50 protein-coding genes and 2 pseudogenes (2 of these 52 only partly in view) are annotated in these 57,671 nt (G+C 63.8%); 29 read left to right on the top strand and 23 right to left on the bottom strand.

Annotated elements, in window-relative coordinates:
- Window positions 1–288, top strand: partial view of a UvrD-helicase domain-containing protein gene (locus CEJ42_RS19490; RefSeq protein ID WP_088752217.1) — the 3' end only. It extends 1,989 nt beyond the left edge of the window; the window shows 288 of its 2,277 coding nt (coding positions 1,990–2,277); the start codon falls outside the window, past its left edge; the stop codon is at window positions 286–288.
- Window positions 289–344: 56 nt separating this feature from the next.
- Here CEJ42_RS19490 and CEJ42_RS19495 read toward each other — a convergent pair whose 3' ends face one another.
- Genes CEJ42_RS19495 through CEJ42_RS19505 form a run of 3 tightly spaced genes read right to left on the bottom strand, consistent with a single transcriptional unit; the run spans window position 345 to window position 2,770 of the window.
- Window positions 345–791 carry an acetyltransferase gene (locus CEJ42_RS19495; protein ID WP_088752218.1) on the bottom strand — a complete coding sequence of 149 codons (447 nt, stop codon included), beginning with the start codon at window positions 789–791 and terminating at the stop codon, window positions 345–347.
- A 51-nt stretch (window positions 792–842) separates the two neighbouring features.
- Complete coding sequence (locus CEJ42_RS19500) at window positions 843–1,748, bottom strand: carbohydrate kinase family protein (RefSeq protein WP_088752219.1); 906 nt, start codon at window positions 1,746–1,748, stop codon at window positions 843–845.
- 56 nt (window positions 1,749–1,804) lie between these two features.
- Window positions 1,805–2,770 (bottom strand): sugar-binding transcriptional regulator, encoded by a 966-nt coding sequence (locus CEJ42_RS19505; RefSeq protein WP_079219219.1) that lies wholly within the window; start codon window positions 2,768–2,770, stop codon window positions 1,805–1,807.
- Between the two features lie 323 nt (window positions 2,771–3,093).
- On the opposite strand from CEJ42_RS19505, the gene CEJ42_RS19510 reads away from it, so the two are divergent.
- From CEJ42_RS19510 to CEJ42_RS19550, 8 genes and pseudogenes are all read left to right on the top strand, one after another.
- Window positions 3,094–4,431, top strand: coding sequence for an ABC transporter substrate-binding protein (locus CEJ42_RS19510; RefSeq protein WP_088752220.1), 1,338 nt, complete (start codon window positions 3,094–3,096; stop codon window positions 4,429–4,431).
- A gap of 122 nt (window positions 4,432–4,553) precedes the next feature.
- The gene (locus tag CEJ42_RS19515; protein ID WP_088752221.1) at window positions 4,554–5,540 is read left to right on the top strand and encodes a carbohydrate ABC transporter permease; all 987 of its coding nucleotides are present in this window, start codon (window positions 4,554–4,556) and stop codon (window positions 5,538–5,540) included.
- A 50-nt stretch (window positions 5,541–5,590) separates the two neighbouring features.
- A pseudogene (locus CEJ42_RS19520) lies at window positions 5,591–6,352 on the top strand (carbohydrate ABC transporter permease); the annotation flags it as partial.
- The gene (locus CEJ42_RS19525; RefSeq protein ID WP_088752222.1) at window positions 6,352–7,086 is read left to right on the top strand and encodes an HAD family hydrolase; all 735 of its coding nucleotides are present in this window, start codon (window positions 6,352–6,354) and stop codon (window positions 7,084–7,086) included. The pseudogene CEJ42_RS19520 and the gene CEJ42_RS19525, both read left to right, overlap by 1 nt.
- A gap of 90 nt (window positions 7,087–7,176) precedes the next feature.
- A complete protein-coding gene (locus CEJ42_RS19530; RefSeq protein ID WP_088752223.1) occupies window positions 7,177–8,289 on the top strand; it encodes an ABC transporter ATP-binding protein in 1,113 nt (370 codons plus the stop codon).
- Window positions 8,290–8,323: 34 nt separating this feature from the next.
- Window positions 8,324–9,760 carry a D-arabinitol 4-dehydrogenase gene (dalD, locus tag CEJ42_RS19535; RefSeq protein WP_088752224.1) on the top strand — a complete coding sequence of 479 codons (1,437 nt, stop codon included), beginning with the start codon at window positions 8,324–8,326 and terminating at the stop codon, window positions 9,758–9,760.
- Window positions 9,761–9,821: 61 nt separating this feature from the next.
- Window positions 9,822–11,291 (top strand): xylulokinase, encoded by a 1,470-nt coding sequence (gene xylB, locus CEJ42_RS19540; RefSeq protein WP_088752225.1) that lies wholly within the window; start codon window positions 9,822–9,824, stop codon window positions 11,289–11,291.
- Window positions 11,292–11,497: 206 nt separating this feature from the next.
- A pseudogene (locus CEJ42_RS19550) lies at window positions 11,498–12,685 on the top strand (extracellular solute-binding protein).
- 16 nt (window positions 12,686–12,701) lie between these two features.
- On the opposite strand, the gene CEJ42_RS19555 reads toward CEJ42_RS19550, so the two are convergent.
- From CEJ42_RS19555 to CEJ42_RS19575, 5 genes are all read right to left on the bottom strand, one after another.
- Window positions 12,702–14,264 (bottom strand): methyl-accepting chemotaxis protein, encoded by a 1,563-nt coding sequence (locus CEJ42_RS19555; RefSeq protein WP_088752228.1) that lies wholly within the window; start codon window positions 14,262–14,264, stop codon window positions 12,702–12,704.
- A gap of 169 nt (window positions 14,265–14,433) precedes the next feature.
- Complete coding sequence (locus CEJ42_RS19560; protein WP_079216999.1) at window positions 14,434–15,237, bottom strand: BPSS1780 family membrane protein; 804 nt, start codon at window positions 15,235–15,237, stop codon at window positions 14,434–14,436.
- Window positions 15,238–15,260: 23 nt separating this feature from the next.
- A complete protein-coding gene (locus CEJ42_RS19565) occupies window positions 15,261–16,214 on the bottom strand; it encodes a homoserine kinase (RefSeq protein WP_079216998.1) in 954 nt (317 codons plus the stop codon).
- 203 nt (window positions 16,215–16,417) lie between these two features.
- Window positions 16,418–16,858 carry a hypothetical protein gene (locus tag CEJ42_RS19570; protein ID WP_079216997.1) on the bottom strand — a complete coding sequence of 147 codons (441 nt, stop codon included), beginning with the start codon at window positions 16,856–16,858 and terminating at the stop codon, window positions 16,418–16,420.
- Between the two features lie 167 nt (window positions 16,859–17,025).
- Window positions 17,026–17,772, bottom strand: a complete 747-nt coding sequence (locus CEJ42_RS19575) for an LOG family protein (RefSeq protein ID WP_079216996.1) — start codon at window positions 17,770–17,772, stop codon at window positions 17,026–17,028.
- Between CEJ42_RS19575 and polA the strand changes: the two genes are divergently transcribed.
- The 16 genes from polA to CEJ42_RS19655 all read left to right on the top strand — a co-directional run bounded on the left by polA (window position 17,773) and on the right by CEJ42_RS19655 (window position 36,492).
- Window positions 17,773–20,553, top strand: a complete 2,781-nt coding sequence (polA, locus tag CEJ42_RS19580) for a DNA polymerase I (RefSeq protein ID WP_088752229.1) — start codon at window positions 17,773–17,775, stop codon at window positions 20,551–20,553.
- A 367-nt stretch (window positions 20,554–20,920) separates the two neighbouring features.
- On the top strand, window positions 20,921–22,603 hold the full coding sequence (locus tag CEJ42_RS19585) for a methyl-accepting chemotaxis protein (RefSeq protein ID WP_079216994.1): 1,683 nt from the start codon (window positions 20,921–20,923) through the stop codon (window positions 22,601–22,603).
- 304 nt (window positions 22,604–22,907) lie between these two features.
- On the top strand, window positions 22,908–23,792 hold the full coding sequence (locus tag CEJ42_RS19590; protein ID WP_088752230.1) for a dienelactone hydrolase family protein: 885 nt from the start codon (window positions 22,908–22,910) through the stop codon (window positions 23,790–23,792).
- A 397-nt stretch (window positions 23,793–24,189) separates the two neighbouring features.
- Complete coding sequence (locus tag CEJ42_RS19595; RefSeq protein WP_088752231.1) at window positions 24,190–25,212, top strand: PDR/VanB family oxidoreductase; 1,023 nt, start codon at window positions 24,190–24,192, stop codon at window positions 25,210–25,212.
- Window positions 25,213–25,292: 80 nt separating this feature from the next.
- Window positions 25,293–26,297 (top strand): ABC transporter substrate-binding protein, encoded by a 1,005-nt coding sequence (locus CEJ42_RS19600; protein ID WP_088752344.1) that lies wholly within the window; start codon window positions 25,293–25,295, stop codon window positions 26,295–26,297.
- A 47-nt stretch (window positions 26,298–26,344) separates the two neighbouring features.
- On the top strand, window positions 26,345–27,334 hold the full coding sequence (locus tag CEJ42_RS19605; protein ID WP_088752232.1) for an isopenicillin N synthase family dioxygenase: 990 nt from the start codon (window positions 26,345–26,347) through the stop codon (window positions 27,332–27,334).
- Window positions 27,335–27,434: 100 nt separating this feature from the next.
- Entirely contained in the window at window positions 27,435–28,472 is a 1,038-nt protein-coding gene (locus CEJ42_RS19610; protein ID WP_079216990.1) for an aromatic ring-hydroxylating dioxygenase subunit alpha, read from the top strand.
- A gap of 32 nt (window positions 28,473–28,504) precedes the next feature.
- Window positions 28,505–29,353, top strand: coding sequence for an ABC transporter ATP-binding protein (locus tag CEJ42_RS19615; RefSeq protein WP_088752345.1), 849 nt, complete (start codon window positions 28,505–28,507; stop codon window positions 29,351–29,353).
- On the top strand, window positions 29,343–30,152 hold the full coding sequence (locus CEJ42_RS19620; protein ID WP_420840786.1) for an ABC transporter permease: 810 nt from the start codon (window positions 29,343–29,345) through the stop codon (window positions 30,150–30,152). Before CEJ42_RS19615 ends, CEJ42_RS19620 begins: the two co-directional genes overlap by 11 nt.
- Before the next feature lie 24 nt (window positions 30,153–30,176).
- Window positions 30,177–31,592, top strand: coding sequence for an amidohydrolase family protein (locus CEJ42_RS19625; RefSeq protein ID WP_088752234.1), 1,416 nt, complete (start codon window positions 30,177–30,179; stop codon window positions 31,590–31,592).
- Between the two features lie 87 nt (window positions 31,593–31,679).
- A complete protein-coding gene (locus tag CEJ42_RS19630; protein ID WP_175354760.1) occupies window positions 31,680–32,441 on the top strand; it encodes a YqgE/AlgH family protein in 762 nt (253 codons plus the stop codon).
- A gap of 13 nt (window positions 32,442–32,454) precedes the next feature.
- Window positions 32,455–32,841 carry a Holliday junction resolvase RuvX gene (ruvX, locus tag CEJ42_RS19635; RefSeq protein ID WP_079216985.1) on the top strand — a complete coding sequence of 129 codons (387 nt, stop codon included), beginning with the start codon at window positions 32,455–32,457 and terminating at the stop codon, window positions 32,839–32,841.
- Window positions 32,838–33,350, top strand: coding sequence for a bifunctional pyr operon transcriptional regulator/uracil phosphoribosyltransferase PyrR (gene pyrR, locus CEJ42_RS19640; RefSeq protein WP_088752235.1), 513 nt, complete (start codon window positions 32,838–32,840; stop codon window positions 33,348–33,350). Before ruvX ends, pyrR begins: the two co-directional genes overlap by 4 nt.
- Window positions 33,343–34,302 carry an aspartate carbamoyltransferase catalytic subunit gene (locus CEJ42_RS19645; RefSeq protein ID WP_079216983.1) on the top strand — a complete coding sequence of 320 codons (960 nt, stop codon included), beginning with the start codon at window positions 33,343–33,345 and terminating at the stop codon, window positions 34,300–34,302. The genes pyrR and CEJ42_RS19645 overlap by 8 nt, the downstream gene beginning before the upstream one ends.
- 70 nt (window positions 34,303–34,372) lie before the next feature.
- Window positions 34,373–35,659, top strand: coding sequence for a dihydroorotase (locus tag CEJ42_RS19650; RefSeq protein ID WP_079216982.1), 1,287 nt, complete (start codon window positions 34,373–34,375; stop codon window positions 35,657–35,659).
- A 32-nt stretch (window positions 35,660–35,691) separates the two neighbouring features.
- Window positions 35,692–36,492 carry a lysophospholipid acyltransferase family protein gene (locus tag CEJ42_RS19655; protein ID WP_088752236.1) on the top strand — a complete coding sequence of 267 codons (801 nt, stop codon included), beginning with the start codon at window positions 35,692–35,694 and terminating at the stop codon, window positions 36,490–36,492.
- On the opposite strand, the gene CEJ42_RS19660 is transcribed toward CEJ42_RS19655, so the two are convergent.
- A complete protein-coding gene (locus tag CEJ42_RS19660) occupies window positions 36,422–37,237 on the bottom strand; it encodes a symmetrical bis(5'-nucleosyl)-tetraphosphatase (RefSeq protein ID WP_088752346.1) in 816 nt (271 codons plus the stop codon). The genes CEJ42_RS19655 and CEJ42_RS19660 overlap by 71 nt on opposite strands.
- A gap of 261 nt (window positions 37,238–37,498) precedes the next feature.
- Here CEJ42_RS19660 and CEJ42_RS19665 point away from each other — a divergent pair, with 261 nt between their 5' ends.
- The 4 genes from CEJ42_RS19665 to waaA all read left to right on the top strand — a co-directional run bounded on the left by CEJ42_RS19665 (window position 37,499) and on the right by waaA (window position 42,239).
- A complete protein-coding gene (locus CEJ42_RS19665; RefSeq protein ID WP_088752237.1) occupies window positions 37,499–38,875 on the top strand; it encodes a phosphomannomutase/phosphoglucomutase in 1,377 nt (458 codons plus the stop codon).
- A 46-nt stretch (window positions 38,876–38,921) separates the two neighbouring features.
- Window positions 38,922–39,899, top strand: a complete 978-nt coding sequence (gene waaC, locus CEJ42_RS19670; protein WP_088752238.1) for a lipopolysaccharide heptosyltransferase I — start codon at window positions 38,922–38,924, stop codon at window positions 39,897–39,899.
- Between the two features lie 157 nt (window positions 39,900–40,056).
- On the top strand, window positions 40,057–40,926 hold the full coding sequence (locus CEJ42_RS19675; RefSeq protein WP_079216952.1) for a Kdo hydroxylase KdoO: 870 nt from the start codon (window positions 40,057–40,059) through the stop codon (window positions 40,924–40,926).
- A complete protein-coding gene (gene waaA, locus CEJ42_RS19680) occupies window positions 40,926–42,239 on the top strand; it encodes a lipid IV(A) 3-deoxy-D-manno-octulosonic acid transferase (protein WP_088752239.1) in 1,314 nt (437 codons plus the stop codon). The genes CEJ42_RS19675 and waaA overlap by 1 nt, the downstream gene beginning before the upstream one ends.
- 125 nt (window positions 42,240–42,364) lie before the next feature.
- Here the strand turns inward: waaA and rfbA are convergent, their stop codons facing one another.
- The 14 genes in view from rfbA to CEJ42_RS19750 are tightly spaced (at most 50 nt apart) and all read right to left on the bottom strand, a layout consistent with a single transcriptional unit that may run on beyond the window.
- The gene (gene rfbA / locus CEJ42_RS19685) at window positions 42,365–43,246 is read right to left on the bottom strand and encodes a glucose-1-phosphate thymidylyltransferase RfbA (protein WP_088752240.1); all 882 of its coding nucleotides are present in this window, start codon (window positions 43,244–43,246) and stop codon (window positions 42,365–42,367) included.
- A gap of 43 nt (window positions 43,247–43,289) precedes the next feature.
- Entirely contained in the window at window positions 43,290–45,233 is a 1,944-nt protein-coding gene (locus tag CEJ42_RS19690; protein WP_088752241.1) for a nucleoside-diphosphate sugar epimerase/dehydratase, read from the bottom strand.
- Between the two features lie 50 nt (window positions 45,234–45,283).
- Window positions 45,284–45,844 (bottom strand): sugar transferase, encoded by a 561-nt coding sequence (locus CEJ42_RS19695; RefSeq protein WP_088752242.1) that lies wholly within the window; start codon window positions 45,842–45,844, stop codon window positions 45,284–45,286.
- The gene (locus tag CEJ42_RS19700) at window positions 45,841–46,791 is read right to left on the bottom strand and encodes a UDP-glucose 4-epimerase family protein (RefSeq protein WP_088752243.1); all 951 of its coding nucleotides are present in this window, start codon (window positions 46,789–46,791) and stop codon (window positions 45,841–45,843) included. The genes CEJ42_RS19695 and CEJ42_RS19700 overlap by 4 nt, the downstream gene beginning before the upstream one ends.
- Complete coding sequence (locus tag CEJ42_RS19705) at window positions 46,788–48,038, bottom strand: glycosyltransferase family 4 protein (protein WP_088752244.1); 1,251 nt, start codon at window positions 48,036–48,038, stop codon at window positions 46,788–46,790. Before CEJ42_RS19705 ends, CEJ42_RS19700 begins: the two co-directional genes overlap by 4 nt.
- Before the next feature lie 7 nt (window positions 48,039–48,045).
- A complete protein-coding gene (wecB, locus tag CEJ42_RS19710; protein WP_088752347.1) occupies window positions 48,046–49,182 on the bottom strand; it encodes a non-hydrolyzing UDP-N-acetylglucosamine 2-epimerase in 1,137 nt (378 codons plus the stop codon).
- A gap of 26 nt (window positions 49,183–49,208) precedes the next feature.
- Window positions 49,209–50,336: a UDP-2-acetamido-2,6-beta-L-arabino-hexul-4-ose reductase gene (gene wbjC / locus CEJ42_RS19715; protein ID WP_088752245.1), complete on the bottom strand. Its 1,128-nt coding sequence runs from the start codon at window positions 50,334–50,336 to the stop codon at window positions 49,209–49,211.
- Window positions 50,337–50,339: 3 nt separating this feature from the next.
- Window positions 50,340–51,389 (bottom strand): polysaccharide biosynthesis protein, encoded by a 1,050-nt coding sequence (locus CEJ42_RS19720; RefSeq protein WP_088752246.1) that lies wholly within the window; start codon window positions 51,387–51,389, stop codon window positions 50,340–50,342.
- Between the two features lies 1 nt (window position 51,390).
- Entirely contained in the window at window positions 51,391–52,362 is a 972-nt protein-coding gene (locus CEJ42_RS19725; RefSeq protein ID WP_088752247.1) for a glycosyltransferase family protein, read from the bottom strand.
- Window positions 52,363–52,364: 2 nt separating this feature from the next.
- Window positions 52,365–53,168: a class I SAM-dependent methyltransferase gene (locus CEJ42_RS19730; protein ID WP_088752248.1), complete on the bottom strand. Its 804-nt coding sequence runs from the start codon at window positions 53,166–53,168 to the stop codon at window positions 52,365–52,367.
- A complete protein-coding gene (locus CEJ42_RS19735; RefSeq protein ID WP_088752249.1) occupies window positions 53,165–54,301 on the bottom strand; it encodes a CgeB family protein in 1,137 nt (378 codons plus the stop codon). Before CEJ42_RS19735 ends, CEJ42_RS19730 begins: the two co-directional genes overlap by 4 nt.
- A gap of 3 nt (window positions 54,302–54,304) precedes the next feature.
- Window positions 54,305–56,020, bottom strand: a complete 1,716-nt coding sequence (locus CEJ42_RS19740; RefSeq protein ID WP_165774473.1) for an ATP-binding cassette domain-containing protein — start codon at window positions 56,018–56,020, stop codon at window positions 54,305–54,307.
- Window positions 56,020–56,961, bottom strand: coding sequence for an FkbM family methyltransferase (locus tag CEJ42_RS19745; protein ID WP_088752251.1), 942 nt, complete (start codon window positions 56,959–56,961; stop codon window positions 56,020–56,022). Before CEJ42_RS19745 ends, CEJ42_RS19740 begins: the two co-directional genes overlap by 1 nt.
- Window positions 56,961–57,671 carry the 3' portion of a hypothetical protein gene (locus CEJ42_RS19750; RefSeq protein WP_088752252.1) on the bottom strand. Its footprint extends 501 nt past the window's final position, so the window shows 711 of its 1,212 coding nt (coding positions 502–1,212); the start codon falls outside the window, past its right edge; the stop codon is at window positions 56,961–56,963. The genes CEJ42_RS19745 and CEJ42_RS19750 overlap by 1 nt, the downstream gene beginning before the upstream one ends.

A 57,671-nucleotide genomic window follows, 5' to 3' on the forward strand; every position in this document is an offset into this window, starting at 1 on the left:
GAGGCCATCAAGTGGCTCTCGCCGAAGGTGCAGCAGCACAACTGGTTCGCCAATCCGAAGTCGGCCTGGGATGAGGTGCCGGAGTCGGGCAACAACAAGATCGCGCAAAGCTTCTCGCGCTCCGACTCGGGCTGGCGCATCGGCCAGAACGTGGCCCACGCCAAGTTCGGCGAAGGCGTGATCGTCAACATCGAGGGCGGCGGCGGCGCCAGCCGCGCGCACATCAACTTCGGCAAGTTCGGCATGAAGCTGCTGGATCTGTCGGTGGCGAAGCTGGACAAGATCTGATCCGGCCCGTGATGAAAAAAGCCCGCTGCGCAGCGGGCTTTTTTTATTGGCGTCGGCTATTGCGGCGCCAGCGTGCAGCGCAGGTGGATCAGCGGGTAGGCGCGGCCCTGGCCGTCCAGCATCGAGCGTCCGGTCTCGGTGAAACCCAGGCGCCGGTAGAAGCGCACGGCCTGCGCGTTCTGTTGGTTGACGTCGGTCTCCAGCACCGGATGCAGCGCCAGCGCATGCGCCACCAGCGCGCGGCCGATGCCGCGGCCGTGGTGCGCCGGATCGATGAACAGCGCTTCCATCTTCGCCCCGTCCAGCAGCATGAAGCCCAGCGCCACATCGTCGGCATCGGTGGCCAGCCAGAGCGGAGCCGCAGGAAGGAAACCGCGCACATCGTCTTCGATCGCCGCGCGGTCGGCCGGGGACAGGAAGTCGTGGGTGGCGTCCACCGCGAGGCGCCAGATCTCGACGACGCGCGGGCCGTCTGCGGGGCGGGAGGGGCGTATGTTTTGCATGGGCGCGAGGATACGATTTGCGTCCGGGTTTGGCAACGAGGCCGGCCAGACTCAGCCGCGCGCGATCAGGGCTTGCACCTCATCCCAGGTCGCCGCATAGGCGCCGGCCTTGGAAGCGGCGATGGCCGCGCCGGCTGCCGCGCATTGCAGGTGGGTCTGGGCCGGCGCGTCCGGCTGGCGCAGGCGGCTGGCGATCCAGCCGCCCATGGAAGCGTCGCCGCAGCCGACGGTGTCGATCACGTCCACCTTGTAGGCGGCCTGCTCGATCACCTGCTCGTCCTTGAACAGCGTCATCCCCTGCGCACCCAGCGTCAGCAGGATCTCGGCGCGCGGCGCCAGCGCGCGCAGCGTGGCGAAGGCGTTGGCGTCGCCGGGGAAGAGGCGCTCCAGGTCTTCGTCCGATACCTTCACGTAATGCGACAGCGCCAAGAGCTCGCGCAGCAGGATGCGGTAGGACGGGTTGTCCATCAGCTTGCGCCAGTTGGGGTCGAAGGCGATCTTCTTGCCGCGCATGGCGGCGACCTGCGCCACCTGCAGCAGGCGCGAGGCCAGCGGCTCGCGCGCCAGGCTGATGCAGCCGAAGTGCAGCACGCGCGCTTCATCCATCCAGCCCGCCGGCAGCCGCTCGGGATCGAAATGCAGGTCGGCGCTGTCGTCGCCGATGAAGAAATAATCCGGGGGCGTGGTCGAGGTGACCATCGCCAGCAGCGGCGCGCGGGCGACCTGCTGGGTGAAGCGCATGTCCAGCCCGGCCTCGCGCGTGAGCGCGTGCAGCTCCTGGCCGAACACGTCGCTGCTGACGCTGCCGGCATAGCCGGTGGCCACGCCCAGGCGCGAGGCCGCGCGCGCCACGTTCCAGCAGGCGCCGCCGGGGATGGCGCGCCACTGGCCGTCGGGCTGGCGGATGAAGTCGGTCAGGGCTTCGCCGAAGACGACGAATTCTGCGGGTCGGGTCATGCGGAGTCTCCGATATCGGCCAGCGTGTATCGCCGGCGCTGTTCAGTGTTGCGTGCTTAGTCGTCCTGCAGCGCGTGGCGCGCGCAGACTTCGTCGGTCACCAGGCCGGTCAGCCGGCCGCTGCGCAATGCTGCGCGCACCGCATCGGCTTTCTTGCTGCCGCCGGCGAAGGCGATCACCGGCCGCTGCGGCGTGGCCGCCAGCAAAGGCGTCGTCACGCGCGCCGACAGCGGCGAGCGCAGCATGCGGCCTTCGAGGTCGAAGGCGTGGCAGATCATTTCGCCCACTGCGCCTTGTCGCTGCAGTTCGGCCACTTCGCCGTCGTCGATGAAGCCGTCTTCATGCATCGCGCCCTGCAGCGCGATGGTGCCGATGCCGAGGAAGGTGACGTCGGCGCGCTCGGCCAGCCCGGTCACGATCTTGTAGGCGCGATGGTTGCACCATTGCTGGCGGTCGCTTTCGCTCTCGGCCACGCGCGGCGCCGGCAGCAGGTAGAAACGCGCCTGCAGCTTCTCGGCCGCCTGCAGGGCGACGTCGTAGCGGTTGGCCGATCCGTCGGAGGCGAAGGCGCCGATCATCGAGACGATCTGGTGCTGCGGACGCTCCATCTCGCTGATCTTTTCGATGGCGGCCTTGAGCGTGCGCCCGGAGCCGACATTGACCACCAGCGGCGTTTCCGGGCTCAGGTACTGCTCCATCAGTTCGGCGCCGGCCACCGCCAGCATCTGCTGCACTTCCTGGGATTCGTTGGGATTGTCCGCGCCGCCGGCGCCGGGCACCACGCGGCAGACCTCCAGGCCGTAGCGCGCCTGCAGTCCCTGCGCCAGCTCCAGGCAGGACGACACCGGATGCGTGATCTGCACCTTCACGAGATTGGAGTCGACCGCATAGGCCACCATGCGCTGCGCCATCTGGCGCGAGATGCCGAGGCGCTCGGCGATTTCATTCTGGGTGTTGCCCGCTACGTAGTACATCCAGGCGGCGCGCGCCGCCAGGTCGAGTTTGGATGTGCCTGAAGACATGTTCTCCTCGCGTGCCGCGCAATTTGAATTTGCAATTCGATTGCGCGGCCCTTTGCTGTCGTTGGTCTGGTCGGACGCCATTGTAGAGCCGGTCTGCGGGGCAGGGCAGTCCGGCAGCGCGCCATGGCTTCATTATTCACAATTTTGGGCATTTGCTCAATAACATTGCAAATGCTTGACATCGGTTTTGGAATGCCTGATTATTTGCTCATAAAAATATTAATTGCTCAAAAACCAGCCGATCGAGACGCGCGGCGGTGCGGCGTAAGCCGCGCCTGACCACCAGGAGCGCGGCCGACGACACACAACATTCGGAGACAAGCATGCGCATCAACGCTTTCAGCAGCGTCCGCTTCACCGTGGCCGCCGCCGCCATTTCAGCCCTGTTCCTGTCCGGCGTCGCCCGGGCCGAGCCGGTCACCATCAACATCGCGTCGATCAACAACCCCGACATGATCGAGCTGCAGAAGCTGGCCCCGCAGTTCGAGAAAGCCAATCCCGACATCAAGCTGCGCTGGGTCACGATGGAAGAAAGCGTGCTGCGCCAGCGCCTGACCACCGACATCGCCACCAACAGCGGCCAGTTCGACCTGATGACCATCGGCGCATATGAAGCGCCGATCTGGGCCAAGAAGGGCTGGCTGGCGCCGATGAGCGGCCTGCCGGCCGACTACGACGAAGCCGACCTGATCAAGCCGGTGCGCGAGGGCCTGTCGGTGGACGGCAAGCTGTACGCGCTGCCGTTCTACGCCGAAAGCTCGATGACCTACTATCGCAAGGACCTGTTCGAGCAGAAGAAGCTGACCATGCCCGAGCGTCCGACCTGGGACGAAGTCGCCAAGCTGGCCGCGCAGCTGCATGACCCGGCCAAGGGCGTCTACGGCATCTGCCTGCGCGGACGCGCCGGCTGGGGCGAGAACATGGCCATCATCACCACCATGGCCAACGCCTGGGGCGGCCGCTGGTTCGACGAGAAGTGGCAGCCGCAGCTGTCGTCGCCGGAATGGAAGAAGTCGGTCGCCTTCTACGTCGACCTGATGCGCAAGTACGGCCCGCCGGGCGCCAGCTCCAACGGCTTCAACGAAAACCTGGTGCTGTTCTCCAGCGGCAAGTGCGGCATGTGGGTGGACGCCACCGTGGCCGCCGGCATGCTGTATCACGGCAAGGATTCCAAGGTGGCCGACAAGACCGCCTTCGCGCCCTCGCCGGTAGCGGCGACCGACAAGGGTTCGCATTGGCTGTGGATCTGGTCGCTGGCGGTGCCGAAGTCCTCCAAGTCGCAGGAGGCTGCCAAGAAGTTCGCGGCCTGGGCCACTTCCAAGGAGTACATCAAGCTGGTCGCCAAGGACAGCGGCTGGGCGCTGGTGCCGCCGGGCACCCGCACCTCGACCTACGCATCGGCCGACTACAAGAAGGTGTCGCCGTTCTCCGACTTCGTGCTGGACGCGATCCAGACCGCCGACGCCAACAACCCGACCGCCAAGCCGGTGCCTTATACCGGCGTGCAGTTCGCGACCATTCCCGAGTTCCAGTCCATCGGCACCGTGACCGGCCAGGCGATCGCCGGCGCGCTGGCCGGCAAGACCACCTCGGATGCGGCGCTGGATGCGTCGCAGGCGCAGGCGGTGCGCATGATGCGCCAGGGCCGCTACATCAAGTAAGCCTCCGGCGCAGTTCCCCACGCGGCGCGCCATCCATCGCGAAGGCGCGCCCGCATCGCCCTCCCGGCGCTGCGGCGGCGTTCACCGACGCCGTTGCGCCGGCCTGATTCAGCGAGGCCGCCATGTCATCGATTCACCCCATCCATCCGCCCAGCATGCAGAGTCCATCCACGTCCGCTCCCGCCGCCTCGCCGGCGACCAAGCCGCGCAAGGCAGCCGGCAAGGCCGGCGCGCCGCAGCGCTTCAACCCGATCCGCCTGCTGCAGACGCCGTCGGTACTGCTGCTGCTGGCATGGATGATCGTGCCGCTGGTGATGACCATCTATTTTTCGGTCAATCGCTACAACCTGATGGCGCCCGACCAGACCGGCTTCGTCGGGTTTGAAAACTACCAGTTCCTGCTGGAGGATCCGGCCTTCTGGCCCTCCATCGGCAACACCGCGCTGCTGATCGGTTCGGTGCTGGCCATCAGCGTGATCGGCGGCACCCTGCTGGCGGTGCTGTTCGACCAGCCTTTCCGCGGTCGCGGCATCGCGCGCCTGCTGGTGATCGGCCCGTTCTTCGTGATGCCCACGGTGGCCGCGCTGATCTGGAAGAACATGATCATGCATCCGGTCTACGGCATGCTGGCCTTCGTCATGCGCCACCTCGGCATGGAGCCGGTGGACTGGCTGGCGCAGTACCCGATGTTCTCGGTGATCGTGATCGTGGCCTGGCAGTGGATCCCGTTCGCCTTCCTGATCCTGCTGACCGCGCTGCAATCGCTGGATACCGACCAGAAGGAGGCCGCGCAGCTGGACGGCGCCGGGCCGGTGCGCATCTTCTTCTACATCGTGCTGCCGCACCTGAAGCGCGCCATCACGGTGGTGATCATGATCGAGACCATCTTCCTGCTCTCGGTGTTCGCCGAGATCTTCACCACCACCGCCGGCGGTCCGGGCACCGAGACCACCAACCTGACCTTCCTGGTCTACGCCATCGGCCTGCAGCAGTTCGACATCGGCATCGCCTCGGCCGGCGGCATCTTCGCCGTGGTGCTGGCCAACATCGTGTCCTTCTTCCTGGTGCGCATGCTGGCCAAGAATCTCAAAGGAGTGAACGAAAAATGAGCGACCAGAAGAAAAGCCCCTGGTGGGTCGGCGTACTGGGCTGGAGTTGCGCCATCGTCCTGTTCTTCCCGATCTTCTGGGTGGCGATCACCGCCTTCAAGACCGAGCACCAGGCCTACACGCCGACGCTGTTCTTCCTGCCCACGCTGGACACCTTCCGCGAGGTGTTCGGGCGCAGCAACTACCTGGCCTACGTGCAGAACTCGCTGATCGTGTCCCTCGGATCGACGCTCATCAGCCTGTTGCTGGCGGTGCCGGCGGCGTACTCGATGGCTTTCTTCCCGACCGGGCGCACGCAGAAGCTGCTGCTGTGGATGCTGTCGACCAAGATGATGCCGGCCGTCGGCGTGCTGATCCCGATCTACCTGATGGCCAAGAACACCGGCATGCTCGACACCGTCACCGGGCTGACCATCATCTACACGCTGATCAACCTGCCCATCGCGGTGTGGATGGCCTTCACCTACTTCAACGACGTGCCCAAGGAGATCCTCGAGGCGGCCCGCATCGACGGCGCCAACGCCTGGCAGGAGATGATCTACCTGCTGTTGCCCACCGCCATGCCGGGGCTGGCCTCGACCGCGCTGCTGCTGATCATCCTGTCGTGGAACGAGGCCTTCTGGAGCCTCAACCTGACCAGCGTCAACGCCGCGCCGCTGACGGTGTTCATCGCCTCCTACTCCAACCCGGAAGGCTTGTTCTGGGCCAAGCTGTCGGCCGCATCGCTGCTGGCGATCGCGCCCATCATGGCGCTCGGCTGGCTGGCGCAGAAGCAGCTGGTGCGCGGCCTGACCTTCGGAGCCGTGAAGTGATGATGACGCGGCAACCGATCACGCACCTGGTGTGCGACTGCGACGGCGTGCTGCTCGACAGCGAGAGCATCGCGCTGCGCGTGCTGCACCGCGAACTCCTGCCGCTGTTGCCGGCGCTGCCGACGTCGCTGGAGGGCGCCGGCGCGCAGGACGACCAGGCGCGCAGCGCCGCGCTGCATGCGGCCATCGCCAACCGGCTGGGCATGTACACCGATCTCCTGCTTGACGAGCTGCAGGCCGAGTTTGCATTCGACCTCAGCGCGCCGCAGATCGCGCGCATCCACGAGACCGTGGGCCGCGCCTGCGGCGAAGAGGCGCAGCTGGTGCCGGGCGTGGCCGAGGCCTTGCAGGCGATCCGGCTGCCGCGCGCGGTGGCCAGCAACAGCGACTCGGTGCGCATCGAAAACGGCCTGCGCCGCTGCGGCCTGTACGGCCAGTTCGAGGGACGCATCTACAGCGCGCACGACGTCGGCCGCCCCAAGCCCGCCCCCGACGTCTACCTGGCGGCGGCCGCCGGCTTCGGCGTCGACCCCGCGCGCTGCGTGGCGGTGGACGACAGCGTCACCGGCGTGCGCGCCGCGGCCGAGGCCGGCATGCATGTGCTGGGCTTCACCGGCGTGGCGCATGACCGCAAGGCGATGGCGCGCAAGCTGAAGGAGGCCGGCGCGCAGAAGGTGTTCGACGACATGAAGCAGTTTCCCGAGCTGATTTGCGAATTGATCTGGCTGCGCTGAGCGTGGCCGGCAGCGCGCTGCCGCCTGCGTTGCGCACCGCTTGCGCCGGCGGGATGGAAAAACGACATTGAAGAATCAAAGGAGAACCACATGGCAGCAGTAAGCATCCGCAATCTGGCCAAGCGCTACGAAGACAACGAAGTCATGCGCGACATCAACCTGGAGATCGACGACGGCGAGTTCGTGGTCTTCGTCGGCCCCTCCGGTTGCGGCAAGTCGACCTTGCTGCGCATGATCGCCGGACTGGAAGACATCAGCGACGGCGACCTCGACATCGGCGCGCGCCGCATGAACGACGTGCCCGCCGCCAAGCGCGGCGTGGCGATGGTGTTCCAGTCGTACGCGCTCTATCCGCACATGACCCTGTACGACAACATGGCCTTCGGACTCAAGATCGCCGGCAAGTCCAAGGCCGAGATCGACAGCGCCGTGCAGCACGCGGCCAAGATCCTGCACATCGACCACCTGCTGGACCGCAAGCCACGCGCGCTGTCCGGCGGCCAGCGCCAGCGCGTGGCGATCGGCCGCGCCATCACGCGCCAGCCCAGCGTATTCCTGTTCGACGAGCCGTTGTCCAACCTCGACGCCGCGCTGCGCGTGAAGATGCGCCTGGAGTTCGCCAAGCTGCACGACGACCTGAAGACCACCATGATCTACGTCACCCACGACCAGATCGAGGCGATGACGCTGGCCGACAAGATCGTGGTGCTCTCGGAGGGCCGCATCGAGCAGGTCGGCTCGCCGCAGCAGCTGTATCACCATCCGGCCAATCGCTTCGTGGCCGGTTTCATCGGTTCGCCCAAGATGAACTTCATCGACGGCACGGTGGCCGCGGTGCAGGCCGGCGGCGTGCTGCTGCAGCTGCCGGGCGGCGGCAGTCAGCTGGCAGCGGTCGACGGTTCCGGGCTGCAGCCCGGCGAGAAGGTGACGCTGGGCGTGCGCCCCGAGCACCTCAACATCGCCCAGGGCCAGGCCGCGCTGCAGGCGCGCTTCACCGCGCTGGAACTGCTGGGCGATTTCTCCTACCTCTACGCGGCCTATGACGGCGCCGACGAGGCGCTGATCCTGCGCGTGCCCGACAGCCTGGAACCCGTGTCCGGCAGCGTGCTCGGACTGGCCGCCGATCCGGCGCGCTGCCACCTGTTCCGCCAGGACGGCCGCGCCTTGCCGCGGCTGACGACCGGCACGCCGGTGCAGCACTGAACCACCCAGCAAACGACACAGACGAGGACACGGCATGACAAGCTTTGCCACCCCCCACGACACAAACGCCGACGACAGCCTGACCTGGCTGCACATCGGCGCCGGTTCCTTCCACCGGGCCCACCAGGCGGTCTACCTGAACGCCCTGCGCGAGAGCGGCGCCGACCGCCGCTGGCAGCTGGCGCTGGCCAATATCCGCGCCGACATGAGCCCGCTGCTGGACGCGCTGGCGCGCCAGGACGGGCGCTACACGCTGGAGACCGTCACCCCGCAGGGGCAGCGCAGCTACCAGAGCATCGGCGCCATCGGCCGCATCATCGCCTGGGACGAACAGCTCGCGCAATTGATCGCCGCCGGCGCCGAGGAGCGCACGCGCGTGATCTCCTTCACCGTCACCGAAGGCGGCTACTACCTCGACCACCAGCACCGGCTCGATACCGGCAACATCGACCTGGCCGACGACCTGCGCTGCGCGCTGGACGGCAGCGGCAGGCCGCGCACCATCTACGGCGCCATCGCCGCGATCCTGCAGGCGCGCAGCCGGGCGCATCCGAAGGCTGCGCTGACGCTGCTCAACTGCGACAACCTGCGCCATAACGGCGAACGTTTCCGCGACGGGCTGCGCCAGTTCCTCACCCTGCGCGGCGAGGCCGCCCTGCTCGCATGGATGGAGGCCAATACCACCTGCCCCAACGCCATGGTCGACCGCATCACGCCGCGCCCGACCCCGGCGGTGGCCGAGCGGGTGAAGCAGGCCACCGGCGTCGACGACCCGTGCGCGCTGATGGGCGAGTCCTTCATCCAGTGGGTGATCGAGGACGACTTCTGCGCCGGCCGGCCGCGCCTGGAGCAGGCCGGCGTGGAGATGGTGCAATCGGTGCTGCCCTACGAGGAAGCCAAGATCCGCATCCTCAACGCCAGCCACAGCTGCATCGCCTGGGCCGGCACGCTGGCCGGACTGCAATACATCCACGAGGGCACCTTGCGCGAGGACATCTGCCGGATGGCGTACGATTACGTGACGCAGGATGTCATCGCCTGCCTTACGCCCAGCCCGATCGACCTGGCCGCTTACCGCGACACCACGCTGGCGCGCTTCGGCAACCCGGCGATCCAGGACACCAACCAGCGCGTGGCCGCCGACGGTTATTCCAAGATCCCCGGCTTCATCCGGCCCACGCTGCAGGAAAGCCTGGCGGCCGGCCGCCAGCCGCAGGCCACGGCGATGCTGCCGGCGCTGTTCTTCGTGTTCCTGCAGCGCTGGAACGAGGGCGGCCTGCCCTACGAATACCAGGACGGCATTTTCGACCCCGCCGCGGCGCGCGCCATGCTGGGGGCCGCCGATCCGCTCAAGGCGTTCTGCGACGACAAGGTGCTGTGGGGCGAGCTGGCCGGCGACGAGCGCCTGCTGGGCCTGCTGCGCGAGGCGGTCGGGCGCGTCGGCCAGTGGCTTGCGGGCGGAAACAAATAGCCGCGCATGCGGACAAAGGCATCATAGAATTGCCACCTAACAACGAAAAATGAGGAGCGCCATGTATCTTGGGATCGACCTGGGTACGTCGGAGGTCAAGGCGGTAGTGATCGGAGCGGACGGCGCCTTGCTGGCGCTGGCCGGCAGCGCGCTGAACGTGTCGCGCCCGCATCCGCGCTGGTCGGAGCAGGCGCCTGCCGACTGGTGGCAGGCCGCCTGCGATACCGTGGACAAGCTGCGCGCGCAGCTGGGCGAGGAGCGCTTTCGCCAGGTGCGCGCCATCGGGCTTTCCGGGCAGATGCACGGCGCCGTGCTGCTGGACGCGGACGACCGCGTGCTGCGCCCGGCCATCCTCTGGAGCGACTCGCGCAGCGCGCCCGAATGCGCCGAGCTGGCGCAGCGCGCGCCGCGCCTGCACGCCATCGCCGGCAACCTGGCCATGCCCGGCTTCACCGCACCCAAGCTGATGTGGGTGGCGCGTCACGAACCCCAGCTGTTCTCCCGCATCGCCAGCGTGCTGTTGCCCAAGGACTGGCTGCGCCTGCAGATGACGGGGCGCAAGGTCTCCGATCCCTCGGACGCCGCCGGCACGCTGTGGCTGGACGTCGAAGGTCGCAATTGGTCGGATGAACTGCTGGCCGCCAGCGGCATGCGGCGCGACCAGATGCCGGCGCTGGTGGATGGCAGCGCCGCGTCCGGCGCCCTGCTGCCGGCAGTGGCGCGGGCCTGGGGCCTGCGCGACGATGTGGTGGTCGCCGGCGGCGCCGGCGACGGCGCGGCCAGCGCGGTGGGCATCGGCGCGGTCAATCCGGGCGACGGCTTCCTGTCGCTGGGGACCTCGGGCGTGCTGTTCGTGGTCAACGACCGCTTCCGACCCAATCCCGCGCGCGCCATCCATGCCTTCTGCCACACGCTGCCGCAGCGCTGGCACCAGATGAGCGTGATGCTGTCGGCGGCGAGCTGCCTGCGCTGGTTCTGCCGGCTGTGCTCGGTGGACGAGAAGAGCCTGCTGGCCGAGATCGAACAGCTCGACCATGAGCAGCTGGCCAACGCGCCGCTGTTCCTGCCTTACCTCTCGGGCGAGCGCACGCCGCACAACGATCCGTACGCCAGCGGCGTGTTCCATGGCCTGTCGCCGGAGCACCAGCGTGCCGCGCTCGGCTACGCGGTGCTGGAGGGCGTTTCCTTCGGCATGGTGGATGGGCTGGACGCCTTGCGCGCGGCCGGCACCGATGTCAGCGAACTCTCGCTGGTGGGCGGCGGCGCGCGCAGTCCCTATTGGGCGCAATTGCTGGCCGACGCCTTGAACGTGCGCATCGTCACCCACGTCGGCGGCGAGGCCGGCGGCGCGCTGGGCGCCGCGCGCCTGGCGTGGCTGGCCGACGGCGGGCAGGAAGCCGAAGTCTGTCGCAAGCCGCTGCGGCATGCGGTGTTTGAGCCCGACGCCGCGCGCCACGCGGCGCTGCAGCCGCGCCTGGCGCGCTATCGCGAGATCTATCAGCCGCTGCCGCCCTTGCCCGGCGTAGAATGAACGCACAGCGCGCCGGCGGCGCCACAACAATTCATCCAACCGGGGCGGCGGCGCCATAAGGAGCGGCCGGAGGCGAGGGTTCACGCGAGAGGATCATCATGCGGACCTTCATTCACCGGGCAATCGCCGCCGTTCTTTTCTGGCTGTGCCGGGCCGTGCTGGCGCAGCCGGCCGAACTTTCCATCGTATCGATCGACAACGCCGACATGCAGGAACTGCGCCGGCTGTCGACGCATTTCGAACGCGACAATCCGTCCCTACGCCTGCGCTGGATCATGCTCGACGAGCATGAGCTGCGCCAGCGCCTGCAGGTCGAGATGGACGACGGCGGCACGCGCTTCGATGTGGTCACCGCCGGCGCCTATGAAGTGCAGTCATGGGCGAGGAAAGGCCGTCTTTCTCCCTTCTCCGAACTGCCCGCCGCTTATGAGGCGCACGACCTCATCGACGACGTGCGCCGCCCGCTGACGCAGGACGGCAAGCTGCAGGCGTTGCCGTTCTATGCCGAAGGCGTCCTCACCTACTTTCGCGCCGACCTGTTCCAGCGCAAGGGCCTGGTCATGCCCGCGCAGCCGACCTAGGACGACCTCGAGCGACTTGCCGCGGCGCTGCACGATCCGGCCGCGGGCATTGCCGGGATCTGCCTGCGCGGGCGTGCGGGATGGGGCGGCAATGTCATGCTGTTGAGCGCGATGGCCCGCGCGCGCGGCGCGCGCTGGGTCGACGAGCACGGGCGGCCCCGGCTCAATTCGCAGAAATGGAAGGACAGCGTCGCGCAGTACGCCGGCCTGCTGCGCGACTACGGCCCGAAGCAGGCGCTCGAGCTCGGTTTTCGCGGCAACCTGGAATTGTTCTTTGCGGGACGGTGCGGGATCTGGGTCGACGCCTCGGCCGCGGCCGGCACCTTGCAGCAGGCGATGAAGGAGCGCGGGGCGCTGGGCGTCGCTCCCGCGCCGATGACGGCCGACGGTCGCCAGATGTCCTGGCACTGGGTGTGGGCGCTGGCGGTGCCGCAGGCGTCGCGCCACGCGGCGGCGGCCAAGCGTTTCGCGGCCTGGGCCTCATCCAGGGAGTACATTGAACTGGTCGCGCGCGAACGGGGCTGGGCGATGGCGCCGCCGGGCACCCGGATGTCGACCTATGCGCAGGCGCAGTACCGCAAGGCGGCGCCGTTCGCCGACCTGGCGCTGGACGCGGTACGCCGCCACGCGCTGCTGCGCGGCGCCGACAGCGACGCGCATTTCATCGCCACGCCGGAGTTCCTGCCGATCGCGGCGCTGACCGGGCAGGCCGTCGCCGTGGCGGTAGCCGGCAAGATGTCGGCAGCCACCGCCATGGAGTTGGCGCAGCTGCGGGCCGAACGCGTGCTCAGGCAGTCCGGCCGGCCGCCGTGACGGTCTGCCGCGGGCCTTAGCGGCGGCTGAACTTGAACACCGAGATCGCCTGCAGCAGCCGCATGGTCTGCTCCTCCAGGCTGGCCGCGGCGGCCGCGGCTTCTTCCACCAGCGCCGCGTTCTGCTGGGTGCCGGCGTCCATCTGCGTGACCGCTTCATGCACCTGGTTGATGCCCGCGCTCTGTTGCAGCGTGGCTTCGCTGATCTCGCCCATGATGCCGGAGACGCGCTGCACCGAGTCGACGATGTCGCGCATGGTCTTGCCGGCGTCTTCCACCTGGCGGTTGCCCACGGCGACCTTCTCCACCGAGTCGTCGATCAGGTGCTTGATCTCCTTGGCCGCGCCGGCCGAGCGCTGGGCCAGCGAGCGCACTTCGGAGGCCACCACCGCGAAGCCGCGACCCTGTTCGCCGGCGCGCGCGGCTTCCACCGCGGCGTTCAGGGCCAGGATGTTGGTCTGGAAGGCGATGCTGTCGATCAGGCCGATGATGTCGACGATCTTCTTGGACGACTCGCTGATCTCGTTCATCGTCGCGCCGGTGCCGGCCACCATGTCGCCGCCCTTGAGCGCGATGGCCGAGGCCGAGCCGGCCAGCTGGTTGGCCTGCACCGCGTGTTCGGCGTTCTGCTTCACGGTCGACGCCAGCTGCTGCATGCTCGACGCGGTTTCCTCGATGTTGGCGGCCTGCGCCTCGGTGCGGCGCGACAGGTCCATGTTGCCCGAGGCGATCTCGCGCGTGGCGCCGTTGATGGTCTCCACGTTGGCGCGCACGTCGCCGATGATGGCGGTGAGGTTGATGTTCATCTGGCGCAGCGCGCTCAGCAGGTGGCCCAGCTCGTCGTGGCGGTCGGTGTCGATGCGGGCGGAGAGGTCGCCGCCGGTGATCGCATGGGTGACCGCCAGCGCCTGGCGCAGCGGCTTGATCAGCGCGCTGCGCAGGGCGATCCACAGCAGGATGGAGATCAGGCCGGAAGCCGCCGCCAGGCCGCTGATCCACCATTGGTGCAGCGTGGCGAAGCCGGCGAACATCACCGCCAGCTGGATCGCCAGCATGCTGCTCATGGCCAGGTTGATGCGCGTGCCCAGCTGGATGCGGCCCAGGCGCGCGGCCCAGCCGGCCAGGCCGGTGCGCACCACTTCGCCGCGATGCAGGGCGATGCCCTTGGCCTGGCCGCGCCGGATCGACGCGTACAGCTTGCCGGCGCCGTCCACCGCCGCGCGGTCGGGCTTGGTGCGCACCGACATGTAGCCGATCACCTGGCCGTTTTCGCGGATGGGCGTGACGTTGGCGCGCACCCAGTAGTGGTCGCCGTTCTTGCTGCGGTTCTTGACCAGGCCGGTCCAGGGCAGGCCGCCCTTGATGGTGGCCCACATGTCGGCGAAGGCTTCGCCGGGCATGTCCGGATGGCGGATCAGGTTTTGCGGCGCGCCCAGCAATTCCTCTTCGGCGAAACCGCTGATTTCGATGAAGTACGGATTGACGTAGGTGATGTTGCCCTTGAGGTCGGTCTTGGAAACGATCGCCTTGCCATCGACAAGCAGGCGTTCCACGCCGGTGACCGGCATGTTCATGCGCATCTGTTACCCCCGTGTAAAGAAGCTTAGGTGTTGGCGGAAAGTTGCCTGGAGGCTGGCGGGCGCGGATGCGCTGCGGGCGGGTCGCATCCGCATTTCCCGTGCGGATGCAATCATTCTCAGGCGCCGAGGAAGGAGCGGCTTCCAGGCGCGGCGGCTGCCTGATGAGGTATCAGAGCGGCCTGTCTCCTGCCGGCGGCTGGTTGTCGGTCCCGTTGGCGGACTTTCCGAAAACCGCAGTGTATGTCGGGTAAAAGGAGCAGTACATGACTACCGTCAATATTATCGAGATTGGCAGCAGGATGAAGACCACGGCGTTGATGCTGCCGGTCAGCAGGGTGATGGCCAGGCTGATCAGGGTCGGCACCATGACGGCGATCACGATCCAGGCCAGCGCATACAGCAAGAACGCGCGGCCGGCGCGGCGCACCGCGAAGAAGCTGTAGAACAGCGCCTTGCCCAGCGGCATCTTCTGCCACACGATCAGCGGCGCGGCGTACCAGAAAGCCATCGCCGCCGGCACATACAGCGCGGCGGAGATGAGCATGGCGATGCGCATGCTGCCGGCCGCGCCCTCCAGCTCCTTGGTCGACAGGCCGCTGCCCATCATGGCTTTCCAGAACACGCCGCCGTCGGCCAACGCCGAGACCGCCACCGCCAGCGTCGCCGCCAGCAGGTAGAGCAGGCCCAGCTTCAGCAAGGTGTTGCGCGCCGGATCGCGAAAGCCCAGCAGCAACAGGTTGGGGTAGACGCGCTGGCCCTTCTCGATCTGCACGCAGGCTTGCAGGAAGGCGATCGAAAACACCGGCACCAGGATCAGCGGCAGCATCTGGCCGAGCACAGGAATGATGCCCAGCGCGAGCATCAGGAACATGTAGGACAGGAACAGCGTGGACATCTCGGCAGGCTGCTTGCGGAACAGCGCGAAGCCTTGCTTTACCCAGAGCCAGCCGTCTTTTGCGGGGATCTTTTCCATATCTCCAGTATCGTCGCCCCGGCTCACAGCGCCGGCGGCGTCTCCTTGATGCGCAGGCGCAGGATGCGCTCGAAATGCGCCGGGTCGTGCGGGGTCAGCATTTCAGCCTCGCGCGGCATGTAGAAGTCGAACAGGCGCGACAGCCAGAAGCGCAGCGCGGCCGCGCGCAGCATCGGCTGCCAAGCCTCGCGCTCGGCGTCCGAGAACGGGCGCACCGCGCGGTAGGCGGCCAGCATGGCCTCGGCGCGTTCGATGTCGAGCACGCCGCTGTCGAGGTCGACGCACCAGTCGTTGACCGTCACCGCCAGGTCGAACAGCCAGGTGTCGCAGCCGGCGAAATAGAAGTCGAAGATGCCCGAGAGCTTGTCGCCCACGAACATCGCATTGTTGCGGAACAGGTCGGCATGCACCGGGCCGCGCGGCAGCGCGCGGTAGGCGCTGGTGGCGGCGAACTCCTTCTGGTACTGCACTTCGGTTTCCAGCAGGCGGCCCAGTTCCGGCGGCAGGAACGGCAGCACGGTGGGCGTGGTCTCCAGCCACCAGGCCAGGCCGCGCAGGTTGGGCTGCATGATCTTGAAGTCCTTGGCCGCCATGTGCATGCGCGCGAGCATGTCGCCCAGCGAGGCGCAATGCACCGGTTGCGGCGACAGTTGCGACTCGCCCTCGAGCTTGCTGACGATGGCCGCCGGCTTGTCGTTCAACAGGTTGACGATGGCGCCCTTGTCGTTGGCCACCGGCGCCGGCACCGGGATGCCGCGCTGCGCGAGATGGCGCATCAGTTCCAGGTAGAAGGGCAGCTGTTCGATGTGCAGTTTTTCAAACAGGGTCAGCACGTACTCGCCGCGCTCGGTGCCGATGAAGAAGTTGCTGTTCTCGATGCCGGAAGAGATGCCCTTGATCGAGGTGGCGCGGCCGACGGGGAATTGTTTGATCCAGTCGGAGAGCTGTTCCAGACTGACCGGTGTAAAGACTGCCATGACGAATGTGAAAGAAGTGAAGCTTGCTGATGCGGCGCGTTCCCGGTTCGAAGACCGATGTCGCACGCCGCGGGAAGGCTGGCCATGCGGCCGTGCTTCCCTGTCCCTGAACCCGGCGCACGGCATGCGTGCCTGGCCGGGGAATCCCTTGAATCCTTGCAGCGCGGCCGGGCCCGTCAAATCGCGGGCCCGGCGCACGCGCATTATTTCTTGCTGTCGCCGCTGTCGGCGTCACCGTCCTGCTGGGGTTTCTTCTTGACGCCCCAGTCGAACTCGCCGACCTTCCATTGGGCCGAGGTCGGAGGCGCGCTCTGGGCGTCGCCCGGGGTCGAGCCGCCGAGGTTCTTGTTCGGGCGCATGTAGTAGGTGCTCGGGCCGGAGTGGACTTCGATTTCCTTGGTCTGGCCGTGGTCGCGCTGTTCCTTGATGCTGTTGCCGCCGCTGTTGCCCTGGTCGCCCGGCTTGCGGATGGTCACGGCCGGCGGTTCGCCTTCTTCCAGCTTCTCCAGTTCAGGCGGCGGAGGCGCCGGCTGGGCGACGATGCCCGGCGGGGTCTGTGCACCCGCCAGCGGCGATGCTAAACCGGCCAGGCACAGCAGGGCTGCGGCCAGCGACTCTTTGGACCAGACTTTGGATGGTTTCATGATCTTTTAGGAAAGGGGTTGGTGTTGTTTTAGGCCATTGTAGCAAACCATCGTTCCGGGCTTGCCGCGTTTCGCCGCGGAAATGCGCTTTCCTGCAACATTTCGCCGCGCCGCGCATGAAAAAGCCCGCGCGGGAAGGCGCGGGCTCTGCCGGAAAAGCGCGACGCTTACAGGAACATGCCGCTCTGGCGCTCGGCTTCGACGTGGGTCTCGGCCGGCTTGTCCTTCTCTTCGTGGAATTTCTGGATGGCCTTGACCACCTCGGCCGGGTCGTCGATCACCTGCAGCAGGTTCAGGTCCTTGGGCGAGATCATGCCGTCGTCGATCAGGCGCGTCTTGATCCACTCGATCAGGCCGGCCCAGAACTGGCTGCCCACCAGGATCACCGGCATCAGGCGCGATTTGCCGGTCTGCATCAGGGTCAGCGCTTCGGTCAGTTCGTCGAGCGTGCCGAAGCCGCCCGGCAGCACGACGTAGGCGTCGGCATATTTGACGAAGGCCACCTTGCGCGCGAAGAAATGGCGGAAGGACAGCGAGATGTCCTGCCAGCCGTTGCCGTGCTGCTCATGCGGGAGTTCGATGTTCAGGCCCACCGACGGCGAGGCGCCGTCGAAGGCACCCTTGTTGGCCGCCTCCATGATGCCGGGGCCGCCGCCGGAGATCACCGCATAGCCGGCATCGGACAGGCGGCGCGCGATGTCCACGCACAAGGCATAGTGCGGATCGTCGGGTTTGGTGCGGGCGGAACCGAAGATGGAAACGGCGGGACGCAGCTCCGACAGGCGTTCGGTCGATTCAATGAATTCTGCCATAATCGTGAGTACATGCCACGACTCGCGCGCCTTCTTGGCGGTGGCGCGTTCAATGTCGTTCACTTCCCGCAGGCGCGGTACTTTTTTTCCTCTTTGTTCCATATGCAAAAAACCTTGTTGTTAGTTGATGGTTCCAGTTACCTGTATCGCGCGTTTCATGCCTTGCCCGATATGCGTAACGCGGAAGGCGCGCCCACCGGTGCGCTGTACGGCATCATCAATATGCTGCGCCGACTGCGAAACGATTATCCCGCAAGTTACGTCGCCTGTGTATTCGATGCCAAGGGCAAGACTTTCCGCGACGATCTCTATCCCGACTACAAGGCCACCCGCAAATCGATGCCGGAGGACCTGGCGCTGCAGATCGAACCCATCCATGCTGCAGTGCGGGCGCTGGGCTGGCCGATCCTGATGGTCGAAGGCATCGAGGCCGACGACGTCATCGCCACGCTGTCCGTGCAGGCCACCGCCGCCGGACTTGACACCATCGTCTCCACCGGCGACAAGGACATGGCGCAGCTGGTCAACGAGCATGTGACCCTGGTCAACACGATGAGCAACGAGACGCTCGACATCAAGGGCGTCACCGAAAAATTCGGCGTGCCGCCCGAGCGCATCGTGGACTACCTCAGCCTCATCGGCGACACCGTCGACAACGTTCCCGGCGTCGAGAAATGCGGACCCAAGACCGCCGTCAAATGGCTCGCCGCCTATGGCTCGCTGGACGGCGTGATGGAAAACGCCGCCAAGATCACCGGCGTGGTCGGAGAGAACCTGCGCAAGGCATTGGACTGGCTGCCGCAGGGAAGAGTTCTCGTCACCGTGAAGACCGACTGCGACCTGTCGGCGCACATGGTCTCCATCCTCGAGTCGCTGACCATGCAGCCGCAGGACAAGGCCACGCTCAAAGACCTGTTCACCCGCAACAATTTCCGCACCTGGCTGCGCGAGATCGGTGACGACGCAGGTGCGTCGATGCCCGCCGCCGCCAGCGCGCCCGGCGTCACGGCAGCCGCGGCGGTGGCCGGCGCCGAGGCCGATGCGCCGGCGCAGGGCGGGCTGTTCGCCGCCGCCGCGCCGGTCGAGTACGAGACCGTGCTGACCGACGCGCAGCTGGACAAATGGATCGCCGCCATCGACGTCGCAACGCTGACCGCGGTCGACACCGAGACCACCTCGCTGGACGCGATGCAGGCCGAGCTGGTCGGCATCTCGTTGTGCTGGGAACCGGGCCGCGCGGCCTACATCCCGGTCGGCCACAACTACCAGGACGCGCCGGCCCAGCTCGCGCGCGAACATGTGCTGGCCAAACTGAAGCCGTGGCTGGAAGACGCATCCAAGCCCAAGCTCGGCCAGCACCTCAAGTACGACAGCCACATCTTCGCCAACTACGGCGTGAGGCTGGCGGGCATCAGGCACGACACGTTGCTGGAGTCTTACGTGTTCGAGTCGCACCGCACGCATGACATGGACAGCCTGGCCGCGCGCCACCTCGAGCGCAAGACCATCACCTATGCGGAAGTCTGCGGCAAGGGCGCCTCGCAGATCGGCTTCAACGAGGTCGCGCTGGAACGCGCCACCGAATACGCGGCCGAGGACGCCGACGTCACGCTGGCCCTGCACCACGCGATGTGGCCGCAGATCGAGCACGACGACAAGCTGCGCTTCATCTACGAAAAGATCGAGGTGCCCACTTCGGTCGTGCTGCAAAAGATCGAGCGCAACGGCGTGCTGATCGACAGCGCGCGCCTGGCGCAGCAGTCGAACGACCTCGGCCGCCGCATGCTGGAGATCGAGCAGCAGGCCTACGACCTGGCCGGCCAGCCGTTCAACCTGAACTCGCCCAAGCAACTGGGCGAGATCCTGTTCGGCAAGCTGGAGCTGCCGGTGGTGAAGAAGACCGCTTCCGGCGCGCCGTCCACCGACGAGGAGGTGCTGCAGAAGCTGGCCGAGGACTATCCGCTGCCCAAGGTGCTGCTGGACTACCGCGGCCTGTCCAAGCTGAAGTCGACCTATACCGACAAGCTGCCCAAGATGATCAACCCGGCCACCGGCCGCGTGCACACCAACTACGCGCAGGCGGTGGCGGTGACCGGCCGCCTGGCTTCCAACGATCCCAACCTGCAGAACATCCCGATCCGCACCGCCGAAGGCCGCCGCATCCGCGAAGCCTTCGTCGCACCCGAGGGCAGCGTGATCGTCTCGGCCGACTATTCGCAGATCGAGCTGCGCATCATGGCGCACATCTCCGAAGACGAAAACATGCTCAAGGCGTTTGCCGAGGGCGAAGACATCCACCGCGCCACCGCCGCCGAGATCTTCGGCATCGCGCCCGACCAGGTCGAGTCCGAGCAGCGCCGCTACGCCAAGGTGATCAACTTCGGCCTGATCTACGGCATGAGCGCCTTCGGCCTGGCCGGCAACCTCGGCATCGAGCGTTCGGCCGCGCAGATGTACATCGACAAGTACTTCATGCGCTTCTCCGGCGTGAAGCGCTACATGGACGAGACGCGCATGCAGGCCAAGGCGCGCGGTTTTGTGGAGACCGTGTTCGGCCGCCGCCTGTGGCTGCCCGAGATCAACTCGCCCAACGGCCCGCGTCGCCAGGGCGCCGAGCGCGCGGCGATCAACGCGCCGATGCAGGGCACCGCCGCCGATTTGATCAAACTGGCAATGATCGCCGTGCAAGGCTGGCTGGAGTCCGAAAAGCTGGCCACGCGCATGATCATGCAGGTGCACGACGAACTGGTGTTGGAAGTTCCACAACAAGAGCTGGAACTGGTGCGTGAAAAGCTGCCCGAACTGATGAAAAATGTTGCGGAGCTGAAAGTTCCCTTGCTTGCCGAGGTAGGAATCGGTAAGAATTGGGACGAGGCGCATTAATTCGCAAAGTGACTTCCGGCGTTAAAAGTTACGTCAGCAGTTACGTATCAAAAAATCATGCCATTCGGATAATGCGATTGGCGCGGCCCGCCCGGCCCATATAAAAAGAATGACGGCGGGCCGCTGTTTCAGCATCGGCAAGGCAACAAGAACAAGAAAGCAAAAAGACATCCGCCGCACTCGCCCCATAACAACCAAGACGAGGCAGCGGAGGGAAGGCCGGACACGATCCGGCGCAAGAGGAGGCTGCGGCGGGATGCCGGCAGGGGACAGGGACATTCGATGGCACAGGCCGGGCGCACGCGCGCGGCTGCGCTCCCCGGCTTGTTGACCATGGCCTCCGGTGACGACACTAGGAGGAGACGTGATGAAGTCAGGGATGAAAGTGGGCGCGCGCCTGGGACTCGGGTTCGCATGGGTGGTGCTGCTGCTGGTGCTGGTGACCGCGTTCGGCATCTATAACATGCACCAGGTGCAGGCGCGGTTCACCAACGTGGTCGAAGTCAAGAACCCCGAAAGCGCGCTGGTCAAGGACATGATGGATACGGTCGCCGAGCGCTCCATCTCGCTGCGCAACCTGATGCTGCCGGCGGCGCCCGAGGACGTGGACATCGAGGCGCAATACATCGACGCCCAGACCCTCAAATACAAGATGTCGGCGCAGAAGCTGCAGCAGCTGTTCGACGAATCCGCCGGCACCACCGATGAAGAAAAGGCCGCGCTGCCCAAGATCAAGGCCCAGGCCGACAACGCCGAGAAGCTGATCACCCAGGCGGTGGAGTTCGGCCAGCGCCGCGAAGCCTACGAGCTGGCGCAATTCCTGAAAGACCAGTACCTGCCGGTGCAGAAATCCTGGCAGGTCGAGCTGAAGTCGCTGGCCGTGCTGGAAGACAAGCTCAACAAGGAAGCGGCCGCGTCCAGCGCCGCCGCTTATGCGCAGGCGCGCCTGCTGATGCTGATCACCAGCGCCGTGGGCGTGATCACCGCCATCCTGGCCGCGTTCTGGCTGACCCGCCACCTGCTGCACAAGCTGGGCGGCGAACCTGACTACGCGGTGAAGATCGCCGGCCAGATCGCCGAGGGCGACCTCGCCGTCGTCATCAATACCCGCCCTGGCGACCGCGACAGCCTGATGGTGGCGATGCGGGCCATGCGCGACAAGCTGGCCGCCATCGTGGCCGAGGTGCGCAACGGCTCCGAGACCATCACCACCGCCTCCTCCGAGATCGCGCGCGGCAACCTCGACCTGTCCTCGCGCACCGAGCAGCAGGCCGGCGCGCTGGAAGAGACCGCGTCCTCGATGGAACAGCTCAACTCCACCGTCAAGCAGAACGCCGAGAACGCGCACCAGGCCAACGACCTGGCGCTGGCGGCATCCGACGTGGCGGTGCAGGGCGGCGCCATCGTCTCGCAGGTGGTGGAAACCATGCAGTCGATCAACGCCTCTTCGCAGAAGGTGGCCGACATCGTCAGCGTGATCGACGGCATCGCCTTCCAGACCAACATCCTGGCCCTGAACGCGGCGGTGGAAGCCGCGCGCGCCGGTGAGCAGGGCCGCGGCTTCGCGGTGGTGGCCTCCGAGGTGCGCTCGCTGGCGCAGCGCTCGGCGTCGGCCGCCAAGGAGATCAAGGTGCTCATCGGCGACTCGGTCTCGACCGTGGAAAACGGCAGCAAGCTGGTCAGCCAGGCCGGCAGCACCATGACCGACATCGTCACCAGCATCAAGCGCGTGACCGACGTGATGACCGAGATCACCCACGCCAACCGCGAGCAGAGCGGCGGCATCGAGCAGGTCAACGAAGCCATCATCCAGATCGACGACATGACCCAGCAGAACGCGGCCCTGGTCGAGCAGGCCGCGGCCGCCGCGCGCTCGCTGCAGGAGCAGGCTTCCGGCCTGCAGCAGCTGGTCAGCGTGTTCCGCCTGGATGCCTCGCAGCTGGCGGCAAGGCCGGTCTACGAGGAGGCGCCCGATGAGCGCACCATCGACGTCACCCCGGCCGCGCCCGGGCTGCCGGCGGGCGGCAACCTGCTGGCGGTGCAGGCCTGAGGCGCTAAGCGATTTCACGTAGCGCCGGCCGCGCGTGCATACGCGAGCCGCGGTTTGCGGTTAGTATCCGGCTTGGAGTGCAAGCCGGTCATCCGGAAATGCGAGGGCGCGCCCCTCGTCTTCCACTGAAGCGGCCTGCATGCGGGCCGCTTTTTTCATGGGCCGCGCGCGGCGCCGCCAGCCAGCATTCCGGCAACGATTCTTTCAGCAGTGACGAGCAGCACACCGCGCCCGGCCTCGACTTCGGCCGACGGCGCGGCGACAACGACAACCGACTCAAACCGACTGAATCACGGAGAACCCGATGAACGATTTCCGCAAAGACCTCGACAGCCTGCTCGGCCAGAGCAGCCTGCCCGCCACCCCCGACCGTCGCGCCTTCATCAAGACCGCGCTGGGCACCGGCTTCGCCGCTGCCGTGCTGCCGGTGTGCGCGCAGACCATGATCAAGACCGACACCGCCGGCCTGACCGCGGGCGAAGTGGCCATCACCGTCAACGGCCAGCGCGTGCCGGCCTACCGCGCCCAGCCGGAAGGCAAGACCAACCTGCCGGTGGTGATCGTGGTGTCGGAGATTTTCGGCGTGCATGAGCATATCGCCGACATCGCGCGCCGCTTCGCCAAGCTCGGTTATCTCGCCATCGCGCCGGATTTCTTCATCCGCCAGGGCAACCCGATGGCCTATACCTCGATTGCCGAGCTGCAGAAGGAGATCATCTCCAAGGTGCCCGACGAGCAGGTGATGGGCGACATCGACGCCTACGTCAAATGGGCCGGCGAGAACGGCGGCGACATCAGCCGCCTGGGCATCAACGGTTTTTGCTGGGGCGGGCGCGTGGTGTGGCTGTACAGCGCGCACAATCCCAAGGTCAAGGCGGGCGCCGCCTGGTATGGCCGCATCGTCGGCGACAAGAGCGGGCTGTTCCCGCAGCAGCCGATCGACATCGCGCCCACGCTGAAGGTGCCGGTGATCGGCCTGTACGGCGGCAAGGACCAGGGCATCCCGGTGTCCACCGTGGAGCAGATGAAGGAAGCGCTGGCCAAGGCCGGCAACAAGTCGGAGTTCCATGTCTATCCGAACTCCGGCCACGCCTTCAATGCCGACTACCGTCCCAGCTACGTCGAGGCTGACGCCAAGGACGCATGGACGCATGTGGTGGCCTGGTTCAAGAGCCACGGCGTGATCTGATCCGGGCAATCCGGGAGGCGGCATCGCAATGGTGCGCCTCTGATGCAGATCAAGGCGGCGCGCACCAAATTGTGCCGGCCGCCGCCGCGAGGGACGGAGATTTCCGTCCCTTTTTCTTTGCGTGCGCGTGAAAACACATGTGTATCAGGCGCAAAACGCGCCGTCGTGGACTGGCACGCGCTTTGCTATATCGATCGTTGAGTAGAAGCGGCTAGCGGTCGGTTCAGACACCGGCTTGCGGGGCATTGCTCGTGACGCCATCGGATTGCCCCGATGGTCCTGTGCAATTCATAGGACACGAGACCATGAACGCCCATCGAGCTTGCTACTTCACTGCGCCATCTCCTGTGGCCGTGCTTTTCTCCCCTGTCTCCCTGTCGCTGTCGCGAGGCGCGCGATGAATGCCGTCGCCGACGCCGCCGTCGAGGCTCGCGCCGACGCCAGCGCCGCGCTGCTGCGCCTGCGCGTGGCCGAGGTGCGCGACATCGCGGCCGACATCCGCCTGTTCGAATTGCGCGCGCCGGAGGGCGCCGCATTGCCGCCGTGGACACCCGGCGCCCACCTCCGCCTGCATCTGGCCGACCAGCTCGCGCGCAGCTATTCCCTGTGCAATACCCCGCAGCAACGCGACAGCTACCTCATCGCCGTCAAGCGCGAAGCCGCCTCGCGCGGCGGATCGGCGCATCTGCACGCGAAGGTGCGCGAAGGCGATTTCCTGCTCGCGGCGCCGCCGGGCAACGCGTTTGCGCTGGAAGAAGACGCGCGCGCGCCGCTGCTGCTGGCGGCCGGCATCGGCATCACGCCGATCTACGCGATGGCGGCCGACCTGGCGCAGCGCGGCCGGCGCCATCGCGTGCACTACTTCGCGCGCAGCCTCGGCCATGCGGCCTTCTTCCACGAACTGGCGGCGATGCCGGCAGGCTTGTCGCTGCACCTGGGTCTCGATACGGTGGAAACCGAGGCCGCCATCGGCGCGGCGCTGGCCGCAGCCGCCATCAGCACACCGCTCTACCTCTGCGGTCCCGCGCCCTTCATCGACGCCGCGCGCCGCTGCGCGCAGCGGCGCGGCTGGCGCGATGCCGATGTGCATTTCGAACTGTTCGCGGCCCCGGGCGGCAACGCGGCGGCCCCGGTGGACCTGGCGGGCGCCGACGGCGCGTTCGAGCTGGTGCTGCAGCGCTCGGGAGTGAGCTGCGTGGTGCCGCCCGGGCAGAGCATCGTGGCCGCCGCCGCGCGGGCCGGCGTGCAGATCGCGACCTCGTGCGGCGAGGGCTTTTGCGGCAGCTGCGAAAGCGCCGTGCTGGAAGGTATTCCCGAGCATCGCGACAGCGTGCTTAGCGCCGCCGAGAAATCGTCGGGACGCCGCATCATGCCCTGCGTCTCGCGCTGCGCCGGCGCGCGGCTGGTGCTGGATCTCTGAATCACCTTTGGATTGTCGCAACCACATCAACCCACCGAGAGAGGAAGGCTATGAAGAAGCAAGCGCAAGGCAGGCAGGCGATGGACAAACGGACATTCATGCGGCGTACCCTGCGCGCGGCCGGCGCGCTGCTGGGCGCGGCGGCGCTGCAGCTGGCGGCGCCGGCGTCGGCCCATGCCGAGGACAAGGTCACGCTGCTCTCCAACTGGTATGCGCAGGCCGAGCACGGCGGCTTCTACCAGGCCGTGGCCACCGGCATCTACAAGAAGTACGGGATGGACGTCACCATCAAGATGGGCGGCCCGCAGGTCAACAACATGCAGATCCTGGTGGCCGGCCAGGCCGACTTCAGCATGGGCTACGACTTCACCGTGATGAAGGGCGTCGAGCAGGGCTTGCCGCTGGTGACCGTGGGCACCTCCTTCCAGTCCGACCTGCAGGGCATGATGACGCATGATGACGTCAGCAGCCTGGGCGGGCTGAAGAACAAGACCATCCTGGTCGCGGGCTCGGGGCAGGCCAGCTGGTGGCCCTGGCTGAAGTCCAAGTACGGCTACAGCGACGCGCAGTCCAAGGCGTATACCTTCAACCTGCAACCCTTCTTCGCCGATCCCAACATCGCGCAGCAGGCCTATCCCTCGTCCGAACTGTTCCAGGCCGACAAGGCCGGGATGAAGAGCAAGTTCTTCCTGTTCGCCAGGGACGGCTATCCGCCCTACGGCACCACCATCATCACGCTGCAGAAGACGGTCGCGGCCAAGCCTGACCTGGTGCAGCGCTTCGTGAAGGCGACCGCCGAAGGCTGGAAGAGCTACCTGCAGGATCCGGCGCCGGCCAACGCGCTGATCAAGCAGGACAACAAGAACATGAGCGACGAACAGTTGGCCTACGCGGTGGCCAAGTTGAAGGAGCTGCAGGTGGTCACCGGCGGCGACGCCGCCAAGTACGGCATCGGCGTGATGACCGACGAGCGCTGGAAGCAGACCTACGACGTGATGGTCGCCACCGGCCTGCTCAAGGCCGGCACCGACTACCGCAAGGCCTACACCACCCAGTTCGTCAAGGACATGAAGGTCATGCCTTGATGTGAAGGGAAGCGGCCGGCGCCGCTTCCCGCCAGCGTGAGGACGCCATGATTCCCTACACCCCGCCAGCCACTGCGCGCACGCTTCCGGTGATCGATTTCGCGGACGCCTTTTCTCCCGAGAAGGCGCGGCGTGAAGCGGTCGCCTGGGAGATCCACAAGATCTCGCGCGACGTCGGTTTTTTCTACATCGTCAACCACGGCGTGCCGCAGGCGCTGGTGGACGGCCAGTTCGACTGGGCGCGGCGCTTCTTTGCGCTGCCGCAGGCCGGCAAGTCGGCCATCGACATGCGCCGCTCGCCCTCGGGCTACGGCTATGAGCGCATGGGCGCGCAGGCGCTGGACGAGGGTTCCCCGGCCGACCTGAAGGAGGGCTTCCAGTTCGGCTTCGACATCGCGCCCGACCATCCCTACGTGCAGCGTGGCCTGCTGCGCTACGGCCACAACCTGTGGCCGGCGGAGTTGCCCGGTTTCGAGGCGCATTCGCGCCGCTACTACGACGCGCTGCGCGCGCTGTCGCACCGCTTGCTGTCGGTGATCGCGCTGTCGCTGCAGCTGGAGGAAGACTTCTTCGAGCCGGTACTGCAAACGCCCATCGCCACCCAGCGCATGCTGCACTATCCGCCGCAGCCGCAAGGCGCGCAGGACAACCGCATCGGCGCCGGCGCGCATACCGACTGGGGCCTGGTGACGCTGCTGGCGCAGGACGACATCGGCGGCCTCGAGGTGCGCAATGCCGACGGCGAGTGGATACGCGCCGCACCGATTCGCGGCAGCTTCGTGGTCAACATCGGCGACCTGCTGCAGCGCTGGAGCAACGACCTCTATCACAGCAATTTTCACCGCGTGCTCAATGGCGGCACGGCGCCGCGCTATTCGCTGCCCTTTTTCCAGGACGGCGACCAGGCCTGCACCGTGGCCTGCCTGCCCGGCTGCTGTTCGGCCGCAAGGCCGGCGCGTTATGCGCCGTGCACCATCGGCGACTATCTCGACATGAAAGTGCGCGAGACCTTCGGCGCGGCAAGCGCGCCGGCCTAGGAATTTCATGCATCACCCGGCGAAGGCGACCGTGTTGGCGCGCCGGCCGGGGCCCGTCAGGCGGAAGATCTCCGCCGGGCAACAAGCAAGGAGCACCACCATGCTGGTCACCCAACAAAAAGTCCTGCGCAAGTTCTGGTACGCGCTCATGCCGGTCTCGCAACTGAAGGACGGCCCGCAGCCGTTCACGCTGCTGGGCGAGAAGATCGTGGTCTGGCTGAAAGAGGACGGCGCGCCGGCCGCGCTGCAGGACCGCTGCTGTCACCGTACGGCCAGGCTTTCCAAGGGCTTCGTCGAGAACGGCAACATCGTCTGCGGCTATCACGGCTGGACCTTCAACGGCGCCGGCGCCTGCGTGCGCGTGCCGCAGAGCGTGGACGGCAGCGTGCCTTCGGGCGCCTGCGTCAAGGCCTACCACTGCAAGGAGCGTTACGGCTACGTGTGGGTGGCGCTGGAGGACCCGCTGCGCGACATTCCTGATTTTCCCGAAGACGGCGCGCCGGGCTATCGGCGCATCTTCCAGTTCTACGAGCGCTGGGAGACCAGCGCGCTGCGCATGATGGAGAACTCCTTCGACAATTCCCACTTCAGCTACGTGCACCGCGCCACCTTCGGCATGTACGACCAGCCCAAGCCGGAGAAGTACGAGATCAACGAGACCGACTACGGCTTCGAGGCCGAAACCCGGGTGCCGATCAAGAACGTGCCGGCCAGCTACCGCGTCACCGGCACCGAGGCCGACACCACGGTGCGCCACATGTTCAACCGCTGGTATCTGCCGTTCGTGCGCCGCTTCGGTTGCCAGTATCCGGAGAGCGGCCGCCACCACATCATCTACAACTGCGCCACGCCCATCGACGACGGCGCCATCATGCTGTCGCAATGGCTGTACCGCAACGACACCGAAGAAGACTGCCCCGAGGCCGAGCTGGTGGCCTGGGACGCGCCCATTCTGGTGGAAGACCGCGAGATCCTCGAGGCCACCGATCCGGACGCCTGCATCGACGTGCGCCGCCGCCAGGAATTCCACATGACCTCCGACCGCCCCGGCCTGATCATGCGCCGCATGCTGCTGCAGCTGCTGGAGGAGCACGGCGAGTCGGAAGTCTTCCGCAGCGACACCAATCTCTATCGTTGAACGCAAGCCACCTTACCGGGCAAGGAGCCATGATGAACAGAGACGATCACGCCATGTCGCAGGCCGCGGCATGGGAAGACACGGGCGCCGGCGAAGAGGCGCCGGTGCTCTCGGCGCAGCGGGTGGAGAAGACCTACCGCAACGGCACGCGCGCGCTGGACGAGGTGAGGCTGGATATCCGGCGCGGCGAGTTCGTCTCGCTGCTCGGTCCCTCCGGTTGCGGCAAGAGCACCTTGCTGAAGATGTTCGCCGGGCTGGAGGAGCCCTCGCACGGCCACATCCGCTGGTGGGGCAAGAACCTGGCCACGGTGGGCACGCCGGAGCGCACGCTGGCCATGGTGTTCCAGGAAGCCACGCTGATGCCCTGGGCCAGCGTCGAGCAGAACGCGCGCCTGCCGCTGGATCTGCGCGGCATGCCGCGCGCCGAGAGCGAGCCGCGCGTGCGCGAGGCCCTGAAGCTGGTGGGGCTGGAGAACTTCCACCAGGTGCTGCCGCGTGAACTTTCGGGCGGCATGCAGATGCGCGCCTCGATTGCCCGCGCCCTGGCGACCAAGCCCAACCTGCTGCTGATGGACGAGCCCTTCGGCGCGCTGGATGAATTCACCCGCAACCGGTTGGACGCCGACCTGCGCGACATCTGGAGCCGGCAGGACCTGACGGTGGTGTTCGTCACCCACAGCATCTACGAGGCGGTGTTCCTGTCTTCGCGCGTGATCGTGATGGCGGCGCGCCCGGGGCGGGTGATCGCCGATGTCGCCATCGACGCGCCGGGCCCGCGCGACGAGGCCTTCCGGATTTCGGCGCCGTTCATGCAGTATTGCAAGACCCTGTCGGATTACCTGACGCTGGCCAACCAGCAAGGAGGCGGCCATGAACACTAAGACCATGACGCAGCCGCTCATCAATCGGCCCGGCTTCTGGCGCGTGGCCGCACCGCTGGTCATCGGCGTGTTCCTGCTGCTGGCCTGGCAGGTGGTGTGCACCCTGCTCGAGGTTCCGCCGTATCTGGTGCCCACGCCGGCGGTGATCGGCAAGACGCTGGCCTCGGACTGGGGCATGCTGCTCGATTCGTTGCTGGTGACGCTGAAGATCACTTTCCTGGCCTTCGCGTTCGCGGTGCTGCTGGGCGTGGCGATCGCCTTCCTGTTCGTACAGAGCCGCTTCATCGAGATCAGCTTCTTCCCTTACGCCATCATCCTGCAGGTCACGCCCATCGTCGCCATCGCGCCGCTGATCATCATCTGGGTCAAGGACACCACGGCCGCGCTGACGGTGTGCGCCACCATCATGGCGCTGTTCCCCATCATCTCCAACACCACGCTGGGGCTGCGCAGCGTCAACCCGGGCCTGCTCAACCTGTTCAGGCTGAACAAGGCGACGCGCTGGCAGACGCTCAGGCGGCTGCGCATTCCCAGCGCCTTGCCGTACTTCTTCGGCGGTCTGCGCATCTCCAGCGGGCTGGCGCTGATCGGGGCGGTGGTGGCCGAGTTCGTGGCCGGCACCGGCGGCACCGGTTCGGGCCTGGCCTACCAGATCCTGCAGGCGGGCTTCCAGCTGAACATCCCGCGCCTGTTCGCGGCGCTGTTGCTGATCACGTTGACCGGCATCCTGCTGTTCTGGATGATGAGCGCCTTGTCGCGCGCCATGCTGGCCGGATGGCACGAGAGCGAGATGGGCTGAGCCCGTTTTTGGAGAAGACACACCATGAGCACCCTCCTGATCAGAAACCTGCAGGCCATCATGACCGGCCTGCCCGGCAGCGCCGCGCGCCATGCCGGGCCCGACATGCGCATCGACGGCGACACCATCGCCGCCATCGGCAGGCTGGCGCCGCTGCCCGGCGAGCGCGTGCTGGACGCCACCGATTGCGTGGCCTATCCGGCCTGGGTCAACACCCACCACCACCTGTTCCAGTCGCTGCTCAAGGGCGACCCGCTGGGCATCAACGCCACGCTCACGCCCTGGCTGGCAGCCACGCCCTATCGCTATCGCGCCAAATTCGACGCGCAGCTGTTCCGGCTGGCCGCGCGCATCGGCATGGTCGAGCTGCTGCGTTCTGGTTGCGGTACCATCGCCGACCACAACTACCTGTACTACCCCGGCATGCCCTTCGACACCTCGGAGATCCTGTTCGAGGAGGCCGAACGGCTCGGCCTGCGCTTCGTGCTCTGCCGCGGCACCGCCACCCGTACGCGCCAGCTGGAGGCCGAGCTGCCCAGCGCCCTGCGGCCGGAGAAGCTGGATGGTTTCCTGCAGGACATGGGACGCCTGGCCAGGCGCTTCCACGATCCTTCGCCGTCGTCGATGCGGCGCGTGGTGATGGCGCCGACCACGCCGCTGTACTCGGCCGGCCCCGAGGAGATGCGCGAGATCGCCGCCGCCGGGCGCGAGCTGGGCCTGCGCCTGCACAGCCACCTGTCGGAGACGGTCGGCTACCAGGACAGCGCGCAGGCCATGCACGGCTGCTCGCCGGTGGAGTTCTGCGAACGCATCGGCTGGCTGGGGCGCGACGTCTGGTTCGCGCATCTGGTGAAGCTGGATGAGCAAGAGATCCGCCTGCTGGGCGCGACCGGCACCGGCATCGCCCATTGTCCGCAGAGCAACGGCCGGCTGGGCAGCGGCATTGCGCCGATCCGCGCGCTGGAGGCGGCCGGCGTGCCGGTGTCCATCGGCGTGGACGGCGCGGCGTCCAACGAGGCGGCCGACATGATTTCGGAGACCCACGCCGCCTGGCTGATGCAGCGCGCCCGCGGCGGCCAGCTGGCGACGCCGGCGTGTCGCGGCGGCGCGGGAGAGCAGGGCGCCGACGAGGCCACGGTGGAGGATGTGGTGCGCTGGGGCAGCAGCGGCGGCGCCAGGGTGCTCGGCCTGGAGGCGCTGGACGGGCTGCGGGTCGGGCAGCAGGCCGACATCGCGCTGTATCGCCTGGACGACCCGCGCTACTTCGGGCTGCACGACCCGGCCATCGGCCCGGTGGCCTCGGGCGGCCGGCCTTTCCTGAAGGCATTGCTGGTAGCTGGTCGCGACATCGTGCGCGACGACGCCATTCCTGGCCTGGACCTGGCCGACCTGGGGCGGCAGGCGCGCGCGGCGGTGGCGACGTTGCTGGCGGGAAGTTGACGCCATGGCAAGCCGCCCGGCCCGCGATTGCGGGCTTTTACCCGCGCCGGCGCGCGGGGCGGCGGCCAAAACTGCTAAAATGGAGGGATGATCAAGAGACGTAATTCTCCCTTTAGCCTCTCAGCCGAGGATTTCGACGAATCCGTGGATTCCTTTGGCACTTTCGATCCTTTCCGTTCCTCCAAGTCGCGCCGCCAGACGGCCGCCGCCGAATCCGGCAAGGATGAGGCCGGCGACGACGACGCCGGCGAAGAAACCCGCCCGCCGCTCGAGCTGGACCTGACCAATCATTTCCTGATCGCCATGCCGTCCATGCTGGACCCGATCTTCGGCGGCACGGTGGTCTACCTGTGCGAACACAACCATAACGGCGCGCTCGGCGTGGTCATCAACAAGCCGACCGACATGACCATGGACGTGCTGTTCGACCGCATCAACCTCAAGCTCGAGATCAAGCCCGACACCCCCGACGCCATGCCCGAGGTATATCGCCGTCCGGTGATGTTCGGCGGCCCGGTGCAGGTGGAGCGCGGCTTCGTGCTGCATTCGAGCCCGGACAAGTTCTCGTCCACGCTGCAGGTGACCGACGATGTCGCTCTGACCACCTCCAAGGACGTGCTGGAGGCGGTGGCGCACGGCAACGGTCCCGAGCGCGTGCTGGTCAGCCTGGGCTGCTCCGGCTGGAGCGCCGGCCAGCTGGAGGATGAGCTGGGCCGCAACGGCTGGCTGACGGTGAAGGCCGACCCGGCCATCATCTTCGAGATGCCGGTAGCCGAACGATTCACCGCCGCGCTGGCCTTGCTGGGGATCGACCCGGTGATGCTGTCCGGCGACGCCGGGCGCGCCTGAGGGTTCATCGGAGATGGAGACCGTACTGGCCTTCGACTTCGGTTTGAAGCGCATCGGCGTGGCCGTCGGCAACACCGGCCTGAAACAGGCGCAGCCGCTGGCCGTGATCGGCGAGCCGACCAACGACGGCAAGTTTGCCGTCATCGCCCGCCTGATCGCCGAGTGGCAGCCCGCGCGCTGCGTGGTCGGCCTGCCGCTGCATCCTGACGGCGCCGAGCACGAGATGAGCGTGCGCTGCCGGCGCTTCGCCAACCAATTGCACGGCCGCTACGGCGTCGAGGTGACGCTGGTCGACGAGCGCTACTCGTCGGCCGTGATCGCGCAGCAGCGCGGCGAGCAGATCGACGACCAGGCGGCCGCCATCATTTTGCAGCAATACTTTGACGACGCACATCCATGAGCACAACACCTTCCAAGCTGGACGCCGAAGCGCTGTATCAGGCGCTGGCGCAACAGATCAAAGCCGGCCTGCAGGGCGCCGAGAACGTGGCGCTGGTGGGCATCCATTCCGGCGGCGCGTGGCTGGCCGAACGCCTGGCCGATGAGCTCAAGCTGGTCGAGCGCCTGGGCTTCATCGACGTTTCCTTCTACCGCGACGACTTTTCCGAGAAGGGCCTGCGCTCGGACGTCAAGCCCAGCCAGATCCCGTTCGACGTCGAAGGCGCGACCATCGTGCTGATCGACGACGTGCTCTACACCGGCCGCACCACGCGCGCCGCGATCAACGAGCTGTTCGACTACGGCCGCCCGGCGCGCATCCTGCTGGCGGCGCTGGTCGACCGCGGCGGGCGCGAGCTGCCGATCGCGGCCGACTTCCTGGCCCAGACGGTCACGCTTTCCAAACAAGAAAACCTGCAACTGCAACGCGCCGACGACGGCCGATTCTCCCTGACGGTGGTCCATGCTTAATCCACAACTGAACAAAAACGGCGAACTGCAACACCTGCTGACCATTGAAGGTCTGCCCAAGTCCATCCTGACCCACATCCTCGACACCGCGTCGTCCTTCGTCAGCATCGGCGACCGCGAGGTGAAGAAGGTGCCGCTGATGCGGGGGAAAAGCGTGTTCAACCTGTTCTTCGAGAACTCCACGCGCACCCGCACCACCTTCGAGATCGCCTCCAAGCGCCTGTCGGCCGACGTGATCAACCTGAACATCCAGGCATCGAGCACCAGCAAGGGCGAGTCGCTGCTGGACACCATCGACAACCTGGCGGCCATGCACGCCGACATGTTCGTGGTGCGCCACGCGCAGTCCGGCGCGCCGTTCCTGATCGCCAAGCACCTGATCGATACGAAGCAGTCGCACGTCCACGTGGTCAACGCCGGCGACGGCCGCCACGCGCACCCGACCCAGGGGCTGCTGGACATGTACACCATCCGCCACTACAAGAAGGACTTCACCAACCTGCGCGTGGCGATCGTGGGCGACATCCTGCACAGCCGCGTGGCGCGTTCCGACATCCATGCGCTGACCACGCTGGGCGTGCCGGAAGTGCGCGCCATCGGCCCGCGCACGCTGCTGCCGGGCGGCCTGGAGCAGATGGGCGTGCGCGTGTTCCACAACATGGAAGAAGGTTTGAAGGACGTCGACGTCATCATCATGCTGCGCCTGCAGAACGAACGCATGAGCGGTGCGCTGCTGCCGTCGGCGCAGGAGTTCTTCAAGAGCTACGGCCTCACGCCCGAGCGCCTGGCGCTGGCCAAGCCGGACGCCATCGTGATGCACCCCGGCCCGATGAACCGCGGCGTGGAAATCGACTCGGCCGTGGCCGACGGCGCCCAGGCGGTGATCCTGCCGCAGGTGACCTTCGGCATCGCGGTGCGCATGGCGGTGATGAGCATCGTGGCGGGCAACTGAGGCCCGCAACCGGGCAAGCGCAAGAAGACAAAGCGACGTTTTGACGACTCGTTAAGAAGATACTGAACTGATGAAACTGCATATCAAGAACGGCCGGCTGATCGACCCGGCCAACGGCATCGATGCCCAGCAGGACGTGTACGTGGCCGCCGGCAAGATCGTCGGCATCGGCCAGGCGCCGGCCGACTTCACCGCCAACAAGACGATCGACGCCACCGGCCTGGTGGTCGCGCCTGGCTTCGTCGATCTGTCGGCGCGCCTGCGCGAGCCCGGTTACGAGTACAAGGCCACGCTGGAATCCGAAATGCAGGCGGCGGTGCAGGGCGGCGTCACCAGCCTGGTATGCCCGCCGGACACCGATCCGGTGCTGGACGAACCCGGTCTGGTGGAGATGCTCAAACACCGCGCCAAGTCGCTCAACCAGGCGCACGTCTACCCGCTGGGCGCGCTGACCGCCGGTCTCAAGGGCAAGGCATTGACCGAAATGGCCGAGCTGACCGAAGCCGGCTGCATCGGCTTCTCGCAGGCCGAAGAGCCGATCACCGACACCACGGTGCTGCTCTCCGCCCTGCAATACGCCAAGACCTTCAACTACACCGTCTGGCTGCGCCCGCAGGATCCGCACCTGGGTCGCACGGGCATCGCCCACAGCGGTCCGGCGGCCTCGCGCCTGGGCCTGTCGGGCGTGCCGGTGATGTCGGAAACGATCGCGCTGTACACGCTCTTCGAGCTGATGCGCGCCACCGGCGCGCGCGTGCACCTGTGCCGCATGTCGTCGGCCGCCGGCCTCGAGCTGGTGCGCCAGGCCAAGAGCGAAGGCCTGCCGGTCACCTGCGATGTGGGCGTGCACCACATCCACCTGTGCGACCTGGACATCGGCTTCTTCGATTCCAATGCCCGCCTGACCCCGCCGCTACGCTCCCAGCGCGACCGCGAGGCGATCCGCGCGGCGCTGCTGGACGGCACCATCGATGCGGTCTGCTCCGACCACACCCCGGTCGACGACGACGAGAAGCTGCTGCCTTTCGGCGAAGCCTCGCCCGGCGCCACCGGACTGGAACTGCTGCTGTCGCTGTCGCTGAAGTGGGCGCTGGAAGCCGACGGCCAGGGCAAGGATGTGCTGTCCAAGGCGATCGCCAAGATCACCCACCGCGCGGCCAAGGTGGCGGGCCTGAAGGCCGGCAACCTGGCGCTGGGCAGCGCGGCCGACCTGTGCCTGTTCGATCCCAACGCGATGTGGAAGGTGGAAGGCTCCGCCCTGGCCAGCCAGGGCAAGCACACGCCGTTCCTGGGCTATGAGCTGCCGGGCGTGGTCCGGGCGACCGTCGTCTCCGGTCATATCGCCTTCGAACGCTGATCGTCGATCCGAGCCAACCAGCCGCTTAAGCCATGTTCGTTTTCCGTCTGCTGCGCCTGATCGCGCATTTGTTCAAGGGCATGGCGGTCTGCGCCTTCCTGTTCCCGTTCACGTCCGCCAAGGGGCAGGAGGCGCACATCCGCCGCTGGTCGCGCAAGCTGCTGCGCATCTGCGGCATCGCCATCCGCATCGACAGTCCGCAACCTATCCCGCGTTCGCTGCTGGTGGCCAACCACATCAGCTGGCTCGATATCTTCGTGGTCAACTCGCTGCAGCCCTGCCGCTTCGTCGCCAAGTCCGACATCCGCGGCTGGCCGCTGATCGGCTGGCTGTGCGCCAAGACCGGCACCATCTTCATCTCGCGCGGCAAGGCCAGCGACGTGCGTCGCATCTTCAAGGGATTGGTGGAGAGCATAGAGAAGGGCGAGCACGTGGCCTTCTTCCCGGAAGGCACCACCGCGCCGCAAGGCACGCTGCTGCCGTTCCACGCCAACCTGTTCGAGGCGGCGATCGATGCGAAGGCGCCGGTGCAGCCGTACGCGCTGCGCTACACCGCGCGCGACGGCAGCCTGCATCCGGCGGCGAACTTCATCGGCGAGACCACCATCGTCGAGAGCATCCTGGCGATCCTGAAGGCCGACGGCATGACCGCCGAGCTCAAGCAGCTGCCGCTCATCCCCACCGAAGGCGCCCATCGCCGCGACCTGGCGCGCAGCGCGCGCGCCGTCGTCGCCGCGGGCCTGGGTTATTCGCTGGAGGAACTCAGCCCGGTTTCTTCGCCTGCGGACAGTCAACCTGAAACAGCGCCCGATCCTCAAGCCGTACCGCGCTAAGCTTGCCGCCCCAGACGCAGCCGGTATCGAGCGCGATCAGATTGGGGCGCAGCATCAGGCCCAGCGTCGACCAGTGGCCGAACACCACCGTCACCTCCTCGGTGCGCCGCCCCGGCACTTCGAACCAGGGCATCAATCCTTCCGGCGCCGACTCCGCCGATTCCTTCACCGCAAAATCCATGGTGCCGTCCGCGTGGCAGAAGCGCACGCGGGTGAAGGCATTGATGATGCAGCGCAGCCGGTCATCACCGGCCAGGTCATCGCTCCAGCGTGCCGGCTGGTTGCCGTACATGTGGGTGAGGAAGTCGATCCAGCGCTCGCTCTGCAGCATCGCCTCGACCTCGCCGGCCAGCGCCAGCGCCTGCTCCAGGTCCCATTGCGGCAGCACCCCGGCATGCACGATCAGGTGGCCCTGCTCGTAGATCGCCAGCGGCCGCCGGCGCAGCCAGTCGATCAGCTCATCGCGGTCGGGCGCATCCAGGATGTCATGCAGCGTGTCGTCCTTGTGCATCGGACGGATGCCGCAGGCCACCGCCAGCAGATGCAGGTCGTGGTTGCCCAGCACGGTACGGGCGCGCTCGCCCATGGACATGACGGTGCGCAGGGTTTGCAGGGATTGGGGGCCGCGGTTGATGAGGTCGCCGGCGAGGATCAACCCGGCGTCGGCAGACTGGGGGACGGTTGCCAACAGTGTTTGAAATTGCTCGGCGCAACCTTGTAGGTCGCCGATGACATAGTTGCTCAGGCTCTGCATAGAAGGCGGATGGGCTGATTCCGGAGGTGGCAATGATAGTGGCTGGAAACGAGGAAACAATATTTCTAATTGGAAATTATTTTCATCAGACCTCGCTCGCAACCATTTTACGGCAACGGACTCTCATGAGCCGTGTTGCATTGCACTATGCAGTTCATACTAGAGCATCGGCCGCTATTTGCAGGGAATCATGACAAAATCGCAAATCCGCGCTGAAGCAATTCCAGCCATTCAACCTTCGAGGAAAGTACCGTGACTTCGCTATCGCCATCGATTTTCAAAGCCTACGACATCCGCGGCATCATCGGCAAAACCCTGGACGGCCGGGTCGCCTACCAGATCGGCCAGGCCTTCGGCGCCGCCGCATTGGCAAAAGGACAAAAGAAGGTCGTGATCGGCCGCGATGGCCGCCTGTCCGGCCCCGAGTTGGCTGCCGAACTGGCCAAGGGCCTGCAATCGACCGGCATCGATGTGATCGACCTGGGCATGGTGGCTACGCCCATGGTGTATTTCGGCACCAACGTGCTCGACACCCAGTCCGGCATCATGGTCACCGGCAGCCACAATCCGCCGGATTACAACGGTTTCAAGATGGTGCTGGCCGGCGAGGCGATCCACGGCGAGACCATCCAGGCGCTGTACCAGGCCATCGTCAAGGGCGATTTCCCTCAGGGCGCCGGCGCCTATTCCACGCATGACATCAAGGATGCCTACATCAAGCGCATGATCGGCGACGTCAAGCTGGCGCGTCCGTTGAAGATTGCCGTGGATTGCGGCAACGGCGTGGCCGGCGCGTTTGCCGGCGAGATCTACCGCGCGCTGGGTTGCGAGGTGACCGAGCTGTTCTGCGAGGTCGACGGTAACTTCCCCAATCACCATCCCGACCCGGCCCACCCGGAAAACCTGCAAGACCTGATCCGCTGCCTGCAGGAGACCGACAACGAGCTGGGCCTGGCCTTCGACGGCGATGGCGACCGCCTGGGCCTGGTGACCAAGGACGGCCAGATCATCTATCCCGACCGCCAGCTGATGCTGTTCGCGGCCGATGTGCTGACGCGCAATCCGGGCAAGGAAATTCTCTACGACGTCAAATGCACGCGCCACCTGGCGCCGTGGATCTCGGCGCGCGGCGGCAAGCCGCTGATGTGGAAGACCGGCCACTCGCTGGTCAAGGCCAAGCTGCGCGAGACCGGCGCACCGCTGGGCGGCGAGATGAGTGGGCACATTTTCTTCAAGGACCGCTGGTTCGGCTTTGACGACGGCCTGTACGCCGGCGTGCGCATGCTGGAGCTACTGGCGCGCGAGGCCGATCCGTCGGCCGTGCTCAACGCCTTGCCGCAATCGGTCAGTACACCGGAGCTGCAGCTGAAACTGCAGGAGGGCGAGAACTTCGCGCTGATCGGCAAACTGCAAAGCGACGCAAAGTTTGACGGTGCGCAAGACATCATCACCATCGATGGCCTGCGGGTGGAGTATGCTGACGGCTTCGGCCTGGCGCGCTCGTCCAATACCACGCCGGTCGTGGTGCTGCGCTTCGAGGCCGAGACCCCCGAGGCGCTGGAACGCATCCAGGGCGAGTTCCGCAAGGTGATTCTCGCCGCGCGTCCGGACGTGGCATTGCCGTTCTGATAGGGTAAGATGCTGGCCCACAGAACAACGCAATCGTGGGCCAGCCTTGAAGATCCTGATCGTACGCGTCTCCTCCCTGGGAGACGTCGTCCATAACATGCCGATGGCGGCTGACATCCGCCGCCATTTTCCCGGCGCCCAGATCGACTGGGTGGTGGAAGAGGCTTATACCAGCCTGGTCCGCCTCAATCCCCACATCCGCACCATCATCCCCATCGCGCTGCGGCGCTGGCGCAAGACGCTGTTCTCGGCGGCCACGCGCGCCGAGATTTCCGCCTTCCGCAGCGCCTTGCGCGCCGAGCAATACGACCTCGTCTTCGACACCCAGGGGCTGATGAAGACCAGCGTGGTGATGCGCATGGCGCGCCTGGCGCCCGGCGGCAAGCGGGTCGGGCTGGCCAATGCGACCGAGGGGTCCGGCTACGAGCCGATCTCCCGCATCTTCCATGACCAGAGCATCAAGGTCGGCCTGCATACGCACGCCGTGACGCGCGCGCGCCTGGTGGCGGCCGGTGCGCTCGGCTACACGCTGGACGACGAGGCCGATTTCGCGCTGCAGGCGCCGCAGCAGCAGCGTTTCGCGTGGATGCCGGAGCAGCCCTACGCGGTCTTTTTCCACGGCACTGCGCGCGCCGCCAAGCAGTGGCCGCAGGCCGAGTGGATCAGGCTGGGGCAGGCATTGTCCGCGCGCGGCCTGCCGGTGCTGCTGCCCTGGGGCAGCAAGAAGGAGCAGCAGGCTGCGCAGGCGTTGGCCGCCGGCATCCCCGGCGCGCAGGTGCTGCCGGCCTTGCCGCTGATGGAGGCGGTCAGCCTGGTGCAGCAGGCGCGGCTGGTGGTCGGGCTGGACACCGGCCTGACCCACATCGCCGCCGCCTATTGCAAGCCGACCATCGAGTTGTATTGCGATTCGCCGCGCTGGAAGACCGAGGGCAACTGGTCTTCCAACATCATCAACCTGGGCGATACCGGCGCCGCGCCAGGCGGCGAAGAGGTCCTGGGCGCGGTTGAACGCTTGCTCGCCTGACAAGAAAAGCACCGCCTCGCGCATGCGTTGAGGCAGCTCAAATCCCTTTCTCAAACTCCCGTATCCCGCGTGCGGCCGCCTGTGGCGCGCGTTTTGACGGATTTTTACAGGCCGGCGCCGATACACGGGGCCGGCGCTTGCGGGCATAATACCGGCCATGGAATCCCAAATCATCGAGATCGGCCTGACCGACTGGCAAGCCGAGAACCCCAACGCAGAATGGATCGCCGCGCTCGAAGCGGGCAAGGTGCTGTATTTTCCGCGGCTGGGCTTCGAACTGCTGGCGTCCGAGCGCAGCCTGCTCGACCCCGCCGTGCGCAATCCCAAGGCGCGCAACATCAGCCTGGACGCGCGCGGCCATATCAAGGGCGCAGCCGGCAGCACCGAGCAGCAGCTGGCGCTGGCGGCCATGGTCGGGCGTTTCCGCGGCCAGGCGCTGTCGCTGGTGCATTCGCTGTTCCCGCAATACAGTGCGTCGCTGCGCGTGGCGCCCACCAGCTATCGTCCGATGCAGGTCGAGACGCGCAGCCAGTCCTGGCGCGCCGACGACCGCCGCATGCACGTCGACGCCTTCCCGTCGCGCCCCAATTATGGCGAGCGCATCCTGCGCGTGTTCACCAACGTCAATCCTGAGGGCGTGCCGCGCGTGTGGCGCGTGGGTGAGCCGTTCGAAACCGTGGCCCGGCGCTTCCTGCCGCGCGCCAAGCCTTACGTGCGCTGGCAGGCCAGCCTGCTGAAGGCCTTGCGCGTGACCAAATCTTTCCGTAGCGAGTACGACCACCTGATGCTGCAACTGCATGACGGCATGAAAGGCGACATGCAATACCAGCAGGATGCGCAGCAGGTCACCATGCCGTTCGCCGCGGGATCGGTCTGGGTTTGCTTCTCCGACCAGGCTTCGCACGCCGTGATGTCGGGCCAGTACATGCTGGAGCAGACGCTGCACCTGCCGCCCGAAAAGCAATACGACACCCAAGCCAGCCCGCTGGCCATCCTGACCCGTCTGGTCGGGCACCCTCTCGTCTGATGCGCCTGCTTTACTCTGCATTGTGGTGGATCGGCATGCCGCTGGTCCTGTTGCGCCTGTGGCGACGCGGCCGCAAGGAGCCCGGTTATCGCCGCCATATCGGCGAGCGCCTCGGCTTCTATCCGCCGTTGCCCGATCCCGCCGCGCGTTTCATCTGGGTCCATGCGGTTTCCGTTGGCGAGACGCGCGCCGCCGAACCTTTGATCGACGCGCTGCTGCGCGAATATCCGCAGCATGCCATCCTGCTCACCTGCATGACCGCCACCGGCCGCGCCACCGGCGAGCAATTGTTCGGCAAGCATGGCGCGCGCGTGGTGCAAAGCTTCCTGCCGTATGACACCGGCTTCATGTGCGGGCGCTTCCTGCGTCATTTCCGGCCTGAGGTTTGCATCCTGATGGAGACCGAGGTATGGCCGGTCATGATCGCGCAATGCCGGCGTCACGGCGTGCCCGTCATGCTCGCCAATGCGCGGCTGTCGGAGCGCTCCCTGCGTCGCGGCAAACGCTTTGCCGCTTTGCTGCGCCCGGCCGCCGAGGCGATCACCTGTGTCGGCGCGCAGTCGGAGGCCGACGCGGCGCGCCTGCGGCAGTTCGGCGCGCGCCATGTGGAAGTCACCGGTAGCCTGAAGTTCGACGTGCAGCCGCCGGCCGAGATGGTCGAGCGCGGCCTGGCGTGGAAGCGCGCCATCGGCGATCGCAAGGTGCTGTTGTGCGCCAGCACGCGCGAGGGCGAGGAGCAACTGATCCTCGATGCGCTCGCCGGGCTGGGCAAGGTGGACTGGCTGACGGTGATCGTGCCGCGCCATCCGCAACGCTTCGATGAAGTGGCGGCCATGATTGAGGCGCGTGGCCTGTCGGTGCGCCGTCGTTCGCAAATGACGGATGCTTTCGACAGCGACGAAGCGCAGGTGGTCCTGGGAGATTCGATGGGCGAAATGTTCGCCTATTACGCTGCCTGCGATGTCGCTTTCATCGGCGGTAGTTTGTTGCCCTTTGGAGGGCAAAATCTAATTGAGGCGTTTGCATTGGGAAAGCCCGTGCTTATCGGGCCGCACACTTTCAATTTCCAGGCGATCAGCGATAGCGCTATCGAGCGGGGTGTCGCCTTGCGTGTGGCGGATGTGCAGGCGTTGCTCTTGATTTGGGAACGTCTGCAGGGCGACGATGCCGACAGAACGAAGTTAGGTATCGCCGCTCAGGCTTTTGCGCGTGAGCAGCAGGGCGCCACCGGGCATACCGTCCTCTTGCTGCATGACATTGTAGGCGGAAGTTCACCCGCTGGGCGCCATACGCCACGAGATCGTTCACGCTAGCCGAGGACAGGTCCGGCATGACTGCTCAGCGTGGCCGGAACTGATGATATCGGCATGGCGAGATCATCAGCCAGCGGCTAGGCTATTCAGGAGTCGGCTGGCGATGCAGAGTGATGTTTGGTGCATCACGTTCTTTCCGACAGCAATTGCATCAAATACTGACCATAGTCATTCTTAAGCAATGGAGTCGCAAGGTACTCGATCTGAGTTGCGTCTATCCAACCGGCGCGATAAGCAATCTCCTCCGGACAGGCAATCTTGAGACCCTGTCGCTTTTCAATAGTGGAGATGAATTGTGCCGCCTTCAGGAGAGAGTCATGCGTTCCGGTATCCAGCCACGCATATCCTCTTCCCATGAGCTCGACCCGCAACTGCGCTTGTTTAAGATACTGCGTATTGACGTCGGTAATTTCCAGCTCCCCTCGGGGGGATGGCCGAATGGAAGAGGCGATGTCGCAGACTTGCTCGTCATAGAAGTAAAGTCCGGTGACGGCATAATTGCTCTTGGGCGACGATGGTTTCTCTTCAATGGACAAGGCCTGCTTGGCATCGTCAAAATCTACTACGCCGTACCGCTGCGGATCGCGCACATGATAGGCAAATACCGAGGCGCCTGTAGATCTTTCCGAGGCACTTTTCAACAAGTCTTGGAAACTGTCCCCGTAGAAAATGTTATCGCCCAGCACCAAAACACTGGGGTGGTTTCCGATGAAGTCGCGCCCCAGGATGAAGGCTTGGGCCAGGCCATCCGGGCTTGGTTGCACGCAATACGACAAATTCAGTCCCCATTGACTGCCGTCACCTAATAAGGCCGCAAAACGAGGCGTGTCTTGTGGTGTTGATATGATCAGAATATCTCTCACCTTGGCCAGCATTAGGGTGGTCAGAGGGTAGTAGATCATAGGCTTGTCATAGACCGGCAACAATTGCTTCGACACCGCAATCGTTGCGGGATGCAAGCGGGTTCCGGCTCCGCCCGCCAGGATGATTCCCTTTCTTGTTTTCATCGACGACACCCTGCGATTGAAATATGGTTGCTTGCGAATTTGCTCATCCGTTCAGTCCTAGTGTCTGTGCTTCTGCTTCCTGCTCCAGATATACCCAGTCGACGATTTCTGCATTCGACGTATAGCCAATCACAAGCTCTTTCATCATTAGCCGTACTACGCTGACGTCATTGACGTTGAGCGCCATTTCCAGCGCCTTCAATTTGTTCTCCAGTTCCGCCCAGTGGATGAATTCCTCGTGGGCTTTCATGATGCGCGGGTGGGAGGTCGGTTTGGGGTTGTCGCCGATGAGCAGCTCTTCATACAGTTTTTCGCCGGGACGCAGTCCTGTGAGCTTGATCTCGATATCGCCATCAACATTCTGCTCATCTTTCAGGGCCAGGCCCGACAGCTCGATCATCCGCCGGGCCAGATCGATGATTTTGACCGACTGCCCCATATCAAGGACGAACACATCCCCTCCCTTGGACATGGCGCCAGCTTGGATTACCAATTGGGAGGCTTCCGGGATGGTCATGAAGTAGCGGGTAATGTCTGGATGGGTGAGCGTGATCGGTCCGCCATCGCGGATTTGCTGCCGGAATTTGGGCACCACGGAACCTGACGATCCGAGTACGTTGCCGAATCTCACCATGCTGAACTTGGTGCCCGGTGAAGTTGCCGCCAGCGCCTGCAATACCATTTCCGCCAGTCGCTTGCTGGCGCCCATGATATTGGTTGGGCGGACGGCCTTGTCCGTACTGATTAGAACAAAGTCGGAGATGCCGTTCTCGGCGGCAGCCTGGGCCGTGCGCAAAGTCCCCAGCACATTGTTCTTTATGCCTTCTGCCGGATTATGTTCAACGAGTGGCACATGCTTGTAAGCGGCGGCATGGTAAACCGTATCTGGATGCCAGGTCGACATGATTTCGCGCATGCGTTCTTCATCTTGTACGGAGGCCAGCAGGGGCACAAGGATAATGTCGTTGAGCAGCCTCGCCTCAAGTTCCTGATGGATGCTGTAGAGCGCGAATTCGCTTTGCTCGATCAACAACAGCTTGCTCGGTCCAACGGAAAGAATCTGGCGGCACAGTTCGCTGCCAATAGAGCCGCCAGCCCCGGTTACCATGACCACCTTGCTGCGCACATTCATCGCCAGAAGAATGTGATTTGGCATGACAGGTTCACGCCCCAGAAGATCATCAATATCCAGTTCTCGCAGATCTGAAATACTTACCTTTCCTTGTGCCAGGTCGGTCACGCTGGGCAAGGTGCGCACCGCTACGCGCGCAGTTCGGATTTGAGTCAGTATTTCATTGCGGCGCTTGCGGTTCAAACTGGGCATGGCCAGCAACACATCGCTGACGGTCAACGTGGAGGCAAGAGTGGCCAGGTCGGCAGGATTGTAAATTGGTTGGCCGTTCAATATATGCCCGTGCAACCGATCATCGTCATCCAGGAAGCCGACGACTTGCATTTCGTGGCTATTGGCCATGGCGGCCACAAGTTGACGTCCGGTGCTGCCGGCCCCATAAATGAGCACCTTGGGGCGGGTGGCCCGTTTCAGGATACTCAGGTACTGGTCTCCCAGCCAGACCCTTGCCAATGCACGGGAGGCTCCAACTGCCAGCAATAGCAGAATGGGTTGGATGAGGCCGATGGTTCTCGGCACTCCGCTTACGCCGATTGCGGTGAAGATAGAGGCAAACAGCAAGCCGTAAATGCTCACGGCTCTGGCCACGGTCAGCAACGCCGGCCAACCGCTGTAGCGGAAAATGGCACGGTACAGGCCTGAGACGATGAAGATCGGCAATGCCAGGCCCACCGACACTGCGGCGGCCCACAAGGTATTCCCCGAAAGTGCAACGAACTCACCCAAGCGCAAGTAGTGGGCGAACCAGACCGTAAGGATGCAGAGTCCGAAATCCACAGACAGCGCAACCAAACGTTTCGCGGTTCTCGGCAAGGCCAGAACGGGCACCGCTAGTTTGAAGAGTGACTTATTCATGGAATGCATTTCCTTGAATCCCGGGTCTTCAGGACGCTCCCTATTCTTCTTCAATGTGAAACCCCATCTCTGGCAAGAACCTTCAATGCCGTCATCCACATAATCTTCAGGTCAAATCGCAAGGATCGACGAACCAGATACTCGGCATCCAATTCCACTTTTTGCGGAATGGGCAACTCGTCGCGTCCATTGACTTGTGCCCAGCCAGTCAGACCCGGCACCAGCACATGAACACCCTGTTTCGTCCGCAAGGAGATGAGGTCGTGTTGGTTGAACAATGCGGGACGAGGGCCTACAAAACTCATGTCGCCCTTGAGGATGCTCCACAGTTGAGGCAGCTCATCCAGACTGGATTTGCGCAGGAAAGAGCCGATCGGAGTCAAGTACTGGTTCGGATTTTGCAACAGGTGGGTAGCCACTGCCGGGGTGTCGATACGCATGCTTCGGAACTTGGGCATTTTGAAGACGACATTGTCGCGCCCGACCCGATCGCTCCAGTAGAGTATTGCTCCCCGCGAAGTCAAGCGCACGGCCAAGGCCACGCACAAGATAGGGATCGCGAGAAATATCGTGGCGACCAGCGCCAGGACGAGGTCAGAAAGTCGTTTCATTGACGAAATTCCTCTGCTGTGCGGCGCAATCCTTCTTCGACAGAAACTGAGGGGCTCCAGCCGAGCACACTCCTGGTTTTGGCGATGTCCAACTGCAAGGATCCGCACAGGCGCTGGTATATGCCGGGCCTGTTGACAATGGCGGCTCCGATTCTAAGCAGCGCAGGGGGAACATGGACAAGACGCGCAGGGCGCCCCAGCGCAGCGGCCATGCGTTTAAGTAATTCGGCCGTTGATAGATCTTCTCCATCGCTGACCAAGAACGTCTGGTTGGCAGCGGAAGAGTGGTTCAAGCATGTCATGACGAGATCGACCAAGGTATCGACGGCGACAAGGCTTCGCCGATTGGCCGTGACAGCAGCAAGCGGCAATGGGAGGCCACGATTCAGCCAGCGCATGATTGATTTGAAATTGGCTTTGACACCGGGGCCATAGACCAGTGGCGGTCGAATGATCACGATCTCCATGCCGCTGTCGGAGCCAATCTGTCGCAGAACTTGTTCTGCCTCATGTTTGGAGACTCCGTATGGATCTAACGGAGCGGGGGGATCGTCCGCGGTGAAGGGCCGACCGCCCTCTGTTGACTCGCCATTGACCTTGATCGAACTCAAAAAGACAAAACGTCTCACCCCGGCAGCTGCCGCCTGGCGCGCGAGGTTGGCCGTACCCAGAACATTCACGCGCCGAAATTCCTCCAGCGGATCTGCGCTTTTATCGTTCATCACATGGACGCGCGCGGCGCAATGTATCACCTCTTGTACACCTTGCAGTGCCTGGTTCCAGTCTGTCGTGGGCAGCAAATCTCCGGTCTGTACGGACGCGACGCTGCTTGGAAAATCCAAAGGCTGGCGCCGCACTGCGGCCACGACCCCAATCGAGGTGTCAGCTGCGAGGCGTTGTATCAAAGCGCGCCCTACAAAGCCGGTGGCTCCTGTCACTAAAATCATATTTGATTTTCTCTCACGTCGTCTGCTTTGCTGATGCGCACAGCTTCGGATAACAAGGCTTCCAACCGATCCATTAGCTGGACTCGTCCAAACTCCTTTTGGGCATATAACTGCCCATTCAGGCCCAGTTGTCTTCGCTCTTCGGGAGACATGGCTGCCAGCGCCAATACTGCTTTCGCCAGGCCGGGACCGTCACCGGCATCGCAGGTCAGACCCGCAGCGGCTTCGCGTATGACGGCAGCTCCTTCACCGTCCAGCATGCCCAGCAAGGGGATGCCAGCCATGAGATACGATTGCACCTTCCCAGGTATCGTCATGCTGAACACCGGGTCGCGTTTCAATGACACAAGCAATGCGTCGGCGTGGGCATAAAAGGACGGCATTCGTTCGACCGGAAAACGGCCGGGCAGCAGTACCTTGTCCTGCAGGCCTCGCTTGCTGATTTCAGATTGCAGCCATGCGGACTTTCGTCCATCTCCGACGATAATCCAGCGGATGGAGGGATCATCAATCAACTGCACGGCATCGAGTACCGCCGGCATGTCCTGCGCTTCGCCGATGTTGCCGGCAAATACCACGGTGAAGCCTTTGTCCAGTCCAGGAATTTCCGGAGCAGGGGGCGCGGCTTGATCCATGAATAGGTTTTCAGCCCAGCTCGGAAAGTATCGGATCTTGCGCGGACTGTCGCAGTATTTGGCAATGCTCTCCTGGAAGCTGCGCGATTGGCCCAGGACCAACGTGCAGCGCTTGTAGATGAAGCGCATCATATGGCCCACCCAACCCAATATGCGAGGCGACCGTACCACGCCGACTGCAGCAAGAGTCTCAGGCCAAAGATCAAGAGCCCAGAATACGACAGGAGCTTTTTTGATCTTGCCGAGCCAGACCGCCGGTAACCCGACTGTAGCCGGTGATGGTTCGAAAACAAAAACGACATCGGCTTTGACACCACGCAGATACCACGGCCCCAACACCACGCCGCTGACCAGGAAACTCAGATAATTAAGGGCGAGGCGGGCGGGGCCAGAACTGCGTGGCGCCAGGGGAACCCGGATTACACGGGCTCCTTCGTAGCGAGTGAAGGCCGTTGGCTGGTAACGATAGGCATCAAATACCTTGCCGTCGGGGTAATTGGGGAGGCCCGTTAATACGGTCACCTCGTGTCCACGCTGTACCCATTCTTTTGCAAGGTCATTGATTCGGAAATTTTCTGGCCAAAAGTATTGGCTGACGACGAGAATGCGCAAGTCGGCCTCAATACTTCTTCCATACCACGCGATTGACGTAGTCGACGTAGCTATGAAGGATTCGCACCACTTTCTGACTGACGTTGGGCATGCTGTAGTCCGCCACCAGGCGCAAGCTGCGCTCCGCAGCGCGCGATTGCGTCTGCAAAATGGCCAATCCTTGTCGAACGCGCTCTGTCTCCAGGCCGACCATCATCACTGCCGCTTCTTCCATGCCTTCGGGGCGCTCATGCGCCTCACGCAGATTCAATGCGGGGAAATTGAGAATAGACGATTCTTCATTGATGGTGCCGCTGTCGGACAATACCGCCTTTGCATGCATCTGCAAGTGCACATAATCATGAAACCCCAAGGGTTTCATCATGCAAACTTTCGGATGGAACTTGGCGCCGGTAGCATCGATGCGTTTTTGCGTGCGAGGATGAGTGCTCACGATTACCGGTAGTTCATGTTCTTGCGCGATCACATTGAGCACCTCCACCAGCTTGGCAAACGACTTGTCCGACTCTATATTTTCTTCGCGGTGGGCGCTGACGACAAAATACTGTTCCGGCTGCAGGCCAAGACGACTTAATACATCAGATGCCTTGATACGAGGCAGGTAATGATGCAATACCTCGTACATCGGACTACCTGTCTTGATCACCTGGTCAGGGGGCAGGCCTTCGCGTAAAAGATAGTCGCGCGCAATCGTGCTGTACGTCAGATTGATGTCGGACGTGTGGTCGACGATGCGCCGGTTGGTCTCCTCGGGCACGCGCTGGTCGAAGCAGCGGTTGCCGGCCTCCATGTGGAAGATCGGCACCTTTCTGCGCTTGGCCGGAATGACCGACAGGCAGCTATTGGTGTCGCCCAGCACCAGCATGGCATCGGGCTTGACCTCGGCCAGCACCTGGTCGACCGACGAGATGAGGTTGCCGATGGTGTTTGCCGCACTGGTGGAGTTGGCAGCGCTGTCGAGGAAATAATCCGGCTTGCGGATGCCGAGGTCGTCGAAGAAAACCTGATTCAGTTCGTAGTCGTAGTTTTGCCCGGTGTGTACCAGGACATGTTCGCAATGCTCCTCAAGGTGTATCAGCACACGTGACAAGCGGATGATCTCGGGACGCGTGCCCACAACCGACATTACCTTGAGTTTTTTCAGCACCATATCTGATTGCTCCAAAGGGGTTAGACCGGACAGTCGTAGGTATCCGGCCGGGCCCGGTCAAAGATTTCGTTCGCCCATAGCATGACCACCAATTCTTCACTTCCGCTGTTGGTGATGTCGTGCGTCCAGCCCGGTACGGTCTCGACGATCCTCGGTGTTTCGCCGCAGGTCTGCAACTCATGGGTTGCACCCGTCTGCATGTGGCGGAACCGGAACACGGCCTGCCCTTTGATGACCAGGAATTTCTCGGTCTTGCTGTGGTGGTAGTGCCCGCCGCGGGTCACGCCCGGATAGGCGGTGAAAAACGAAAATTGGCCGCAGTCCGGCGTCTTGAGCATCTCCACGAAAACGCCGCGCCGGTCTGCATATTGCGGCACGCTGTACGAGAAATCTTCCACCGGCAGATAACTGACGTAGGTCGCGTACAGCGCACGCAACAGGCCGGTGCCGACGCGTTCGCTCACCAGGGAGCTACGGCTGTCGCGGAAAGCCTCGATTTGCCGGGCCAATTCGCCCACCGTCGTCACGTATTGCGGTTGCACTGTCTCGAAGCCGGCGGCATCGCTCTGTTGTGCAGCGCCATCCATGAGCTCGACAAATCGCCGGATCACGTCATCGATATAGACCAGGGTCAGTGGCGCTTGTGCATCATTGACCTGGATCGGCAGTTGCCGGGCGATGTTGTGGCAAAAAGTCGCGACAACAGAGTTGTAGTTGGGCCGGCACCATTTGCCAAAGACATTGGGCAGGCGGAAAACATGCACCGGAACGAGGGGATCGTGTCCGGCAGCAATGATGGCCTCTTCAGCGGCGCGCTTGCTCTTGCCGTAGGCGTTTTCCAGCGCCGCTTGCGACGAGGATGCAAACAAGACCGGAATGCGCCTGCCGGTGGCGCCCGTCGCGGTGGCAACGGCCTGGCACAGAGCGCGCGTGAAATCGACATTGCCGGCGGTGAATTCGGCTGGATCCTGGGGCCGGTTGATGCCCGCGAGGTGAAAGACGAAATCCACGCCTTCCAGCAATGCCTCCAATGGCGCTTGTTGCTGGTCGCGGGTGCAGCAGATGACTTCTACATCCTTGCGCTCCCGCAGATACAGCTGCAGATTGCGGCCAATGAAGCCATTGGCGCCGGTAATAAGCACCTTCATTGCTCAGTCCTCCGCGATGGCAGCTTCCCCGCGCACAATGCGTTGCATGAAGTCCAGCTTGAGCAGGAGCGCCTTCATGCCCTCCAGGTCAAGACGGGTGGTGTTGTGGGAGTTGTAGTCTTCGCCATGTGTGAATTGCGTCAGATGGCGTTCACCCTGATCGACAAACTTCGCATAGTTCAGGTCGCGCCCATCGGGCGGTACCCGGTAGTATTCACCCAGGTCTTCGGCGCAGGCGATTTCTTCCCGTCCGAGCAAGGCTTCATAGAGCTTTTCGCCGTGGCGGGTGCCAATCTCGTTGACGGGATGGTCGGTCTTGCCCATTAGTTCGAGGATGGCGCGCGCCAGTAGCTGCACTGTCGCGGCTGGGGCTTTCTGCACGAAGATATCACCGTTCTTGCCGTGGTCGAATGCATAGAGGACCAGATCCACGGCATCGTCGAGCGTCATCATGAAACGGGTCATGTTGGGGTCGGTGATGGTGATGGCCCGGCCGGCGCGAACCTGATCCACAAAAAGCGGAATGACGGAACCGCGCGACGCCATCACATTGCCGTAGCGCGTGCCGCAGATGACGGTGCCGGTATTTTCCAGGTTGCGGCTGGTGGCGACCATCACCTTTTCCATCATGGCCTTGGAGATGCCCATGGCATTGATGGGATAGACAGCCTTGTCCGTGCTCAGGCAAACGACGCGGGCGACGCCGGCCTCGATGGCCGCGGTGAGCACGTTTTCGGTACCGAGCACATTGGTCCGCACCGCTTCCATTGGATGGAATTCGCAGGAAGGGACCTGCTTGAGCGCGGCCGCATGGAAAACATAATCCACCCCGCGCATGGCAGCGACCACGCTGCGGGAGTCGCGTACGTCGCCAATGTAGAACTTGAGCTTGGAATTGGCATAGCGCTTGCGCATGTCATCCTGCTTCTTTTCATCACGGCTGAAAATACGGATTTCACCGATGTCGCTATCGAGGAATCTTCTCAGGACTGCGCCACCGAAGGAGCCGGTCCCACCGGTAATCAGCAAGGTTTTTTTGTCGAATTTGTTCATTTCACACCGCGCTCACAAATTTTTTCAGCCATTCTTTGACTATTCTGGGTAACAAAGCCTGAGCAATACGCTGGGCACCAATTTTGGTCACTGACTTCAGGCCCTTCTGGAAGTCGGGAGCCAGCTTGCGAATCTCCTGCAAGGCAGCGGAGATGGCAAGCTCATACTGTTCATACACGGTGCCGGGTTCTTTCCCCAACACTTTATAGGCCGCCGAGATCCGGTCAAAGCGGCCGTTGGAGAGCAACTGGAACTGGTGGAAGTGATAGAAGATCAAGGGATCGCCATTCACGGTCAGCGTGCCATCGCCGCGTTGTCCAAATCGGTATTGTCCGAAATTCCAGGGGGCCACGCCGGCCCCGAGATGCTCAATGATGTGTACCGAGCTGAAATCACGCGGCCAGGCATCCAGGTATTTCTGGTCGCCCATCCTGTTGTCTTCCAGTCGATAGAAGCACCATTCGATGCACTGGTCGCGCCAGCGCTTGAGGCATGCCATGCCCTCATCGTCACGACGGAAACCCACCCACTCCACGCAGAACCGGCCGCGTACTTCCATGTGCTTGAATTGCGCCGGGAAGCGATGCTCGATGATGGCCACGGAAGCATCGCCGATTTCATCGAAGATCGGTTGGGGCGAAGAATAGAAATAAAGGTCGGCGTCCAGATAGGTGATGGCATCGACCTCCGGATGATGTTGCAGGACATGCCATGGCAGGCAAGGCGACAATGTCCAGCAATATTCAGCGACATTGCGTCCTGGCTTGACCTCCAGCAGGTCGGGCGTCTCTACCTCGGCCAGGGAAATGCAGCGAACGTGCGGCAGGTCCAGCTTTTCCAGCAACTCACGTGTCTGGCCATCCATGCACAAGACAAACACGATTGCCTGGTCGCAATGCTGCCTAAGCGAGCGCAGCATGGCCAGTCCTTTGATCAGGTAGTTGGCGTCAAACAGGGTACAAAAATAACGCATGCTCAGGCAGCCTTTCTGCAACAGACGTAAGTTCGAGTGGCGCTACCTACGCCATGACTCACGGTTTCGTCCAGTGTATGGGTAGCCAGCACCTCCAGTCCATTGTCGGAGAGCAATGCAAGGAACTGTGGTTCGTTGAAGTGGATCTCGACTGCTTCCACGCCATAGGCCTGTTTTCGGTAGTACTTGTTCGGTTGGCCCAGTACCACCGGCGTACGGTGGAAAATCGCGTACCGGCGGGCAACCCGCGCGGTTTCGGCCACGGCGGCCTGGTATTCCGGGATGTGCAGCAGGCAACAGCCTGAGATGACGACATCATAAGCGCTGTCGTCATACCGGAGCATGGTCGCGTCCTGTACATCGAATGGCAAGCCCGGATAGCGCTGGCGGGCCATGTCAATAAATGCATCCGAATAGTCGCAACCAGTGTAGTCGACGTCGAGCCCGGCAATACGGAAAACCTCCGAATAGTAGCCGCTGGAGCATCCTATTTCCAGCACGCGCATCCTGCCGGCGCCGTGCGGCAGGGCACGCAGGCTTTGGACCATGACATCGAACACATCAATAGCCTCACCGTGCCGATAGGCGGTCAGTTGCTTGTCGACCAGTTCGCGTTGGCGCACGGGCAAGTCATGGTCTTTCCAGGCTGCGCGTAAGCGCGCCGATTCACTGTCCGCTTCATTCCCGGCCATTTCCACGTAGTGCGTCGAGACGCCCCGTCCCGGCAGGATGAGCTGCAGGCCACGCTTGAGCAGCTTCTTGAGCCAAGGTTGGCGGTTGATCAGGTGGCGCAACTGTCGTTTCATTGGACTCCTTTTGCCAGATGCTGCTCAAGTATCGGCACCAGCTCTTCCATGCGGCGCTGGTAGGTATGTTCGCGCAGCGTACGCGCTTGGCCGGCGCGAGCGATCTCGGCGGCCTCATCGGGGTGCGCGATGTAGTAGCGGATCAGTTCGGCAGCCTCGGTCGGTGTGGAGTAGGCCACCACTTCCTTGCCGACCTCGAACAGTTCGCCCAGGTTGTCCTTGTGGTCGGTGATGAGCAAGGTGCCTACGCCGGTGGCTTCGTACAACCGCATGTTGTTGGCGTTGTTTTCTGCGACGTTGATGTGGCGGTTCAATGTGACGCGACTGCGCGCCAGGGCGCGATACATGTCCAGTCCCCACACTTCGCCGTGATGCCGTGCGCGCACGGGAGAAGCCTGTGCCAGGCTGCCGGCGCCATAGCCGAAGAATTCGATCGGCGTGTTTCGTGCCAGGTATTCCAGCATGGGCAGGGCCTTGCCATGGTGGCGGCTGATGCCACCGACGAAGCTGGCGTCGATATTGCGCTCCACCGTGCCCAGCAACTCCAGCACACGGGTGTCGAACCCGATGCGGAAATACTCCGAGGCGATCCCCATGGCACGCAGTCGCGGCACAAAATGAGGGAACGAGGTCAGGATCAGGTCGTAGCCTTTGAGGTAGGCCTCGGGGGGCAGCGGGCTGGCAATCTGGCCGACGATCAGCTTCACGAAAGGTCTCAGTTCAGCCAGTTTCTGCGGTGGCAGAAACCAGAGGTCCTGGCAGTACAGGACATCAGGTTGCATGGCCTTGATCTGTGCCACGGCAATCTCGACCAGTCCGGGCAGCGCCGAGAGCCAGGGGCCGATGACTGGCAGGCGCAACAGCCGCTGAGGCAGTTTCAAGGCCAACGCGCTATAGCTTACGTCGTGCGTGCGCGCCCAGGTTTGCTGCAATGGCGTGCAATTGACAATCAGGTCCTGAGCATCATGGCCCATGGCCTGCAAATGGCGCGAGTAGAAATCGGACGTGCCGAACACCTGCTTGAGCAGGTTCTGCCGCTGCTCCGGAAAAGGCTTGTCGGCCAGTTCCGGATGGGTGGCGTAGTTTGCCGCCAGGAAGCGGGGGTAATAGGTGTCGAGCAGGGCAATACGCATGGGTCAGAGAGGGCGGCTTGTTGGGGGCGGCATCGCGGGCAATGGCTCCCCGATAGGCAATACTTCGTCTGCGAGAGCGGCGATCTCAGGATCGTGGGTGATGAAAATGATGATGCCGTCACGCATGCGCGCACGCAGCTTGGCCACCACATCGACGCGTGTGGATGGGTCGAGAGCGCTGGTCGCTTCGTCAAGAATCAGGACGTCGGGCTGGCGAACCAGCGCACGTGCAATACCCAGGCGCTGGCGCTGGCCGCCGGAGAAGTTCTCGCCCAGATAGGTAAGTCGTGTCGCCAGTCCCTGCGGCAACTCTTTGATCATGTCGTCGAGGTTCACGCTTTCCAAAGCGGCGTAGAGCAACTCGTCGCTCTCATCCATGCCCAGCAGCAGATTTTCCCTGACGCTGGTGGAGAAGATCTTTGGTTGTTGTTCGACCAGCATGAAGTGAGCGCGCGCCGTGACCAGGGAGGCGCGGCCGTCGTTGACACTGACTGCTCCACTGTCAGGCAGGCTGAGGCCAAGCAAGATATCCGCCAACGTGGATTTTCCTGCCCCCGATGGGCCGACGATTGCATAGGTACGGCCGGCCTCGAAGCGAAAGCTCACATTACTCAATAGATGCCTGCGATCGCCGTAGCCGAACGAGACTTGCATCAGGTCGATGGTACGCACTGATACTGGAGGGAGCATTTCTGCATCGGCGACATTTTCTTGCATAACGGCGACTAGTGCGTCGATATCTTTGACCGCGCGTACGTCCGTTAGCAATTGGGAGCCTGCGGTGACCATTTGTCCCAGCGACGCAAAGACTCGAATGATGATAATAGTTCCGGCAAACAAAGCAGTATCGGACATGGCAACGGAGGTACCTGGGCGTAGTACGATGGCTGCCAGAAGCAGCAGCACGATCGCCGGAAAGGCCTTGACTCCACTCTTGATGGCGTCCATTTCCACCAGCATGCGGATATAGCTGAAAATTTGCCCTGCGTAAGCCGACATTACGAATCGCTCTCCGTGTAGGGAGCGGATGGAGCGCAGGCTATTTAGGGCTTCCACGAAGGTGGTGCCCAGCTCTCGGGAAAGATTGACGGTGCGATTATTTATCCGGATGATGCGCCGCATCAGAAATGTGATCACGGCCATACTAACTATCAGGAACAGCAATACGCCGACAAATACCTGGGGAGAGAATTGATAAAGCACTACCATGCCGACCAACGCGGTGAGAAAACCGACTGCTGATTGCAGCAAACTGCTGATGATGGTGCCGCTTTTGAAAGTGTCATCGCCCGCCATCGTGATGTAGTGCCCTACGGAGCGGGTATAGACACGTGCCATCGGTTCCGCCAAGAGAATGTGACCAAAGATCTTCCCGCTCAAGGTTCGATGAACACATTTGCCCAGCCAAGTCGTCAGTACAGCTAAGGCATAGCCAAATACCAGCCGTGCCATCATGACGATGAAGAACAACCAGAGCCACGTTCTAGATGTCGATTCTAGTCCCAATTGCGCTGCTACCCGCCCCCATGCCTGAATGATCGGCGAGTTCGTCGTGATTTGCCCTGGAGCCATAGGAATCATCAGGCTGGTGGCTAAGTACTCCAGCACCAGCACCAATGCGGTCAAGGCCAAAACTGCATAGAACGTACGGAAATTTTTTGCTACAAAACTGGTGTAGCGGACGATCTGTCCCGCGATCGAAGCCAAGGCGCTATTCATCAGGCTGCTACTCTCAGGGTAGAGGCCAGTGCATCTACATTGCATCCCCTGGTGCCCAGAAAATTCCTGATGTCATTGTCGCGTTCCAGGAACGACAAGGCCTCTTCGTAAAATTGATTCGTCAGGTAGAACGCCAGTAGGCTAGTGCGGTGTTCCACCGAAAGGCCGGCGACTACGTCCTGTCGCAGGGCGAAGACTGCATCGCATTCGTTGACATAGGTGTTGCGATTGATCCGCGTGCGGCCCGAGCGCGGTACCGCCGGGATCGGCTTGATGTGTAGCAGCTCAAAACCTTGTCGCTCGAGGTACTCGCTGGCTTGCCAGAATTTTCCTGAGTTCCGCATCAGAGGTTGCGCTAGCATAGTTGACTCCATTTCGATGCCAACGATGCGCCTGCTGTCGAACAGTTGCTGAGCCCCTTGCAGAATGGACAGCTCTGTACCTTGTGTATCAAGTTTGATGAAAGCTGGTGCGACTTCTGACAAGCCGGCCATGGCCTGGGTCAGTGTGAGCGTTTCAATGCGGCGTTCCGTCACAGGGAAGAAATAGCCCATGTCGGTAATGCGATGTTGCATTGATGGCGTGATTTCCGGCGGTAACAGGCTCGAGCCTGTATCCACGTTCGTCACGTGCAACGTTTGCGTGCCTCCATCTCGGCTGAGTCCGGTAGTGCAGGCCGAAATTTGACTGGGCCAAGGCCAGGACTTGACGTAGTCAATATTGGCTTCGTTCGGCTCTACCGCCAACCACTGCGTATGGGGTGCATTTAGGAACTGCAACCATTTTGCATGTGGGTAGTATGAAGCACCAACATCGACGCAAACCACCGCGGGAAGGTGAGGGCTGATTTGTCTTGAAATACGCCAAGGCAGAGTATTTTGACGCAGGAAATTTTTCACTGATTGCGGTGCCAGACGGCGCAAGGCTAAACCCAAACTCATTAAAACATCCTTTTAAGCTTGTTCACGGCGCGTTCCGTAAACGTCGAATCGGAAAAAATTACCTGCAGTGCTACGCGCTCACCAGCCTGCATCAAGCCGCCTCGATGCAGCAGTCGTGCTCCGTCGAAAGCGATAAAGGTACCTGCGGGGCCTATCATCTTGTGCTCATCAACGACCAGTGTGCTTTCAAGCTCGCTACCTGGCATGACATCCCAGCCAATGTGCGAGTTGAAGCGCAGCTGCTCGGGTAATCGCATAAAATGCCGACGGAAGTTCTCTGAGTTGACCGACTGGTGATATTGCTTGGCGTAATACTCTTTCAAGGGAGAGTCGTGGTGTGAGCCTACGGTGCCCACGATACGGCCAATTATCTCTTGCAACGGATTGAGCTGCATAGCCTCGTAGGCACCGGGATAACAACCGGTAGGGCCGTTCTGCTCTGTGACGTCGGTTAGGTAGACGATGGATTTAGGACATGAAATGGTCTCGTCCACATGAGCATAGAGGGTTTGAGGTGCATGATCGAGGCCCGGAACGGCGTTCCTCCACCAAGTGGCTTGGGGGACGCTCAACTCAAGCGCCAGACCGGTTACATTTACTTTGCGGCCCGTATAAGCGCTGACTGCATCCAGCACGCCTAAGTCTTTGAATTCTCGATTAAGAACATGCCGCAAGGCATGAACAAGCCGCCCGGAATTTACCGACAGATC

Source organism: Herbaspirillum robiniae, from assembly GCF_002213415.1.
Lineage (GTDB): Bacteria > Pseudomonadota > Gammaproteobacteria > Burkholderiales > Burkholderiaceae_D > Herbaspirillum > Herbaspirillum robiniae.

Bases quoted from the DNA above. Each gene is read 5' to 3' on its own strand.
- CEJ42_RS19495 (WP_088752218.1), bottom strand. From the start codon at position 791: ATGCAAAACATACGCCCCTCCCGCCCCGCAGACGGCCCGCGCGTCGTC.
- CEJ42_RS19500 (WP_088752219.1), bottom strand. From the start codon at position 1,748: ATGACCCGACCCGCAGAATTCGTCGTCTTCGGCGAAGCCCTGACCGAC.
- CEJ42_RS19505 (WP_079219219.1), bottom strand. From the start codon at position 2,770: ATGTCTTCAGGCACATCCAAACTCGACCTGGCGGCGCGCGCCGCCTGG.
- CEJ42_RS19510 (WP_088752220.1), top strand. From the start codon at position 3,094: ATGCGCATCAACGCTTTCAGCAGCGTCCGCTTCACCGTGGCCGCCGCC.
- CEJ42_RS19515 (WP_088752221.1), top strand. From the start codon at position 4,554: ATGTCATCGATTCACCCCATCCATCCGCCCAGCATGCAGAGTCCATCC.
- CEJ42_RS19525 (WP_088752222.1), top strand. From the start codon at position 6,352: ATGATGACGCGGCAACCGATCACGCACCTGGTGTGCGACTGCGACGGC.
- CEJ42_RS19530 (WP_088752223.1), top strand. From the start codon at position 7,177: ATGGCAGCAGTAAGCATCCGCAATCTGGCCAAGCGCTACGAAGACAAC.
- dalD (WP_088752224.1), top strand. From the start codon at position 8,324: ATGACAAGCTTTGCCACCCCCCACGACACAAACGCCGACGACAGCCTG.
- xylB (WP_088752225.1), top strand. From the start codon at position 9,822: ATGTATCTTGGGATCGACCTGGGTACGTCGGAGGTCAAGGCGGTAGTG.
- CEJ42_RS19555 (WP_088752228.1), bottom strand. From the start codon at position 14,264: ATGCGCATGAACATGCCGGTCACCGGCGTGGAACGCCTGCTTGTCGAT.
- CEJ42_RS19560 (WP_079216999.1), bottom strand. From the start codon at position 15,237: ATGGAAAAGATCCCCGCAAAAGACGGCTGGCTCTGGGTAAAGCAAGGC.
- CEJ42_RS19565 (WP_079216998.1), bottom strand. From the start codon at position 16,214: ATGGCAGTCTTTACACCGGTCAGTCTGGAACAGCTCTCCGACTGGATC.
- CEJ42_RS19570 (WP_079216997.1), bottom strand. From the start codon at position 16,858: ATGAAACCATCCAAAGTCTGGTCCAAAGAGTCGCTGGCCGCAGCCCTG.
- CEJ42_RS19575 (WP_079216996.1), bottom strand. From the start codon at position 17,772: ATGGAACAAAGAGGAAAAAAAGTACCGCGCCTGCGGGAAGTGAACGAC.
- polA (WP_088752229.1), top strand. From the start codon at position 17,773: ATGCAAAAAACCTTGTTGTTAGTTGATGGTTCCAGTTACCTGTATCGC.
- CEJ42_RS19585 (WP_079216994.1), top strand. From the start codon at position 20,921: ATGAAGTCAGGGATGAAAGTGGGCGCGCGCCTGGGACTCGGGTTCGCA.
- CEJ42_RS19590 (WP_088752230.1), top strand. From the start codon at position 22,908: ATGAACGATTTCCGCAAAGACCTCGACAGCCTGCTCGGCCAGAGCAGC.
- CEJ42_RS19595 (WP_088752231.1), top strand. From the start codon at position 24,190: ATGAATGCCGTCGCCGACGCCGCCGTCGAGGCTCGCGCCGACGCCAGC.
- CEJ42_RS19600 (WP_088752344.1), top strand. From the start codon at position 25,293: ATGGACAAACGGACATTCATGCGGCGTACCCTGCGCGCGGCCGGCGCG.
- CEJ42_RS19605 (WP_088752232.1), top strand. From the start codon at position 26,345: ATGATTCCCTACACCCCGCCAGCCACTGCGCGCACGCTTCCGGTGATC.
- CEJ42_RS19610 (WP_079216990.1), top strand. From the start codon at position 27,435: ATGCTGGTCACCCAACAAAAAGTCCTGCGCAAGTTCTGGTACGCGCTC.
- CEJ42_RS19615 (WP_088752345.1), top strand. From the start codon at position 28,505: ATGAACAGAGACGATCACGCCATGTCGCAGGCCGCGGCATGGGAAGAC.
- CEJ42_RS19620 (WP_420840786.1), top strand. From the start codon at position 29,343: ATGAACACTAAGACCATGACGCAGCCGCTCATCAATCGGCCCGGCTTC.
- CEJ42_RS19625 (WP_088752234.1), top strand. From the start codon at position 30,177: ATGAGCACCCTCCTGATCAGAAACCTGCAGGCCATCATGACCGGCCTG.
- CEJ42_RS19630 (WP_175354760.1), top strand. From the start codon at position 31,680: ATGATCAAGAGACGTAATTCTCCCTTTAGCCTCTCAGCCGAGGATTTC.
- ruvX (WP_079216985.1), top strand. From the start codon at position 32,455: ATGGAGACCGTACTGGCCTTCGACTTCGGTTTGAAGCGCATCGGCGTG.
- pyrR (WP_088752235.1), top strand. From the start codon at position 32,838: ATGAGCACAACACCTTCCAAGCTGGACGCCGAAGCGCTGTATCAGGCG.
- CEJ42_RS19645 (WP_079216983.1), top strand. From the start codon at position 33,343: ATGCTTAATCCACAACTGAACAAAAACGGCGAACTGCAACACCTGCTG.
- CEJ42_RS19650 (WP_079216982.1), top strand. From the start codon at position 34,373: ATGAAACTGCATATCAAGAACGGCCGGCTGATCGACCCGGCCAACGGC.
- CEJ42_RS19655 (WP_088752236.1), top strand. From the start codon at position 35,692: ATGTTCGTTTTCCGTCTGCTGCGCCTGATCGCGCATTTGTTCAAGGGC.
- CEJ42_RS19675 (WP_079216952.1), top strand. From the start codon at position 40,057: ATGGAATCCCAAATCATCGAGATCGGCCTGACCGACTGGCAAGCCGAG.
- waaA (WP_088752239.1), top strand. From the start codon at position 40,926: ATGCGCCTGCTTTACTCTGCATTGTGGTGGATCGGCATGCCGCTGGTC.
- rfbA (WP_088752240.1), bottom strand. From the start codon at position 43,246: ATGAAAACAAGAAAGGGAATCATCCTGGCGGGCGGAGCCGGAACCCGC.
- CEJ42_RS19690 (WP_088752241.1), bottom strand. From the start codon at position 45,233: ATGAATAAGTCACTCTTCAAACTAGCGGTGCCCGTTCTGGCCTTGCCG.
- CEJ42_RS19695 (WP_088752242.1), bottom strand. From the start codon at position 45,844: ATGAAACGACTTTCTGACCTCGTCCTGGCGCTGGTCGCCACGATATTT.
- CEJ42_RS19700 (WP_088752243.1), bottom strand. From the start codon at position 46,791: ATGATTTTAGTGACAGGAGCCACCGGCTTTGTAGGGCGCGCTTTGATA.
- wbjC (WP_088752245.1), bottom strand. From the start codon at position 50,336: ATGAAGGTGCTTATTACCGGCGCCAATGGCTTCATTGGCCGCAATCTG.
- CEJ42_RS19720 (WP_088752246.1), bottom strand. From the start codon at position 51,389: ATGAACAAATTCGACAAAAAAACCTTGCTGATTACCGGTGGGACCGGC.
- CEJ42_RS19725 (WP_088752247.1), bottom strand. From the start codon at position 52,362: ATGCGTTATTTTTGTACCCTGTTTGACGCCAACTACCTGATCAAAGGA.
- CEJ42_RS19730 (WP_088752248.1), bottom strand. From the start codon at position 53,168: ATGAAACGACAGTTGCGCCACCTGATCAACCGCCAACCTTGGCTCAAG.
- CEJ42_RS19735 (WP_088752249.1), bottom strand. From the start codon at position 54,301: ATGCGTATTGCCCTGCTCGACACCTATTACCCCCGCTTCCTGGCGGCA.
- CEJ42_RS19740 (WP_165774473.1), bottom strand. From the start codon at position 56,020: ATGAATAGCGCCTTGGCTTCGATCGCGGGACAGATCGTCCGCTACACC.
- CEJ42_RS19745 (WP_088752251.1), bottom strand. From the start codon at position 56,961: ATGAGTTTGGGTTTAGCCTTGCGCCGTCTGGCACCGCAATCAGTGAAA.